Here is a 51723-nt window from a genome sequence, read left to right as displayed (position 1 = left end):
GCGGCGATGGGCACGGATACCAAGGGAAAACAAGAGCTTGATCCTGCTCTGGTCGCCCGCGCCCGTGTCTTCACCGACGAGGTTGCGCAATCGGTCTCGATCGGGGAAACCCAACATGCGGTCGCATCCGGCCTGATCGCCGAAAGCGCGATCTCCGAGCTCGGCGCGGTCGTCGCCGGCCTCCACGAGGGCCGCGGCACTGCCGAGGTGACGCTGTTCGACGGCACAGGCGTCGGCCTGCAGGACCTCGCGGTCGCAAACAAGGTCCTCGAGATCGCCATCGAAAAAGGCATTGCCCAAAAGGTCGAAATCTGACCCGTCCGGCGCGCGGAACACCCCCGCGCACCGAAACCGTTCCGGGAGGGGGGGGGGTGGGTCTTTGCGTTTTCTTAAAGCTTATATGCCAAAGCTTGACCCCGAGAGGGCGTTGATACGGCGGTCACCCTTTTCTCAGGGCAAGCGCGAAGGGGTTTGGGGCATTAAAGACAGAATGCGCGCGTGAAGCGCGCGGGGCAGAGCAATCCCGCATTGCGCTGATTGCGCACGCGCGGCATGGCGGCGTTCGCCCGGCAGGCGCGCGCCCTGATCGCGGATGCCGTTCAGGACGGTCTCGGCGGCATCCGTCCCGGAGGTATTGCCGAAAACGGCGGGGTTGAAGGCAATGATCAGCTCGCCATGAAGCGGTGCGGCACTGGCTCCCTGATCGAAAGCCGCCGATTGCGCGCTGGTGCGGTCGCCGATGAAGGGGCCTGCCATCAGCTCGATCATTGTGGCCAAAGCCGAGCCCTTGTGCCCGCCGAAAGGCAGCATTGCCCCCGCAAGCACGGCGGCGGGATCGGTGCTCGGACTGCCGTCGCGATCCAGCCCCCAGCCTTCGGGCAGGGTCCTGCCTTCGTTACGGTAAAGCGCGATATCCGCGCGGGCGGCGGCAGTCGTCGCGAAATCAAAGACATAGGGCGGCTGATCCGCGCGCGGCCAGGCAAAGGCCAAAGGATTGGTCCCCAGAATGCCCTTGCTGCCCCCCGCTGGCGCAACCCAGTCATGTGTCGGGTTCATCGACATGGCGGCGAGGCCGGCCTCGGCAATTTCCTCGACCACGGGCCAAAGCGCGGTCGAGTGAAAGCCGTTCTGCACCGCAAGTACCGCGATCCCCAGACTTTGGGCCTGAGCGATCAAGAGGGGCAGGCCGCGCTTGGCCGCGAGGACCGAGAAACCATATCCGGCATCGATGCGGATCATCGCCGGCGTCACCATCTCGGGTTGCGGATCGGCTGCGCGGTTGAAGCGCGGATGGGCCATGGTATCGCGCGTGCCCGGCAGGCGCTGGAGCCCGTGCGATTTGCAGCCGTCGCGTTGCGCCTTGACCAGCGTCTCGGCCATGGCTTCGGCCTGCGCGCGGCCAAGCCCGTCCGCGATCAGGAAATCCAGCGCGAGCGCGCGAGCCTCGGCCTCGCTGATCGTGATGTCGGATGCGTGATCGTGACCTGCCATTTTTCCCAGCCTTTTCAAACCCCGCGCAGTATAGGGCGCGGGCGGGCAAAGGACCACCGGCGCGGCCCCGCTCAGGCCGTGGCCGCGGCCAGCATTGCCGCGCGGGCCGCTCCGAAGGCGCCGGCGCGGTTGGCCAAAGCCGAAATCGTCAGGCTTGGCGGATGGAGGCAGTAGCGCGGCAGCGCCGCCTGCAATGCGCCGAGCACGCGCGGCTGGCTGCCGATCGAGCCTCCGAGAACCAGATTTTGCGGTGCGAGAACCGCGATCACCGCCTGGATCGCCTGCGCCAAAAGCTCTGCCTGCACCTCCAGGGCTGCGCCGAAAGCGGGGTCGCTACCGGCAAAAAGCGCCGCGAGATCATCCGCGCCGGTCCCGCCATGCGCGCGGTAGGCATCGCGCCAACCCGCGCCGCCGAGCCTGCTTTCCAGCGCGCCCGAGGCCCGCAATGCGGGATCGGCGGCATCCGCGCCAAGCGGCAGAAAGGCGATCTCGCCCGCGCCGCCGCGCCAGCCGCGCAGGAGCCTGCCGCCGTGGACAACCCCCATGCCGATGCCGGTGCCGATGGCGACGAAAGCCATGGGATCGCCGCCCGCGCCCAGCCATGACTCGCCCAAAGCGGCGGCATTGACGTCGTTTTCGAGCGCAACCGGCGCATCGAGCCTTGTGCGCAGCAGCGGCAGGAAATGGGTGCCCGCCATTTCGGCGATATTGGGAATGGCCGAAAGCGCGCCGTTTTCGGGATCGACCGAGGCCGGAAGGCCGACGCCGATCGCGACCCGAGCCGCATCCGCCCCGATTTCGGCGCAAAGCGTGTCGCGCATCAGCGCGATCTGGTCGGCCAGCGCGGCACCGCCCTGCGGCACGGTCGCCTCGCGGCTTTCGGCGAGAATGCGGCCGTCTGCATCGCATAAAAGCCCGTGGACCTTGGTTCCGCCGACATCGACGCCAAGGAAACTCTGGTGCTCCGTCATCCTCTTACGCCCGACCGATTGCTTTTTCCGACCGGCCGTCGAAGCGGTGGAGCTGCCCGCGCGCAAGTGATGCGGTGATCACGGTGCCGGTCTGCGGGATCTGGTTTCCGGGCGCGGTGCCGGTCACGCTTTGGCCCGCGACCTCGAAATGGACCAGGGTCTCGGAGCCCAAAGGTTCGACCGCCGTCACCGGACCCGAGACGGTCAGGACGGGATCGGCGACCGTCACTCCGATCTTCAGATCATGCGGCCGCATCCCGAGATAAAGCGGACCGCTTTCATCGACACCGTAACCCGCGCCGGCCTCGCCGCCGCGCAAAACGTTCATCGAGGGACTGCCGATAAAGCGCGCGGTAAAGACGTCGACGGGGCTTTCGTAAAGCTCGAGCGGGCTGCCCGCTTGCAGGATATGGCCGTCCTTCATCACGACGATGCGGTCGGCCATCGTCATCGCCTCGACCTGATCATGGGTCACATAGACGATGGTCGTGCCGAGGCGTTGGTGCAAGCGCTTGATTTCGATGCGCATTTGCGCGCGAAGCTGGGCGTCGAGGTTGGAGAGAGGCTCGTCGAAGAGGAATGCCGAGGGATCGCGGACCATGGCGCGGCCGATGGCGACGCGCTGGCGCTGGCCGCCCGAAAGGGCTGCGGGACGGCGGTCGAGATAGGGCGTCAGGCCCAAAATCGCGCCCGCTTCCTCGACCCGTTTGTCCTTTTCGGCCTTGGGCAGTTTCGAGGTATAAAGCCCGAAAGCGATGTTCTGGCGCACCGACATATGCGGATAGATCGCATAGTTCTGGAACACCATCGCGATATTGCGCGCTTTGGGGTCCATGTCGTTCACGACCTGATCGCCGATGCGGATCTCGCCGCCCGAGATCTCTTCGAGGCCAGCGATCATGCGCAAGGTCGTCGATTTGCCGCAGCCCGAAGGCCCGACGAGGACGACGAACTCGCCGTCCTTGATGCCAAGGTCGATGCCGTGGATCACATCGGTCTTGCCGTAGGATTTCACCAGTTTGCGAAGCTCGATCGTGGCCATCAGCGGGTCTCCAGAAGGGCGTTGAAGGCGGCGTCCAAAGCGGCGGATGCGCGGGCCTCGTGGTCTTGGCGGGCGCGCGCGCGGGTGTGAAGCGCGGCGAGCGTGTCGGAATAGGCGGCCAGTGCCTCGGCCATGGCGGCGGGGGCGGGGCCGCCGAAACGGTCGCGGACCGCGACGAAATGTTCGGGGCTGACGATTTCGGCGAAAGCGGCGGGATCAAGCGCGCTTTCACGGCCGGTATGGCGCGTAAACGCGGCGCGGAAGGGGGCAAAACCGCCCTCGGTCAGGCTGGTTTTGGCCGCGACAACCGCGCGGGCGGTATCGGCGGCGATCTCGTGGGCTTGGCGGAAGGACAGGTCCTCGCGGCGCACGAGACTGTCGGCAAGCTCGGTGATCGTGATGCAGGAGCGGTCGATGTTGGCGCGCACGCGTGCGTCATCGACCTCGACCTGAGTGATCAGCGCGGCCAGAAGCGGCAGGACGCGACCGGCAGTCGCGAAGGCCTGATAGCCGGCTTCGTGCGATTCCCCCTCGCTGTCGTTCATATCGGTGAAGGGGGTGTTGTGGACGATGTCGAGCATCACCCGCGCGCGCCCGACGGTCTGCGAGGAGAGGTGGCGCAGATGCTCGATCGGGACCGGATTGCGCTTTTGCGGCATGATCGAGGAAATCTGGACCAGCGCATTCGGAACGTGAAGCTGGCCGACCTCGAAAGCGGTCCAGAACTGGAAATCCTGCACCAAACGCCCGAGATGGAGGAACATCAGCTCCAGCGCGGAATAGGTCGCGGTGATGTAATCGACGGCCGCGATGCAGGAATAGCTGTTCCTTTGCGGCGCGGCGAAACCCAGAAGCCCGGCCACGCGGGCACGGTCGATCGGGAAGCCCGAGGTGGTGATCGCGGCCGCCCCCATCGAGGACAGATCGACCACGGCGCGCGCCGCCTCGAGCCGTTCGATGTCGCGGGTCAGGATCTCGATCGCGGCGGAAAGATAATGGCCGAAGGTCGTGGGCTGGGCGGGCTGGCCGTGGGTATAGGCCACGATCAGGGTCGCACGATCCGCGTCGGCTTTGGCGATCATCGCCGCCAAAAGCGCGGTCGCATCCGCCAAAAGCGCGTCGATGCGCGGCTTCAGCGCCAGTTTGAACAGGCTGTGGTCGATGTCGTTGCGCGACCGCGCGGTATGGAGCCTGCCGCCGAGATCGGGGCCGAGCCGCGCCTTCAGCTCGGTCTCGGTGAGGAAAAAGTAATCCTCGACCGCGCCGGTATAGGTCAGCGTCGCGGGATCAACCTCGGCCTCGATGGCTTTCAGTGCGCCCGCAATGGCCGAGGCCGCGTCGCGGGGCAGGATGCCGGTCTCGGCCAGCATCACCAGATGGGCGCGGTCGATCTTGCGGAAGCCCGCGACATGATGGGTTTTCGCGCCGTCGAAAAGCGGGCGCAAAACGGTGTCTTTATAGATCGGATCGGGGAAAACAGAATTATCTTCGCGAAGGGTCATCATTCAGCCTTTCAGCCCCGCCAGCATCACGCCGCGCACGATATAGCGTTGAAGAAGAAGGAAAATCAGCAAGGTCGGGATCGTGGCCAGCGCCGCGCCGGTCATGATCATCTCCCATTGGATCGACTGTTCGACCGCGAAAGAGGTCAGGCCGATCGGCAGGGTGTAAAGCTCGGGGCTGGTCGTGACGATCAGCGGCCAGAAAAACGCGGTCCAGTTGCCGAGGAAGGTGAAGATCGCCAGCGCCGACAAAGCGGGCGTGACCAGCGGCATGGCGATTTTCCACCAGATGGTGAATTCGTTCATCCCGTCGATCCGCGCGGCCTCGAGGAAATCGTTCGGAACGCCCTCGAAGAACTGTTTCATCAGGAAGGTGCCGAAAGCGGTCATCATGCCGGGGAACATGATCCCCCAATAGCTGTCGAGCCAGCCGAGATTGGCGCTCATCAGGTACCACGGGATCACCAGCATCTCGGTCGGGATCATCAGCGTCGACAGGATCGCGATGAAGACGAATTTGCGGCCGCGGAAGTCGAATTTCGCCAAAGTATAGCCGACGAGGCTGTCGAAAAAGAGGTTCGAGAGCGTGACGACGGTCGCAACCAGCATCGAATTGCCGAACCATTGCATGAAGCGCCCGTCCGAGAGCACTTTGACATAGTTGTTCAGCGTCGGCTCGGACGGGATCAGGCGCAGGTCATAGATCTGTCCCGCGGTTTTCAGCGAGGTCGAGAACATGAACAGCAAGGGCGTGACCATGATGACGCCGCCGATGAACAGCACCGTCCAGGTGACGATCTTGCCGGGGCTCAGGCGCGCGAAAGGCAGGTTTGGGGTGGCCGACATCGCTCAGCGCTCCTTCAGGATCCAGAGTTGCACGAGCGAGATCACGAGCAGGATGGTGAACAAGACCACCGTCTGCGCCGAGGCATAGCCCATCTCGTAGGAGGAAAACGCGGTTTGATAGATCATCAGCACAAGCGGTTTCGTTGAATTGAGCGGCCCGCCGGGGTCGATCGAGCTCATGTTGTAGACCTGATCGAAAATCCGCAGGAAGCCGATCGAGGAAAAGACCACAAGGAAAACCGTCGTCGGTTTCAGCAAGGGCAGGGTGATCTTGCGCAGGATCTGCCAGTCGTTGAGCCCGTCGATCTTGGCGGCCTCGTAATAGGTCGCGGGAATGGCGCGCAGGCCGGCCATGAAGATGATGATCTGAAAGCCCAGCCCCGCCCAGATCGCGGTGAAGGTGATCGAGGGTAGCGCCAGCTCGACGGAGCTCAGGAACGGGATCGGGCTGACCCCGATTTTGCCGAGTGCATTGTTGATGATCCCCGTCGGCGCGGGCTGGTAGAACCAGCGCCAGACCCAGGCCATAGCCGAAGCCGTGGTGATGAAGGGCAGGAAATACAGCGCGCGCAGGAACGTATGGCCAAAGCGGATGCGGTCGAGGAAATAGGCGATCACGAAGGCCAAGGCCAACGAGACCGGCGTTCCGATGATCAGATAGGTGAAAGTATTGCGGAAGACCTGCCAGAAGGCGGGATCCGCGAACAGGCGGCGGTAATTGTCGAGCCCGATGAATTCGGGATCCGACAGCAGGTCCCAATTCGTCAGCGACAGCCGGAAGGCGTCGAGCGTCGGGTAAAAGCGGATGACGCTATAGAACAGCACGGGCAGGGCGAGAAAGCCCCAGATCCACAGCAGCCGTTTGGTGCGCATCTTGAGGCCGCGTCGCGGGGCGGGCGGGGGCATGTCCGCTTGTGTCGGGGGCGCTTGCGGCGGGGAGAAAGCCTCGCTCATCCTGCATTCCTTTGCTTGGCTTCGGCCCGTTCGGCCCAGGCGAAAAGGGGCCGCGAACGGCCCCTTCTGCGGAGATTACTGGGCGAATTTGTCCAGAAGGGCCTGTTCGGCGGTCGCTGCCTCGGCGACGGAATCGGCGGGGCTTTGGCCCTGCAGCAGCACGCGGTTCACCATATCCGTGGTGATCTGGCGCTGCGCGTTTTCCTCCACGAAGCGGGTGGTATGGGCATAGTCGAGGCCCTTGAGGAAAGGCGCGGTGACCGGATTGGCAAGGTTCGCCTCGGTCAGCGCGGCGGCGCGGCGGGCGGGCAGCTCGCCAACCTCTTCCAGCCACAGCGTCATCGCCTCTTCCGAAGAGATATAGGCGAGGAATTTCTGCGCCGCTTCAAGCTCTTCGCCCGACGCGCCCGAACCGATCGCATTGGCGAAATAGGAGGCATAGTTCGACTGGACGCCATCGGCGCTTGCCGGAAGCTCGGCCACGCCCCATTCGAAATCGGTGATCTCGCGGAAGGCGCCAAGGCGGAAGGTGCCGTCGATGGTCATGCCCGCGCGACCCGCACGGAAAGCGGCCTGACCTTCGTCCATAAAGCCCGAAAGCCCGACTTTCTCGGAGGTCTGGAGGCCGGTGTAGAAGGCCAAAGCCTTTTCGCCCGCCGCATCGTTATAGGCGACCTTGCTGCCGTCGTCGGAATAGGGCGCGCCGCCGAACTGCCGCACAAGGATCTCGCGCCACCAATGGTGGTCCTGACCGGCCATATCAAGCGTGATGCCCTCGACCTCGAAATTGCCCGCCGCATCGGTCTTGGCGATTTTCTTGGCGGCCTCGACCATCTCGTCCAGCGTCTTCGGCGGCTCGGCGATGCCGGCTTCCTCGAAGAGCTTCTTGTTGTAGAACAAGGCCAGCGAGCGCACGGCGGTCGGCAGGCCGTAGTAATCCTCGCCGCGCTTCATCGCCGATACGATCGGGAAGAATTCCGCTTCGATCTTGTCATGGGGGAAAACACCCGCGTCCAGCGGCTGGATGACCTTGCCCTTCACGAACTGGTCGGTCCAGCCGTAGAACAGCTGCATGACGTCCGGACCCTTTTTCGCCATGGTCGCAGCCACGACGCGGGTCTGGTAATCGGCATAGGGGAAGGTCACCTGTTTGACGGTGATATCGGGGTTTGCCGCCTCGAAATTCGCGATCAGCTTGTCCATCGCATTGACGCGGGTTTCAAAGACATATTGCCAATATTCGATCTCGACCGCATTCGCGCCGGTGGCTGCGAACAAGGATGCGCCTGCCATCAGGCCCGCGAGGATGGTGCGTTTCATTTCTGGTAACCCCCTGAATCCGGGCTTGCGGCCCGCTTTTTCCCGTTTTTCCCGAGGGCCAAGGCAGCTTGTGCGGCTTGCTCCTCCACGCGTCAGGATTGTGACAATGGCGCGTGCTGTCAATAAGTAAATTAACTTGCAGTATTGCGCACGGGCTGGAACACTCCGCAAAGACCGCCCGGAACTGGTCGCAGGGCATGGCTTGTGCAATGTCTAAGGACTTGCCCGCAAAAGAATGAAAGCGCAGGAGAATTAGGTGGCCGTGAAAGACGAGATCGGACGCGGGCGCGGCGGGATCGGGAAGAATCCGGCGCGCTCGCGCGACCATAACCGCCGTGTCGTGCTGGACCTTCTGCGCCAGAACGGCCCTCAGGGCCGCAAGGAGCTGGCCGAGGCCACGCAGCTTTCGAGTCCTGCCGTCGCCAATATTCTCGACGAGCTGCTGGCGGAGGGGCTGATTCTCGATCTCGGGCGCCGCCGTGCGGGTCGCGGCCAGCCACCGCTCCATTTCGCGCTGAACCCCGAGGGCGCACATACATTCGGCTTCGAGATCGGGGTGAACGGCATCGTTACCGTCGTGCTCGATCTTCTGGGCAATCCGGTCACGCAGCGGCGCAGCGATCCCGAGAGTCTTGCGCCCGAAGATTGCCTGCGGCTTTTGCAAAGCGAGATCGCCGCGCTGCGGGCGGATGCGGCGGGCCAGCTTTTGGGGATCGGCGTCGTGCTGCCCGGCCCCTTTTCGACCGATGCGCAGCGTGCCGCCGATCCGACCACGCTGCAGGGTTGGGAGGATGTGAGCGCGCAAAGCTTGTCCGAGGCGCTCGGCCATCCGGTCTGGATGGAAAACGACGCCAACGCGGCCGCCTTGTCCGAGGCGCTTTTCGGCGCGGCGGCGCAGCTTCACCATGCGGCGGTGATCTATTTCGGCGAGGGCGTCGGTCTGGGCGTGCTCAACGAGGGCCGCCTGTTGCGCGGCGCCCGCGGCAATGCCGGCGAGATCGGCCATATTGTCACCGTGCCGAACGGACGGCCCTGTCCCTGCGGCCAACGCGGCTGTTTCGAGCGCTATGTTTCCCGCCACGCTTTGGCCGAAGCTCTGGGCATGACCCTGCGGCCGGGCGCGATCGGGCGGCTCTGGCAGGAGCAGGACCCGCGTCTTCTGGGCTGGATCGCCGAGGCGGGGCGCCATCTCGCGCCGATGGCCGCGATGATCGAAAACATGCTCGATCCCGAAAGCATCATCATCGCGGGGCAGTTGCCCGCGCCGGTGATCGAGGCGCTGATTGCCGCGGTGCCGCTTGTCCCCTCGGTCGCGGCCCATCCGGCGCGGGCCTTGCCGCGGCTCTGTCTGGGCCAAAGCGGGGCCTTCACCGCAGCGTTGGGAGCGGCGGCGCTGCCGCTTTACGAGGCGCTCACCCCGCAATCCTGGGTGGCCCAACCCGATAGCGCGCGCGGGGGCGAGGCATGAGACCCGAAATCACAGGCCGTGCGGGGCTTGCAAGGCTGCGCGACGAATTCCTTGCCAAGGGGTTGGAGCGCGCGCTGTCGCGGCTCGGCAATGTGAACCATTTTATGAATACTGGTGCGCATCCTGATGATGAGCATAGTATTTTTCTGTCATGGCTGCGCTTCGGGCGGGGGGTGAATGTCTCGATCGCCTGTTCGACGCGTGGCGAGGGCGGGCAGAATATCTCGGGGCCGGAACGCGGTGCGCGGCTCGGTCTTCTGCGCAGCACCGAGATGGAGCGCGCGGCCGCCGTGATCGATGCCGATGTGCATTGGTTGGGTTTTGGTCCCCAAGATCAGGTCTTTGACTTCGGTTTCTCGAAAAGCGGCGAGGATACGTTGGCGCGTTGGGGCGGCGCGGATGTGATGATCGGCCGCATGGTCGCGTTGTTTCGCGAAACGCGGCCCGATATCATCCTGCCGACCTTTCTGGATGTGCCGGGTCAGCACGGCCACCACCGCGCCATGACCGCCGCGGCGCTTGCCGCATGGCGGCTGTCCGGTGATAAATCTTATCATATATCTGATGCAACATTATGGGATAGCGCGAAATTCTACCTTCCGTCGTGGTCGGGTGGCGGCGCAACCTATGATGACGAACTGTCTCCGCCTGCCGCCAGCGTGACCGAGGCCGCGCAGGGCGTCGAGCCTTGGACCGGCGCAAGCTGGACCGCGATCGGCGAGGCTTCGCGGCTCTGCCATGCCTCGCAGGATATGGGCGATCCCTTGGCCGAGCGGGCGGAAAGCTGGGCGCTCCACCGCGTCGACGGGCCCGATGAAAGCGATCTGCTGGACGGTCTTCCGCAGGGGCTTGGCGATCTGGCGGAGAACTACGGCGGGCCTGCGCGATTGCGCGATCTCGGTGCGATTTTCGACGCCGCCCGAACTCTGCGCGGACCCGCGCTTCTGGATGCTTTGGGCGAGGCCGACCGTCTGCTCGAGGCGGCACAAGCCGCGCAAAGCAACCCTTTCCGCGCCGCCCACGGCCACCGCCTCGCGCGGCAAAAGCAGGCGCTCGATCATGCGATGCTGCTTGCGGCGGGGCTGATGCCCACGCGCATCGGCACGCGGGACGCTGTGCTGGCGGCGGGGCAGGAAACCCTGCTCGAATGCGTGCCTCGGGTAGAGGCCGAGATTTCCTATCATCTTCCCAAAGGGTTATCCGTTGCGGGGGAGCGTCTGATTGCTGATCCCGAATTATCCGCAGAATCTCCATTTTGTGCGGATTACCTTGTTTTGGGTGGTGGCTCTGCCCTTTTTGCCGGAATTTCCGCTGATATCGCAGGGCGTCGCTATCAGGCCAAACTGGATATCGATGCGCCGGCGCTCAAGCCCGCGGGGGCCGAGGATCTGGCCCAAAAGGATCTGATCTTGCGGCGCGAGGCGGGGGCGGTCGGCTGGCCGGTACCTCTCGATCTGCCGCAAGGGGTGACGCTTGACCCGCCGCTCGAGGCGATCACTACGGCGCTTCCCGATCCGGCGCGCCGCGCGATTGCGGCGGGGCGGTATGATCTGGTCCCGCGCCGCGACGGGCGGGCTTTGGTCGACTGGCAAGAGGCTGGCCGGATCGAAGGGCGCGCGCTCCATCTCGCCGCGCCGAGGATCCTGCGGCTGCTCGCGCTTGATCTCGCGCTGCCCGAGACGAGGCTCGGCTATATCGCGGGTTCGGACGACAGCCTGCCTTGGCTGAAGGCCGCGGGCTTTGCGCCGGAGCGCCTCGACGCGATCACCCCGACCACCGATCTGAGGCGTTTCGACAGCCTTTTGATCGGCAGCGTGGCCTTTGGTATGGTCGAAGGTCTGGCGCGGTCGGGCCCGCAGTTGCGTGCTTTCGTTGAGGGCGGCGGCAATCTGGTGACGCTTTACCAACGCCCAGATCAGGGCTGGAACGGCGAGACCATCCCGCCCGCGCGGCTGATGGTCGGCCAGCCCTCGCTGCGTTGGCGCGTAACGGATCCGGCGGCCGAAATCCGTATGCTCGCCCCCGATCATGCGCTGCTTGCCGGTCCAAACCGCATCGGGCCCGAGGATTGGCAGGGTTGGGACAAAGACCGCGGGCTCTACTTCGCCTCGGAATGGGACGCGGCCTACCAGCCGCTTCTGGCGCTGTCGGATGCGGGCGAGGCACCCTTGCACGGGGCGCTTGTGACGGGCCGGTTCGGGGCAGGACGGCACAGCCATGTCGCGCTCGGCCTGCCGCATCAGATGGCGGCGCTGGTGCCCGGGGCCTATCGCCTGATGGCGAATCTGCTGCAAAAGGCCTGAATCCGGCCGGTTTTTCCGGTGTTTCGCGCTTTGGCCTTGCGCAAGGGGCCAAGGGGGCATTGAAGGCAAAGGACTGTCGCGCGATCGCGGAGTCGTGACTTTCGAGATCATGGGGGGCAGAGGTGACGCTGCAACTGGCGCAAGAAACCGGCGGTGCCGGCAAGAACGACGGCGGCCGCGCCGCTTTTGTACTCGGGGCGATGGGGGCGGTCTATCTGGCCGCCGAGGCTCTGGGCTATCACATCAATGCGGTGGTGCTGGCGATCGTCGTGATGATCGCTTTGTGTCTGCTGCGGGTGCCGGTGGCGATTGCGATGATCGTCGCGGCGCTGCTTGGCGGGCTTCATGCGGGCCTCAGCGTCCCCGAGGCGAGCGCGGCGCTCAACGACAATCTGCTGGTCGGCGCGCAGGTCGGCATGACCTATGTCATGATCGGAGCCTTCGCCGTGGCGCTGTCGCGCTCGGGCCTGCTCGAGCTTTTGGCCGCGAAAATCTCGGCTCGGCTCGGCACCGATGCGGCGGCGACGGGGCGCGGGGTGAAATGGACGCTCTTCGGCCTGTTCATCGCGGCTTCGATCATGTCGCAAAACGCGGTGCCGGTGCATATCGCCTTCATCCCCGTGCTGATCCCGCCGCTTTTGGGGGTGATGAACCGGCTGCGCCTCGACCGCCGCGTCGTCGCCTGTATCCTCGCCTGTTCGATCTCGGCGAGCTACCAGCTGCTTCCGATGGGGTTCGGAGCGATTTTCCTCAATGAAATCCTGCTGGTAAATGCCAATCAGGTCGGCAATCCGCTTGGCCTGACCGTCACGGCAGAGATGATGCCGAAAGCGATGCTCCTGCCGGTGATGGGGATTTTGCTCGGCATGGTCGTCGCGATTTTCGTGACCTACCGCAAGCCGCGCGATTACCGCATGACCGCGCTCGCAGCCGAAAAAGCGGGCCCTGCCGTGCCGGTGATCCGCCCGCTGCAGCTGGTCGCGACCTTTGTGGCCATCGCGACCGCGATCTGGTGCCAGCTCGCCTTCGAGAACCTGCTTTTGGGCGCAATGCTCGGCTTTCTCATCCTTGCGGCGGCGGGGGTTTTCCGCTGGTCCGAGCAGGATGACGTCTTCACCCAAGGGCTGCGCATGATGGCGCAAATCGCGGTCATCATCACCATAGCCTCGGGTTTCGCGGGTCTTCTGACCGCCACCGGAGAGGTTGCGCCCTTGGTCGAGGCCTCGGCCGCGCTGATCGGCGACAACCGTGCTTTGGGGGCCGCGCTCATGCTGCTTGTCGGGCTGTTCATCACGATCGGCTTCGGCGATGCCTTTGCCTCGGTGCCGATCCTCGCGCCGATCTATGTGCCGCTTTGCCTTGCGCTCGGCTTTTCGCCTTTGGCGACGGTCGCGCTTCTGGGGGCATCGGCGGCGCTCGGGGATGCGGGTTCGCCGGCCTCGACCATTACGCTTGGCGCGACCGCGGGGCTGAATGCAGACGGCCAGCACGACCACATCAAGGATAGCGTCATCCCGACTTTCCTTCATGCCAATATCGGCATGGTGATCTGCGCCTGGATCGCGGCAATGGTGCTGTAAAGGCCTTCGCGATTGCGGCAAGGCGGCGGCGCGGCGGGCATGGTCCTGCCGCGCCGCTGTTCATTTCGGGGGCAGGGTGCTAGCTCGGGCCGCAGCATCACAAGCACAGGTCCGCCATGCACCCCCTAGCCCATGAGGCCCTTTGGGACCCCGCCAAAATCGACAGCGACTATAATGCCCGCGCCACGGTCAGCGTCGCCGAATTCGACGCCGAGATCGCGCGCTACCGTGCTGCCTCGGATGCGGCGCGAGGGAGCTGCGGACGCTTTCTCGATGTCGAGTATGATCGCGCAAGCGGCCAGACCATCGACATTTTCGGGCCGGAGGGCATGGGCGAGGGCGCGCAGGTTCCGGTCTTTATCTTCGTCCACGGCGGCTATTGGCGCGCCCTTTCCAAACGCGAAAGCGCGATGATGGCGGGGATGCTCGCCGCGCGCGGGATCGCGACCGTTGTCGTCGACTACCGCCTTGCCCCCGAGGTCGATCTGGCCGAGATCACGCGCGAGATCCGCGCCGCCACCGCTTTCGTCTGGCGCGAGGGCGCGCGTTTCGGGCTGGACCCCGCGCGCATCAGCATCGGCGGCAGTTCCGCCGGTGGCCATCTTGTGGGCGCGGTCATGGCCCCGGGTTGGCAGAGCGCTTTCGGTCTCCCCGAGGATGTGGTGAAATTCGCCATGCCGATCAGCGGTTTGTTTGAGCTTGCTCCGATCGCGCGCAGCTTTGCTCAGGCCTGGCTGTCGCTGGACGCAGAGGGTGTTGCGGCGCTCAGCCCGATGCGCCACATCCCCGCCAAAGGTTGCCCGATGGCCGTTGTCTGGGCCGAGGGCGAGCCTGCCGGTTTCCGCCGCCAATCGGGGGCCTATGCCGCCTTGTGGCGCGAAACCGGCGCCGAAGTCGCGGTGATGGAGGTTCCTGCCCGCAACCATTTCAGCATCCTGATGGATCTGGCCGATCCCGATCGGCCGATCTCGCGGCTGCTTCTGGCGGGGATCGAGGGGCGTGATCTGGCGCAGGCCGTCACCCTCTGACAGCGGTGTCCGCGTGGTTTCGGGCCTGCCGGAGCGCGTGTGATATTTCCAACATCTTGCGTCCGATGCGGCGCATTCCGGCCGCCGCGCCCCGCAAAACGGGCCGGCGGCCTTGTTGTGTGAATGTGGCAAATATTATCAAGATTTCAAAACAGGTTGTGATCAATATCTGATTTTCTTTCTAACTGTCATTTGCCTCTCGATTTCGTCTTTTGGTTGCGCTAGTTCTGGGTTGGTTCTGGATTGGTTCCAATCCGCGCCAGTGCCGCCGTCCGCCGTTTTCCGGTCTTTGCTTTTTGTCCTTCCGGTCCGTTTCGGCCGCCGCCGCCCCCTCTCGTCTCCCCGCCATTTCCGAGCCATCATGCCTGACGATCAACCGCGCCTCCCTTCTCCCGAAACCGTGGCCGACCCCGCCGCGGAAACCGCCGTGTCCTGCCTGCCCGAAGCGGGCGCGCCGAAGGGCGAAGTGTTCGCGGCCGAGCCGCCGGAAGCCGTGTCAGGGATCGGGGAGGAGATCGGGGCCGAGGACGCCCCGTCGGAAGTTGCGGCCACCGTGCCGGAGGTGGAGGAAGAGACCGCACCCCTTCCCGAAGCCGATCTGGTCCTGAGCCCTGTTCTGCGCGGCAAGGTCAATTTCGCGGCCGCACAGAACGGTGTCTCGATCCTGCGCGGGCTCTCGATCGCCAATCGCGGGCCCGATGCCGTGCAGGATGTCGCAGTGCACCTTTCGGCGACGCCCGCGGTTCTGCGACCCAAAAGCTGGGTGATCGACCGGATCGCGGCGGGCTCCGAGATCGCGCTTTCCGATCTTGCGACCAGTTTCGACACGGCGATCCTTTCGGGGCTCGACGAGGCCGAGATCGGCGAGATCCACCTCGCGGTGACCCTTGGCGGGCGCGAAGTCCTGCGCGAGACCCGTCCGGTCGAGCTTTTGGCCCGCGACGAATGGGGCGGGCTGGCCGAGATGGACAATATCCTCGCCGCTTTTGTCTCGCCCAACCACCCGCAAGTTGCGCGCCTGCTCAAGGAAGCGGGGCGGCTGCTCGAGGCGGCGGGCCATTCCGGTTCGATGGAGGGCTATCTTTCCAAAGACCCGCAGCGCGTCTGGATGATTGCGGGGGCGATCTGGTCGGCGGCGACGGGTCTCGGGCTGACCTATGCCGTTCCGCCCGCGTCCTTCGAGCAGAACGGCCAGAAGATCCGCGACCCCGAACGCATTGTCGCAGAGGGGCTGGCGACCTGTCTCGACAGTACGCTCCTGCTCGCGGCGGCCTATGAGGCGGCGGGGCTGAACACGGCGGTTCTGTTCTCGCGCGATCACGCCTGGCTCGGGGTTTGGCTCGTGCCCGAGGATTTCGGCAAACTGGTCGAACATGATGTGGTCGCCTTGCGCAAGGCTGTGGCCGCGCGCGATTTTCTGGCGATCGAGACGACGCTTCTGACCAGACGCCCCAGCATCGGCTTCGAACAGGCGGTCGAGGTGGGGCGCGAGTGTCTCGCCGAGGCGAAAGAGGCCGAGTTCGAGCAGGCGGTCGATATCAACCGTGCCCGCGCCGCCCGCATCCGCCCGCTTGCCAGCCATCGCGAGGCCGAAGCCGCCGAGGAAAGCGCCGATCACGGCGCGCCCGCCGCTTTGCCGCGCCCGCTCGATCTCGGGCGGCTGCCGGGCGAGATCAGCGACGAAAGCCCGACCACGGCGCTTGGCCGGATCGAGCGTTGGCAGCGCAAATTGCTTGATCTGTCGCTTGCGAACCGCCTGTTGAACTTCCGCGAGACGCGTCTGTCCCTGCCGCTGCTCTGCCCCGATGTCGCGGGGCTCGAGGACCGGCTGGCCGATGGCGACAGCCTGAGGATGCTTGCGCTTCTGGATGAAAATGCGGTTGCCGGCCGCGATCTTGCCCCCGAAGAGGCGCGCAGGATCGGCGAGGATCTCGCGCGCGACGCCCTGCTCAAGGGCCAGATCGCGGTTTCGCTGACCCAGCGCGAAATGGCGGGCCGCCTGACCGAGCTTTACCGCAAGGCGCGCAGCGATGTGGCCGAAGGCGGCACGAATACGCTGTTTCTCGCCATCGGTTTCCTGCGCTGGAAGCGGGTCGAAAGCGATCCGAAATCCTATCGCGCGCCCCTGTTGCTGATGCCCGTCAAGCTCGAGCGGCGCTCGGCGCAATCGGAGTTCCGCCTCGGCATGCTCGAGGATGAAATCCGCATCAACGCGACCCTGCTCGAATTGCTCAAGCGCGATTTCGAATTGCGCATCCCCGAGCTCGAAGGCGATTTGCCGCGCGACGACAACGGGCTGGATATCGCGCGCATCCTCGAGATCTTCCGCCGCCGCATCCGCGATGTCGCGGGCTTCGAGATTGTCGAGGAAACGGCTCTATCCACCTTTTCTTTCGCGAAATTCCTGATGTGGAAGGATCTGGTCGACCGCACCGACCAGCTGCGCGAAAGCGGCCTCGTGCGCCATCTTGTCGACAGTCCGACCGAAGTTTTCGCGGGCGCGACCGAGCCGATGCCCCGTCCGCGCGATCTTGACGAGCGCCATGCGCCTGCCGATCTTCTGACGCCGCTTCCGGCCGACAGCTCGCAGCTCGCGGCGGTTCTCGCGGCGGCGGAGGGGCGCGATTTCGTGCTGATCGGTCCGCCCGGCACCGGCAAAAGCCAGACGATCACCAACATCATCGCCGACCAGCTCGGGCGCGGGCGCACGGTCTTGTTCGTCGCCGAAAAAGCGGCGGCGCTGGATGTGGTGCAACGCCGGCTCGAGCGGCAGGGTCTGGGCGCGGCGGTGCTGGAGCTGCACTCCAACAAGGCCGACCGCAAGAAGGTTCTGGGCCAGCTCGGCCGCTCGTGGGAACGCGCCACCCATGCCGGCGAGCAGGGCTGGATCCGCGTGACCGAGGATCTGCGCATCAGCCGCGACCAGCTCAACGCCTATGTCGCGGCGCTGCACCGGCGCGGCACGCAGGGGTTCAGCGTTTTCGAGGCGATCGGGCAGGTGATGGGGGCGGACGTGCCGCAGCCTTTCGCTTTGGCCTTTGCTGGCAAGGATTGCCACGACGAGGGCAGCTGGCACGCCTTGCGCGAACTCGCGGCGGAGCTGGGCCAGCGCCATGCCATCGTGGCCGATCTGCTGGCTGATCCGGCGGCGGGCAAAGCTTTGGCGCTCGTGGATGCGGGCGAATGGTCCTTTGGCTGGCAGGACCGCATTCTCCTGTGCGCGGCCGATCTGAGGCTTGCGTTGCGCGCGCGTGATCGGGCGCGGGAGGCTTTGGGCGCGGCGCTCGGCTGTGGTGCGGCTGAGGCCACGGGCGACGGGGCGACGGTCGCCTTCCTTGACGCTCTGCCCGCCGCGCGGCTTGATCACCCCGCCGTGCCCGAGGCCGCTTTGGCGCAACTCGCGGCTTTGCGTGCGGCTTTGGCCCCCTTGGCTGCCGCCGTGGCCGAGGCTCGGTCCGCGCGGCAGGCCCTGCGTGCGCGCTATTGCGACCAGACGATTGCAACCATGCCGCTCGAGGCGCTCGATCTGGGCTGGCGCGAGGCGCAAAGCAAGATCTGGCCTCTCGGCGCTTTGGCCAAAACCAAACAGCGCAAATTGCTCCAGACCTATGCCGAAAGCGGGCAGGCCGATCCCGAGACCGATCTGGCCGCCCTGCGCCGGCTTGCGCCGCAGCTTGCGGTGATCGCGCAGAGCCCGCTTGCCGTTCTGCCCGAATTCGCCGGAGAGGGCAGCGATCCGGCGGCGCTGGATGCCGCGCTTGCGCGGCTCGAGGCGCATGGCGCCCTGATCGCGCGGCTCGAGGCTTTGACCGGCAGTAGCGCGGGGCTTTCCGCCGCGACCCGTTCGGCTTTGGCAGAGGCCGGAGGAGGCGATCTGGCACCTGTGCTTGCGGCGTTGCAAAACGCGCAGGCCGACGCCTCTGCCGCCAGTGCCGCTTTCGTCGCCGCGGGCGGCAAGGTCGGGGCCGATGGCGCGGCGCTCGATGCGGCTCTTGCGGGGCTGGACGCGCAAAGCGGGCGTTTCGGCGATTGGATGAAATGGCTCGCGACGCGGGCGCGGGCCGAGGCTTCGGGTCTCGCCCCGCTGGTGCGCGCGCTGGAAGACGGCGCGGCGATCCCCGATACCGCCGGGGCTTTCGGGCGCGCCTATGCGGCCTGGTGGCTGCGTCTCGCGATGGACGCCGAGCCGGAGCTGCGCGGCTTTGCCCATTGGGAACACGAGGCTTTGGTGGTGCGCTTCCGCGCGCTCGATCAGGCAATGACCGAGCAATCGGCGGCCGAGGTCATGCGCCGTCTGGGCAACGACCTGCCCGCGCGCGACAGCGTGCCGCGCAAATCCGAGCTGGGGGTCTTGCGCCACCAATTGGGCCTGCAACGCCCGACCGCCGCGATCCGCAACCTGATCGCGGAAATGCCGACCAGCTTTCCCAAGCTCGCGCCCTGCGTGCTGATGTCGCCGCTGTCGGTCGCGCAATATCTGCCGCCCGGTCAGGCGCTGTTCGATCTGGTGATCTTCGACGAGGCCTCGCAGATCTCGACCTGGGACGCGATCGGGGCGATCGCGCGCGGGCGTCAGGCGATCATCGTGGGCGATCCCAAGCAGCTGCCTCCGACCAGCTTTTTCGCGCGCAACGACGACAGCGAAAGCGAGCTTGCCGATGTCGCGGAATTCGAGCGCGACATGCCCTCTATCCTCGACGAGATCGGCGCGGCAGGGGTGCCGACCCATCGCCTGAACTGGCATTACCGCAGCCGCGACGAGGCGCTGATCGCCTTTTCCAACCATAATTACTACGACGGCGGGCTGGTCACTTTCCCCTCGCCCGATGCATCGGGGCAGGCGGTGCGTCTGCACCGCGTCGCGGGGACCTATCTGCGCGGTCAGGGCCGCACCAACCCCGAAGAGGCGCGCGCGATCGTCGCGATGATCCGCAAACGGCTCAAAGCCGCGCTGGCGCTGCCCGAGGACCGTCGTCCGACGCTTGGCGTGATTACCTTCAACGCGCAGCAGCAGGGGCTGATCCTTGACCTTCTCGATGCCGAGCGCAAAGAGGATCCCGCGCTGGAATGGTTCTTCTCGGATGACCGCGAAGAGCCGGTGATCGTGAAAAACCTTGAAAACATTCAGGGCGACGAGCGCGACATCATGTTGTTCTCGATCACTTTCGGGCCGGATCTGGCAGGAAAGCTCACGATGAATTTCGGCGCGCTGAACGGGGATGGCGGCGAGAAACGCCTGAACGTGGCCGTGACGCGCGCCCGCGCCGAGCTGCATGTTTTCAGCTCGGTCACCGCCGACCGCATCGATCTCGGCCGGACTTCGGCGCGGGGCGTGCGCGATCTCAAGGCCTTCCTCGATTTTGCCGATTGTGGCGCGGTTGCGCTGGCGGCGCAGGATCAGGGCTCGCTCGGAGGCGCGGATTCGCCCTTTGAAGAGGCGGTGCGCGATGCTTTGGAGCGCAAGGGCTGGGAGGTTCACGGCCAGATCGGGGTCTCTGGCTTCCGCATTGATCTGGGCGTGCGTCACCCCGATTTCGCGGGGGTCTGGCTGGCGGGCGTCGAATGTGACGGCGCGAGCTATCACGGCTCGGCCACCGCCCGCGACCGCGACCGCATCCGCCAATCGGTGCTGGAGGGGCTGGGCTGGACCATCCTGCGCATCTGGTCGACCGACTGGTTCCGCGCCCCGCAAGAGGCGGCGGGCCGGATCGACACGGCCCTGCGCGCGCTTTTGGAACAGGACCGCGCCCGCCGTCTGGCCGAAGACGAGGCCCGCGCGGCAGCAGCTTTGGCTGAAGCCGAAGCCGAAGCGGAGGCAGCCGAGGCCGCTAGGGCGGCAGCGGATCTGGCCGGAGTAGAGGTTGATGATGCTGAAGCGGAGGCTGATGCCAAAGCTGCTGCCGTCGAATGCATCGCTGTCGATGCGGCGGAACCTTTGCCCGAGTTGCCGGAAGCCGCGAGCCCTTGCATTGGAAACCCCGAGGCCGGGGCTCTCCTGCCGGAGCCCGAAGCACTGCCGCAGGAACCCGAGGGGCAGAAATTCGCGGCCCCCTTTGCCACGCCTGCCGCCATGCCCGCCGCTTCTTCTGCCGCTGCGCCGATGGCCGGGCCGGAGGCCCCGACCCCGAGCCTTCCCCCCGAGGGCGCGCCCGATCCCGAGCGCTTCTTTGACGCCGAATACAGCCCCCGTTTGGGCGCTTTGATCGCCGCGCTGGTTGCGGCAGAGGGGCCGATTACCGAGCAGGCCCTGGCGCGGCGCATCGCGCAAGAGCACGGTTGGCAGCGGACGGGTGCGCGCATTCAGGCGCGGGTCGCCGATTTCCATGCGGGGCTGGATGACGGCATCGAAGGCGAAATCCGTTTCCTCTGGCCCGCGGGCGGGATCGCCAACCGCATCCCCTACCGCGGCCTTGCGGGGCGCAACCTGCGCGAGATTTCGCGGGCCGAGATCGCCGCGCTCGAGGATCTCCATGCCGCGCGGATCGCGCAAAGCGCGGATCCTTTGCAGGAACTGGCGCGGCTGATGGGGATTGCGCGGCTTTCGGGCGATGCGCGCGACTATCTGGGCGCCTGCCGGATCTGGCGCGCGGACAATCCGGCCTGAGCAGCGGGCGAAACGAGTGCGGGGGCGTTTGATGCGCCCCCGTCCAATTCTCCGATCCTGAAGAAATTATGATTTTTATCCAAGAATTTCGCGCAGGATGCTCATGTAGATTTCAGCCCCTCTGGCGATGAGATCATCGGGGAAATCGAAATCGGGATTGTGCAGCGCGCGGCTGTCCTCGCCCGCGCCCAGCATCATCAGCGCCATGCTCGCCGCCTTGCCGAAAGAGCCGAAATCCTCGGAGCCGCGCAGCGGCAGCGAGAAGGGACCATGCGGCACGCCGATCGCATCAAGGGCGCGGGCGACGATTGCCACCGCCTCGGGGTTGTTGTCGCAGGTGACGAAAATATCGTCGTAAGCGATCTCGAGCGCGAGCCCTTCGGCCGCTGCAATCTCGCGTGCCAGCGTCTCGGCCGCGGCGACGAGCGCCTCCATTTTCGCGTCGGTCAGCGCGCGCAGCGTTGCGAACACCTGCGCCTCGCCCGGCGAGACGCCGAAAGCGGGGGCGCCCATCTCGGCATGGGTGATGGTGACCAACGTGAAATCGGGATTGCTGGTCGCGACCGAACCATTGGCCAAAGCGGTCAGCGCCGGCATCAGCTTCGAGACCGCGACCATCGGCGAGAGGCCGGTTTCGGGCTGCGAAGCATGGGCGGTCCTGCCGGTCAGCCGGAACTTCACCCCGCGCGAGGCGCAGCAGGCAGGACCGGCAATCACCGCGACCTGCCCGAAGGCTACGCCCGGCATATTGTGGATCGCGAAGGCGTAATCGGGCTGGAGCGGCGCGAAAGCCGGATCATTGACCACGAGATTTGCGCCCGAGCCGTCCTCTTCCGCGGGCTGGAACATCAAAACGACCGAGCCTTTCGCAGGCCGCGCCCGTCCCAGCAGCCGCGCCATCGCCGCGAGGATCGCCATATGGCCGTCATGGCCGCATTGATGGCCCTTGCCCGCGACGGTCGAGCGGTGCGCGCTGCCGGAGAGATCCGCGATCGGCAGCCCGTCCAGTTCGCAGCGCAGCAGCACGCGCGGGCCGGCAATGCCGCTGTCGTAAAGCGCCGCGACACCATGCCCGCCCAGACCGGAGACGATCGCGTCGGGCGCGGTGTCGCGCAGCATCGCGGTCACGGTCGCGGCGGTGCGCTCTTCCTCGCCGGAAAGCTCGGGATGGCGGTGCAGGTCGCGCCGCCATTCGGTCAGCTCGGCAATATCGGCATTGCCGAGGCGGGGCGGGGTGCCGGTGGTGGCCATTACAATTTCTCCGCGGCTTGTGCGTAGCGCCCGATCATGCCGAACAGATCGCGCGGATCATCGGGATCGGCCAGCATATCGAGAAGTTGCAGATCCTTGCGCCCCGCGATCCGGTCCTTGAGATAGCGCAAGGCGCTGAAATCCTCGGTTGCGAAACCGACGGAATCGAACAGGGTGATCTGCTTTTCGCTGGTGCGGCCCTGCGCCTCGCCGGTCATGACCTGCCAGATCTCGGTGACGGGATGGTCCTCGGGAAGCTGCTGGATCTCGCCTTCGATCCGCGTCTGGGGCGGGAATTCGACGAAGATGTCCGAGCGGGTCAGGATGTCCTTGTGGAGCTCGGTCTTGCCCGGGCAGTCGCCGCCGATCGCGTTGATATGGATGCCCGCGCCGACCATGTTGTCGGTCAGGATCGTGGCATATTGCTTGTCGGCGGTGCAGGTCGTGATGATCTGCGCCCCCTCGATCGCCTCCTGACCCGAACTGCAGGCGACGACCGTCAGCCCTTTGCCGGCAAGGTTGGCGGCCGCTTTGGCGGTGGCCTGCGGGTCGATGTCGTAAAGGCGCACGGTATCGATGCCGCAGATCGCCTTGAAGGCGAGGCACTGGAATTCCGATTGCGCGCCGTTGCCGATCATCGCCATGGTGCGCGCACCCTTGGGAGCAAGATATTTCGCCACCACCGCAGAGGTTGCGGCCGTGCGCAGAGCGGTCAGGATGGTCATTTCGGTCAGCAGCACCGGATAGCCGGTATCGACATCCGAAAGCACGCCGAAAGCGGTGACGGTCTGGCGGCCGGCCCGGAAGTTCTTGGGGTGGCCGTTGACGTATTTGAAACCGTAGCTGCGTCCGTCCGAGGTCGGCATCAGCTCGATCACGCCTTCGGGCGAATGGGCGGCGACGCGCGGGGTTTTGTCGAAGAGCGGCCAGCGGCGGAAGTCCTCTTCGACATAGGCCGCGAGCTCGATCACGGTTTCTTCGATCCCGCGCTCGAGCAGCAGCTTCATCATCATCTCGACGCTGACGAAGGGCACGAGGCTCATCGGGCCGGGGGTGGGCAGTGTCATGGTTTCCTCCTCAAAGGCGGCCTCTTCCGGGGCCGCAACCGGGGTCGCGATGCGGGCGCGCCCACCCGTCCGGCACGATTACGGGGCCAGTTATGGCGGCAAGACTAAGCAAGGATTTTAGGTCTGTAAACTGTTAACAGTTGACAGAAGGGGCGCGATCATGAAGTCTCCACATCTGCCAGAGGTTCAAAATCCTGCAAAAGGCGGGTCGGACCGATCTGAAAGGGGGGCGGATGTACAAGGATATGGTGACGCGTGTGCAAAGCGGCAGCCTTTCGACGGCTGTGCGCGACGAGCTGATCCGGCTGATCACCACTGCCGTTCTCAAACCGGGCGACCGGCTCAACGAGGTCCATCTGGCCGAGCAGCTCGGCGTGAGCCGCGGCCCCGTCCGCGAGGCGGCGCGCGAGCTTGAAGGGCTGGGCCTGACCATCAGCCGCCCGCGTCAGGGCTTTTACGTCGCCGATTATTCCGATGCCGAGATCATCGACATCTACGAGGTCGGCGCCTGGGTCGGACAGGCCGTCGTCCATGATTTCATGACCTATTCCGATCTTGCGGCGCGGCGCGAAATTCTGGCCGACATCGCGACGATCAGCCGTGCCTCGACACAGGCTTTCTCGGAAACGCTTCTGGCCTTCCGCCAGCGTTTCGTCGCGCAAATCCACAACCGTTACCTCGCCGAGCACGCGCTCTCGCTGTACCGCCGCTATTATATCGTCGCCGCGCTGATCCGCGCCGAGGACGCCGCCGGACGGATCGCGCGCATCATCGACACCCAGCAGGCGCTGTGGTCGGCCATGGCGGCAGACGACCGCGCGCTGGCCGAGCGCATCATGGCCGAGGATGCCGCCTACTGGATCAAGGACGTGCCGCCGCGCTTTCACAAAAGCCCGTCGGGAGACAGGCCCGAAGGCACGCAGGAAAACCCGTCGAAGGACAGGACGACCCCCGTGGAGGCGGGGCAGGCCGGACGCTGATCCGCGCCGTGATTTCGGTGCAGGAGAGCGGCCCCGCGCATCCTCCCTGCTCCGTTTCTATGAGGAGAGAGACCCGAAATGAATGGAAACAGGGCGATCTGGAAAGATACGCTGGTTATCGGATTTGCGATGTTCGCCGTCTTTTTCGGCGCGGGAAATCTGATCTTCCCGCCGCAAATCGGCTTTGCGACGGGCACCGAATGGGGGGTGGCGCTGCTCGGGCTGATGCTGACGGGCATGTTGCTGCCGGTTCTGGGCGTCATCGCCATCGGCCTTGGCGGCGGCAGTTTCGAGCGCCTGACCCGCCCGATCGCGCCCTGGTTCGGCACGGTTTTGATCTTTACCACGATGATCGCCATCGCCTGGCTGATCACCATCCCGCGCACGGCCTCGGTCGCCTTCGAGAGTGGTCTCCAGACGCTTTGGCCCGCGCTTGATGCCACGGTCGGGATGCGCGTTTTCGTGCCGCTCTACTTTGCCGTCTCGCTTTATTTCGCGATCGACCGCTCGCGGGTGATCGACAAGGTCGGCGCGGTCTTGACGCCGGTTCTTCTGGCCTTGCTGCTCGTGATCGTGGTCTGGGCGGTGTTCGATCCGCTGGCCGCGCCGGTCGAGACCGCCGAGGCCGCACCGTTCTACCTGGGCTTTACTACCGGCTACCAGACCGGAGACGTCTTCACGGGGCTGCTGTTCGGCATCCTTTTCCTCAATGCGATCCGCGCGCGCGGCTATACGGAGGGGCGCGATTTCCACAAGGTCCTCGCGGGGATTGCCGCGGTCACTTTCGCGGGGCTTTTCGTGGTCTATGGCGGGCTCGAATATCTCGGTGCGACCGGCAGCGGGATATTTGATGCGGGGATCTCGCATTCCCAGCTGCTCACCGGCCTCGTGGAGGCGCTTGCGGGCAAGCTCGGCGCGAACCTGCTCGGCGTCGCCGTGCTGCTGGCCTGTCTCACGACCGCTGTCGGCGCGACCGCGGTCATGGCCGAATATATCGCGCAATGGAGCCGCGGCCGCATCAGCTATCCTGTGTCCGCGATCATCACGACGCTGGTCGCCGCCGCGCAATCCTTTGGCGGGGTGGATTACATCATCCGCATCGCGGGACCGATCTTCATGCTCTTCTATCCGGTCGGCATCTGCATCGTGCTTTTGGGGCTGGCCTCGCGGCTGTTTTGCAACGACGGGATCTGGAAGGGCACCGCGATCGCGGCGCTCCTGATCGGGGCCTATGACTGCCTCAGCATCCTGTCGGGCATGACGGGCTTTGCCATGCCGCAGCCTCTGGTCACGGCTTACGGCCATATTCCCTTGTCGGATATGGGCTTTGCCTGGGTCCTGCCTGCGATCCTCGGCGGGCTCACCGGCGGGGTTCTCTGGCGCGCGAGCGGTCGCGAAAGCCAGGGCAACCGCCCCGATGCGGAGCCCCGCCTGCCGGCCTGAGCCGCAGACATTACGCATCTTTGGTCACGATCTGGGGCGCTTTCGGGCGCCCTTTTTCACGGCGCGAAGCGGGGAGGCCGCGCCCCTCCTGCAGCGTTCGCCCCGGTTATTCCCGCGCATTTGCTGCATTTCTATACGAAAAGACATGTTTCAACCGCAGGTTTAGACTGTCTGGTTCGCTTCAGCTTGACTATGCTGCCATCTGGTTGGGCCTGTTGGCCCGTGTTGGTGGTGTTTTCGGTAGGTTTGTCATGCCTGTAACGATCAATGCTTGGGGTTTCGACCCTTTCTACAACTTTGGCCCCGGGGGTCTTCCGCCCGGCTGGACCACAGAGATCGTCACCCACGAAATCCGCGACAGCTCCGGCCCCGCTTTCGATCTCGGCAATGTCCTGACCGAGATCACGCTGAACGATACCGACGGCAATGGCGAATATGGCGCGGGCCAAGGCGATCAGGCGGTGATTGGCGGCGAGACCTATACGATCATCAGCATTTTCGACACCGATCAGGTCGTCATCGACGGCCAGACCTATACGGTCGTTACCTTTCTCATGAACGGTCCCGCCGACATCTCGATCTCGCTGCCCCTGATCAACGGCAAGGTCGCTCCGGCTTTCCCGGGCATGCTGACCCGCGCAATCGCCGACCAGAACGCGGCGCAGGCGGTTATTCCGGTGGGTGACGTCATCTGTTTCGCCGCAGGCACAATGATCGAAACCGATCGCGGACCGCGTGCCGTCGAAAGCCTCGAGGTGGGCGATCTGGTGCTGACGCGCGACCACGGGCTGCAGGCTGTGCGCTGGCTGGGCTGTGCGCCGGTCTCGCGCGCCGCGCTGGACGCCGCGCCGCATCTGCGCCCGATCCGCATCCGCGCCGGCGCGCTTGGCGCGGGCATACCCGCCGCCGATCTCGTGGTTTCGCCGCAGCACCGCATCCTCGTCAGCTCGAAGATCGCGGCACGGATGTTCGGGACCGCCGAGGTTCTCGTCGCGGCCAAGCAGCTTTCGGGCCTCGACGGGATCGGGATCGACGCGGATCTGCCCTCGGTCGATTACTACCACATCCTGCTCGACCACCACGAAATCGTTTTCGCCAATGGTGCCGAGGCCGAGACGCTGCTGACCGGCCCCGAGGCGCTCAAGACCCTGAGCCCCGCATCCCGCGCCGAGATCGAGATGCTCTTTCCCGAACTGGCCGCGCCCGATTACGCCGCCCGTCCCGCCTATCCGCTCGCGCGCGGGCGCGAGGCGCGCAAACTGGCCGAGCGTCACCAGCGCCACGGCCGCGCCCTGGTCTGATCGCCTCGGGGGCGCTTAGTCCAAAGCCTCGAGGATCGCGCGGGTTTGCGGCATCCGCGCGAGGCTCGCGTCAAGGCGCGCTTGCCACCGCGTGCCGGTTTCGCGGGCGGTCCGGTAGGCCTCGAGCAGATCGAAGGGGCGCTCTTCGGCCAGAATGCGGATGAGGTAATCGGCCTGTGCGCGGTCCTTTTCGGCCTTCTGCCGCCCGTCTCCATCCCCCGCGCTTTCGCGCCGCCGGTCCGCCACGATCAGCTTGTGGATCGCGAAACGCTCGGGGCGCGGCACCTGCACCAGCGCGCCGTCGCGGTAGAGAAAGGGAACCTCGATCGGCTCGGCGATCAGATAGTTCAGATAATGCAGGCTTTGCGCGCTGACCCCCAAGGCGGGCAGGTCGCGCAGGTCTTCATCGGCGCTGAACGACGGCGTCAGGAATTCGACCAATGTGCGGCGCTCCGAACCTGCCCACCGCCAGACGCGGCCCTTTTCCAAAGAGGGCAGCGGCTCGAATTTCAGCTCGTCGAAAGCTTTGGTCAATGGCTCGCTGACCTGATCTTCCAGCGCGATCGAGAGACGCTCGAAACTGGCGATGTCGATGTCGTCGGTCAGCGCGGCGCGGTCCGAGGACATCATGCGCCCGAGCTCGCCCTCGTAGCAGCGGAAGGCCTGCGTGCCGATCAGCGTGCCGCCCAGACGAAAGACGCCGGCGCGGCTCATCGCCAGAATGATGCGGCCGGTGACGACATCGGCGGTCAGAAAACCTTCGGCGCGCAGGATGCGCATCAGGCGGGCGCGCTCGCGGGCGTCGTCCTTGGCGCGGGCACGGATCGCAGCGGCATCGTCCAGACGGGCGCGCAGCTCCTCGCTGTCGGGGCCGATGTATTTTTTCACCACCTGATCGCCGACGCGGTAGGCGTCATACCAATAGGATTTCCCGCCGATTTCGCGTTTGGTCGGGCTGCCGCGCAGTTCCGAGACCCGCTCGTCGCGCAGATGGCGGCGCAGGTCGATCCATGCCGCCATCCCGATCGGGCTGACCGCGCGGCCGGGGCTGGTGTCGAAGAAAGAGGCGGCCATTGTCCCTCCGCGAAATTACCCAACAAAGATTTGTTTGTTGGATATAGGGCGGAAGCGCGATTTGCACAACGAAAAAATCTTTGTTGGGTAAACGCGGGAAGGCAAGGCGCGCCCATGAAAAAACCCGCCGCAAAGGGGCTGCGGCGGGCTTTCCGAAGCGCGATAGGCAGGCCGGTGAGGGGCCTACATGCTGGCCTCGAACAGGGCGCGGGTGTTGTCGCGCGTCATCTCGATCGGGTTGCCGCCGCAGCTGGGATCTTCCAGCGCCATCTCGGTCAGCTCGTCCAGACGGGCGCGTTCGACCCCCATTGCGCTCAGGTTTTGCGGGATGCCGAGTTCCGCGCGCAGGTCGATGACGCGGGCGCGGAAGCCGTCGAAACCGCCCTTGATGCCCAGATAATCGGCGGCGCGGCCCAGAAGGGTCTCGATCGCGGGGCGGTTGAAATCCAGCACCATCGGCATGACCACGGCATTCGTCGTGCCGTGATGGTTGCCGTAAACCGCACCGACCGGATGGGACAGGCTATGGATCGCGCCAAGGCCCTTCTGGAAGGCGGTCGCGCCCATTGCCGCCGCGCTCATCATCTGGGCGCGGGCTTCGAGGTCGTCGGGCGTGTGATAGGCGCGGGGCAGATATTCGTTGACCAGACGCAGCCCCTCCAGCGCGATGCCCTGCGACATCGGGTGGTAGAAGGGCGAGCAATAGGCCTCGAGGCAATGGGCAAACGCGTCCATGCCGGTGCCTGCCGTGATGAATTTCGGCATGCCGACGGTCAGTTCGGGATCGCAGATCGTCACCGCGGGCATCAGCTTGGGGTGGAAGATGATCTTCTTCTTATGGGTCTGCGAATTGGTCAGAACGCCCGCGCGCCCGACCTCGGAGCCGGTGCCCGCCGTGGTCGGAACCGCGATGATCGGCGCGATTTTTCCGGCATCCGCGCGGGTCCACCAATCGCCGATATCCTCCAGATCCCAAACGGAAATCGTCTGGCCCGCCATCAGCGCGATCATCTTGCCCAGATCCAGCGCCGAGCCGCCGCCGAAGCAGATCACCCCGTCATGACCTCCCGCCTTATAAACGGCGATGCCCGCATCCATATTGCCCTCGTTCGGGTTCGGATCGACATCGGAAAAGACCGCGCGGCCAAGGCCAGCCGCGTCCAGAATGTCCAAGGCGCGCGCGGTGATCGGCAGGCCCGCCAGCGCCTTGTCGGTCACCAGAAGCGGGCGTTTGATGCCCACGGCCTGCGCCTGTTCGGCCAGTTCCGAAATGCGGCCCGCGCCGAATTTGATGGCGGTCGGATAGGACCAGTTCGCACGAAGGTTCATTTCGTCACCTTTTTCAGATGGTAGGATTTGGGCCGGGTCAGGGCCAGATAACCAAGGTTGGACAGGGCCGCGCCGCGGCCGGTGTCTTTCGTGCCGGTCCAGACCAGAGCGGGGTCAAGATAATCGGCGCGGTTCATGAAGATCGTGCCGGTTTCAAGATGGTTGCCGATCTCGGCCGCCGCATCGGCATCCTTGGTCCAGATCGAGGCCGTCAGCCCGTAATCGCTGTCGTTCATCAGGGCGATCGCCTCGGCATCGTCCTTGACCTTCATGATGCCGACGACGGGGCCGAAGCTTTCTTCGCGCATGACGCGCATGTCGTGGGTGACATCGACCAGCACCTGAGGCGCCAGATAGGCGCCGCCGTCATCGGCGGGGAAATGCGCGGGATCGATCAGGGGTTTGGCACCCGCAGCCACGGCCTCGGCCACCTGTCCGCGCACGACATCGGCGAAACGGCGATGCGCCATCGGGCCCATCGTCGTCGCGGGGTCATGGGGGTTGCCAAGCGTCATGCCGTTGACCCAAGTGACTGCTTTTGCGACGAAATCATCGTAAAGGCTTTCATGGACATAGATGCGCTCGATCCCGCAGCAGCATTGGCCAGAGTTGAACATCGCGCCGTCCATCAGCCCGTCCACCGCCGCATCCAGATCGGCATCGGCGCGGACATAGCCCGGATCCTTGCCGCCCAGCTCCAGCCCCGTGCCGGTAAAGGTGCCCGCCGCCGCGCGCTCGATCGCGCGACCGCCACCGACCGAGCCGGTGAAGTTCACGAAGCCGAAGCTGCGCTCGGCAATCAGCGCCTCGGTCGTGTCGTGATCGAGGATCAGGTTTTGCATGATATCGGCCGGAACGCCGCCTTTTTGCAGCGCAGCCGCCAGACGCTCGCCCGCCAGAAGGGTCTGGCTTGCGTGTTTCAAAACGACCGCATTGCCCGCGACCAGCGCCGGAACCACGGTGTTGATTGCGGTCAGGAAGGGGTAGTTCCACGGCGCGATGACGAAGATCACGCCCAAAGGTTCGCGCCGGATTTCGCGGCGGAAGGTCTCGCTGTCTTCGGCCTGAACGGGGGACAAAGCCTCCTCGGCGATGGCGAGCATATGGTTCGCGCGCTCGTTCACGCCGCCGAACTCGCCGCCATAGCGCACCGGACGGCCCATCTGGTCGGCAAGCTCGCCCACGACCGCGTCCTTCATCTCGTTCAGCGCGGCAAGGCCCGCGCGCACCCGCACGATCCGTTCGGCCAGGGGCAGGGCCGCCCAAGCGGGCTGCGCCGCGCGGGCGCGGGCGACCGAGGCGCGGGCCTCGTCCAGCGACAGCTGCGGCCTTTCGATCAGCACCTCGCCATTCACCGGCGAGATCAATTTGGTGGTCTTGGTCATGTCATCCTCTTGGATACCGGATGGATTACCGGCGTTCCGGTTAACTCAGGCGCGTTCGAAGCCGCGGGAAATCTCGAAATCGGTGACAACGCGGTTGTGTTCCTGCACCTCCCATTCGGCGGCGCGGGCATAGTGGTCGACCACCTCGTCGCCCATTGCGCGGCGCAGCATGTCGGAACCCGACAGTTCGGCAATCGCCTCGGGGAGGGTGGTCGGGATCTGGCGGGCCGATTGCGCGGCATAGGCGTCTCCGGTAAAGGCGGGCTCGAGCGCGAGCTTCTTTTCGATCCCTTCGAGCCCCGCCGCCAAAAGCGCGGCGCAAGCGAGATAGGGGTTCAAATCCGAACCTCCGATCCGGCATTCGACGCGCACGCCCGGACCATGTTCGCCCACGACGCGGAAACCGGCGGTGCGGTTGTCGACCGACCAGATCGCCTTGGTCGGCGCGAACAGTCCGGTGACGAAGCGCTTGTAGCTATTGACGAAGGGCGCAAGGAAACAGGTCAGCTCGCGAGCATGGGTCAGCTGGCCCGCCATATAATGGCGCATCAGATCGGACATGCCCTGATCGGCCTTCGGGTCGAAAAAGGCGTTCTTGCCGTCCCTGAACAGCGACTGGTGGACATGGCTGGAAGAGCCCGCATGTTCATGGGAATATTTCGCCATGAAGGTCGCGGATTGCCCGTGCAGATGGGCGATTTCCTTGGTCGCGGCCTTGACCAGCGCATGCATGTCGCCGGTGTCCAAAGCGTCGGAATATTTCACGTTGATCTCGTGCTGGCCGGCATCGGCCTCGCCTTTCGAGTTCTCGACCGGCACGCCCGCCCCGTAAAGCCCGTTGCGCAGATCGCGCATGACCGGTTCGTCGGCGAAGGTGCTGGTCAGCGCGTAATCGACGTTATGGCGCGCGGTCGGCACGAGGCTGCGATAGCCTTGGTCGAAATGGTCCTTGTAGGTATTGGCGAACAGATAGAACTCCAGCTCGGTCGCCATCATGGGTTCCAGCCCCATGGCGCGGGCGCGTTCGATCTGGCGGCGCAGTACGCTGCGCGGGGCATGGGGGACCAGCTCGTGGGTCTTGTGGTCGATCACATCGACCATGCAAAAGGCGGTCGAGGGGATCCACGGCAGGCGCCGCAGCGTCGAGAGATCCGGCTTCATGACATAATCGCCATAGCCCGAGGACCAGTTGGTCGCGCGGTAGCCCTGCACCGTGTTCATGTCGAGATCCGTTGCCAAAAGATAGTTGCAACAATGGGTTTCGGCCGGATTCTCGATAAAGTGCTGGGCGTGGAAACGCTTGCCCATCAAACGGCCCTGCATGTCGACAAGGGCGACGGTGACGGTATCGATCTCGCCCCGCTGAACGGCGTCTTTCAGGGCTTCAAAGGTAAGATTGGCAGGCATGACGGACTCCGGAGGGGGAATGGGCGCGCACCACGGCGCGCGCCCGTCTGACAAAAGGCGCGCGCGATCAGCCGTAGCGATAGGGCGGGCCGGCCTTTTCCATCGCCTCGTTGTATTCCTTGATCTTGGCGACGACCTGCGCCTTGATCTCGGATTCCGCGGCGATCTCGTCCCAGAACTCCTTGGCGGCGGCCTCGACCGTGGCCCATTCGGCGGCGGGGATCGTGGTCAGTTTCATCTTGTCGCCGCCGACGCGCAGTTTGGCCTCGCCCGCCCAATACCAGTGCTGGCGGTAGTAATGGGACTGGTCGAAGACGGCTTTCATCAGCTCGCGCAGATGTTCGGGGACTTCCTCCCAACGCTTCTGGTTGGCGAAGAAATGCCCGATCCATGCGCCCGAGATGCTGTTGGTCAGGAAGTTGCCGGTCGCTCCGGCCCAACCCACGGTGTAATCCTCGGTGATGCCCGACCATGCGACGCCGTCAAGTTCGCCGGTTTGCAGCGCGACCTCGATGTCCTCCCACGGCAGGGTCACCGGAACGACGCCGAATTTCGCAAGGAAGCGGCCCGCCGTCGGGAAGGTGAAGACGCGCTTGCCGTTCAGATCCGCCAGCGCGTTGATCGGCTGTTTGGTCGCGAAGTTGCACGGATCCCACGAGCCGGCCGAGATGTGCTGGATGCCGTGTTTGGCATATTCGGCCTTCCAGATCTCGTCGAGGCCGTAGTGGTTGAACAGTGCCGGTACATCGAGCGAATAGCGCAAGGCGAAGGGGAAATAGCCGCCGAAAACAGTGACTTCGGTCGGGCTGGCCATGCTGTCGTCATCGGATTGCACCGCGTCGATCGTGCCGTTCTGCATGGCGCGGAACAGCTCGCCCGTGGGGACGATCTGATCGGCGTAGTAAAGCTCGATCTCCATCTGGCCGTTGGCGATCTTGTTGAAGGCGTCGATCGCGGGTTTGCAGACATGCTCGCCCAAAGCGGCACCCGCATAGGTCTGCATGCGCCATTTCAGCGGTGCGCCTTGCGCGATTGCGGGGGCGGAAAGGGCGCTGGCGCCTGCGGCGGCCAAGGCTCCGGTGGTCAGGAACTTCCGTCTTGTCGTGGACATTCTACTTGCTCCCTGTTGGTTGAGATATGTTTGTTTTTCTTTGCTTTATTGTCCGTAAATCGAATGGGGCAGCCACATGGCGATCCCCGGGAAGGCGATGACGAGACCCAGCGTCAGCACCATGATCAGCACGAAAGGCAGGACCGAACGGTAGATCACGCCAAGCGTGAAATCCTTTGGTGCCATCGCCCGCATCAGGAACAGGTTGTAGCCGAAGGGCGGGGTCAGATAGGCGATCTGGCAGGTGATCGTGTACAGGATGCCGTACCAGACCAGATCGAAGCCGAGCGTGCGCGCCATGGTGACATAGATCGGCGCGACGATGACCAGCATGGCGGTGTCGTCAAGAAACATGCCCAGCACCAGAAACGAGGCCTGCATGATCAAAAGCACCTGCAACGGCGAGAGCTTCATTTCGCCGATGAAAAGCTGCTCGATCGCGCGGCCCGCGCCCAGCCCGTCGAAGACCGCGCCGAAGCTGAGCGCCGCCATGATGATGAGCATGAACATGCAGGTGATGGCCAGCGTCTGGCGGGTCGCGACTTCAAAGACCTGACGGGTGAAGCGGCCCTTGATCACGGCGGCGATTACCGCTGTCAGCGCGCCGATGACGCTGCTTTCGGTCAGCGAGGTCCAGCCCTTGACGAAGGGGATCATCATCGCGGCAAAGATGATCAGCGGCAGAAAGCCCGCGCGCAGCAGCCGGAACCGTTCGGACCAGGTGATGGCGGCGCGCTCGGCGGCGGGCATCGGCGGTGCGAGGGAGGGGTTAAGCGTGCAGCGGATCAGGATATAGGCGATGAAAAGCGCCGCCATGAGCAGGCCCGGCACGATCCCCGCCAGCCAGAGCTGGCTGACCGGCTGGCGCGCGATCAGCGAATAAAGCACCAGCACGACCGAGGGCGGGATCAGGATGCCGAGGCTCGATCCGGCCTGAATGACGCCCGAAATCATCGGCTTGTCGTAGCGGTGTTTGACGAGTTCCGGCAAAGCGATGGTCGCCCCGATCGCCATGCCCGCGACCGACAGCCCGTTCATCGCGGAAATCATCACCATCAAAAGCACGGTCCCGATCGCAAGCCCGCCCGGAAGCGGGCCGAACCAGACGTGGAACATGCGGTAAAGATCCTCGGCCAGTCGGCTTTCCGACATGACATAGCCCATGAAAACGAACATCGGCAGCGTCAGCAGCGCGTTCCAGCGCATCACCTTCATGACGGCGGAAAAGCCCATATCGGTTCCGCCCGGCCCCCAAAGCAGCAGCGCCGCCAGAACCGCGACAAAGCCGATCGCCCCGAACACCCTCTGCCCCGTGATCATCATCAAGAGCATGGTCGAGAACATCAGGATGGCGATCCATTCATAGCTCATCTGTCGACGTCTCCGGTAAGAGGTTTGGGGATTTCCTGCCCGCGGATGATGGCGATATCGCGGATCAGATGGGCGATCGCCTGAAGGATCATCAGCAAAAAGCTGAGTGTTATGATTACCTTGATCGGCCACAGCACCGGCCGCCATGCAGTGGGCGCGCGCTCGGATACGCGGAAACTATAGGCGGTGCTGTCGACCGCGCCCCAAAGCATCACGCCCAGATAAAAGAGCAGGCAGAAGATCGTGACGATGTCCCAAACCGCCTGCCGCTTGAGCGGAAGCCGCGCGTAAAGCAGGTCCATTCGGACGTTGGCGCCAAGCTGCATCGCATAGGGCGCGCCCAGAAGATAATAGGCGACCAGCGTGAACTGCGCCATTTCCAGCGTCCAGAGCGAGGGCACCTTGATGATTTTCGTGATCGAGGACCACAAAAGCACCCCCATGATCACGAAGAGCAGATACATCGCGAACCGGCCGAGGCGGTAGTTGAGCGCCTCGACGCGGTGGACGTAACAGACGGCCCAATTCGGCATCACACCACCTCCGAAACGGCGTCGCGGATCACGGGGGCGAGGCGCTCGGCCATTGCCCTTTGTGCCGCGGGAGTTGCGATCAGATCATTGCGGATTTCCAGCATGGCATGGGCCAGACCCAGCGGCGTCGCATGGAGCGCCAGCGTATGGGTCACGCCGTCGGCCGCGCTATAGGGCTCGTTGAGGCGGGTCATCAGGCCGGTCGGACGCGCGGCAATCGCGCGGGCCAGACGGTCGTCCTCGTCGTGGATGATGCCCAGCTCGACCGCGCGGGGATTGCCGAAATAAACCGGCGTGAAACTGTGGACGGTGATCAGCGCGGTGGGCTTGCTCACCGCCAGACGCCGCGAAAGCAGGGCGAAAAGCGCCGAATGGAAGGGCAGGTAATGCGCTTCGGTCCGGCTCAGACGCTCGTCAGGGGAAAGCGCGCGATTGCCGGGGATCGGGTGGATCTCGCTTTTCTCGGGCATGGCGCCGGCGGCATCGGGCGGGCGGTTGAGATCATAGATCAGACGCGAGGCGGTGGCGCGGATCAGCGGCGCATCAAGGAGCGCGGACAGTCCCTGCGCCAGCCCCAAAGCGCCCGGATCCCATGCGATATGCGCCTCGCGCTGCACCGGATCGAGCCCGAGCCCCGCCGCGGTCGCGGCCAGATCATTGGAGGCATGTTCGCAGACGATGACCGCGGAACCTGCGCCCGTCGCATTCTCGATTTCGAAAAACGGTTTAAGATCAGTCACGCCGTCCCCCCGCACAGAACCTCGCCTGCTTGTGATCAGGTTGGAACGGGAGCTTCGATTCTGTCAATAATATTTCAGTATGGGAATTTTCTGGTAAATTCTTTACGGTCGAGCAGTGCCGCGAGGAGAAGCAGATGCGCGAAAAAGACCCGATCCCCGATCCGCAACCGGATCAGAAAGATGATGTCGAGGGGGTCGCGGCGGGGGCGGACATGCCCGAAAACCATACCGAAGCAGGTGTCGAAAACGGGGCTCCGGTCTCGGGCGCGATCGAGGATCGTCTGCGCCGCCATTTCGGCCAGCTCACCCCGTCGGAGCGCCTTTTGGCCGACCATCTGACGCGCAACTTTCCCGTGGCGGGCTTGGGTTCTATGACGCTTTTGGCCAAAGAGGCGGGGGTCTCGACGCCCACGGTTTTGCGCATGGTCCAGAAGCTCGGATTTCGCGGCTATCCCGAGTTTCAGGCCCAGCTTCGCGACGAGGTCGAGGCGCGGCTCGAATCACCCTTGTCGAAACAGGCGCGCTGGACGGGAGGCGCGCCCCAGACCCATATCCTCAACCGCTTTGCCGATGCGGTTCTGGCCAACCTGACGCGCACGCTCGGCCAGATCGACCATGCCGATTTCGACGCCTGCGCCGCGCTTCTGGCCGATCCCGACCGGAGAATCATCGTGACCGGCGGGCGAATCACCCATCCTCTGGCCGATTATCTGGTGACCCAACTGGGCATCGTGCGGCCGGGGGTGGCCTCTCTGCCGAGCAACTCCAATACCTGGCCTTCGGTCCTGCTCGAGATGCGGCGCGGCGATGTTCTCGTCGTTTTCGACATCCGCCGTTACGAGGCCGCGACGCTGCAACTGGCGGAAATGGCGGCGGAGCAGGGGGCCGAGGTCGTGCTTTTGACCGATCCCTGGCTCAGCCCGATCGCCCATCACGCGCGCTTCCGCTTTGCTGCGCAGATTCAGGTCCCTTCCGCTTGGGATAGCACGACCGCGCTGATGGTTCTGGTCGAGACGCTTCTGGCTGCCGTCCAGCAGATCAACTGGGACCAGACGCAGGAGCGTATGACGCGGCTCGAGGGGCTTTACGAGCGCGCGAGCCTGTTCCGGCGTGGCGGCAAGGGCTGATTATCCCTTTATGATCAGGTCTTTGACCGGAAGGCGTGCCTTTGGGGCGATCTCGGGCGCGGGGCCTGCGCGCCAGACGGTGATCAGGCGGCGGCCTTGCGGGATCGCGAAACGCCCGCGCAGGACCGCCGCGGTTTCGGGGTCGTCTGCCAGCACCGCCATCGGCCAAAGCGACAGGCCCTCGGCGGCAAGGGCCAGCCAGAGCCTGTAGAAAATCCGGCCGGTTTCGACGGGCGATTCACCCTCGGGACGGTGGAAGAGCACGAGGGCGGTCGCGCTTTTGGTCTTGGCGGCCTCGCCCAGAAGCATGCGCTGGAGGCCGAGCGCGCCGGTCAGGCGAAACAGGGTCTCGCGGCCGAGAATCCGCCCCGCTGCCGCGCCCTCGAACCCCGACAGCTGCAACGCCTCCAGATTGAGCCCGTCGCGCGCGAAATCGGGATGGCGGCGCGACAGCCGCATCCAGCCCAGAAGCTCGCGGCGATAGGGCGAATGGCCGTAAAACCGCAGGCTCGCATCATCGTTGAGCCGCGCGAGAACCGCGATATCCTTGGGCGACAGCGCCAAGGCAAGGTCGTCGCGGCGGCCTTCCAAGGCTTCGATGCTGCGTCGCGCCTCGGGCGTCGGGGCCATGAAAGCGCCGCGCCACGTCGCGCGTCGCCCGATCGCGGAGGCCAGCGGATCGGGCGTGCCTCCGGTCTGGGCAATCCCCCGAGCGGCGATACGCAAGCCTTTGAAATCACTACTAGATTTCCAAAGGTCGCGGTAACCGCCAAGCGCCAGACCCAGCTCGGACAGCGCCAGCGCCGTCCCCTCGATCGCGGCCCCGCAGGACAGGCCCGCATCGCGCAGTTGCGGATCGCCGACCCCGAGAAACCGCGCCGGATCGGCCAGCAGCGTGATGGTGCCGTCGGGCGCGAAATGCCAGCGCGCGGGCTGGGTGTTGTGGACCGAGGGCGCAAGATTGGCGCGCGCCACCAGTGCCTCTTGCAGGATCTCGTTCAGAATCACGCCAAAGCCTTCCGAAACAGATGCAGACGGTGGAGCGGTTTGCCTCCGACCTTTTCCAGCTGGCGCAGGCTCGCGGCATTCACATCCGCAATCCAGGTGCCGCCGACCTTGTGGTAGCCCGCCTGTTTCATCGCCGAAAGCACATGCCACAGCATCAGCGGATTGAGCCCCGCGCCGTGAAAATCGGGCATGACGCCCTGAAAAATGATCACCGCGCGCCGCCGCGTCAGCCGGTAGCGCAGATAGTGCCAAGGCGTCGACCAACGCAGCCTTGCCCCCGTCGCGCGCACCAGAGGGTTGAGGTCGGGAATGGCGATCACCGCACCGACCGGCGCGCCCTTGCGCATCAGCACGACGGAAATCCGCGTATCAAGAATGGCCTTCATCTCTTTGGCCTGAAAGTGGAATTCCTCGGCAGAGACCGGCACGAACATCGGATTGTCGGTGAAGGAGGCGTTGAGGATCACGCGCGCATCTTCCATCCGTGCCGCAAGGGTTTTGCGGTTCACCGGCGCGAAGGAATACTCGCCCGAGGCGAGATGCGCCTTTTGCTTGGGCCCGAGCAGCCGCGCCGGATCGAGGCTTTGCAGGTCGATCTCGGAGGTGGTCATCGGGAAGTCCCGGGCGTAGCCGTTGGCCTCGAGCAGGCGGACGATATGGGGCGGATTGTAGATCTGGTCGGTATAGGGCGCGGCATCGAACCCGTCGGTCACGACACCGGCCTGCTGCATCGCGGTCAGGTTGAAATTGCCCGCGATCTCGGTCATGCCGCGCGCTTTCGCCCAGGTCTCGGCGTAAGTCAGCAGCGCGCGCGCCGCATCGGGATCGTCGCCGCAATCGAAAAAGCCGAAATGGGCGCGGGTCTCGTTATGGCGTGCATTCGAGGCGCGGTGGATATGGGCGGTGATGCGTCCGACCGGAAAGCCGTTCCGGTGCGCGGTGAAAAAGGCGATGTCGTCGGGGCTTTGGAACAGGGGGTTCTCGACGGGCGACAAAAAGCGCGCCAGATCGGCCCGCATCGGCGAGACATAGAGGCTGTCTTGCCCGTAGGCGTGGGAAGGGGCCTGAAAAAAGGCCTCGAAATCACCGGTGCGCAGTTCGATCATCATCTTGATCCGCAAGCAAAAGGGCCACGCGCTGGATCGCGCGCAATTCGGTTTCGGCACCCGGATGGCTGGCCATCGCGGGCAGGTTCAGGGCGATCAGCCGAAGAGGCTCGCGCGCGACCAGCATCAGATGCGAGACCTGATAGCGCGAGAAAAGCGCCTGCAATTGCTCGTCAGGATCGGCTTTGGGGCCACGATGCTGGCGCAGGGGATCAGCGGCGAAGGCGGCGGCAAGGGCCTTTTGGTCAAAGCCCGCAAGCTCCTTTGCCCCGAGAGCAATCGCGCCTTCGGTGGCGAATTCCGCGCGCAGCCCCTCGAGAAAGGCGGCTTGGTCGCCCTTCTTGCTGGCGGCGATGCGGCGCAGCAGCCCGTCGCGGCGGCTGTCGGGTCTCAGGTTCATCGCCTCTGTCACCGTCGCGACCAAAAGCAGTGCCGAGAGGACCAGCGCGACGGCGCGGATATGGCCCGCGAGGTCAAGTTCGGCAATCCGTGCGATCGCGATCCCGAAGGCCAAAGCCGCCAGTGCAATCACCGCGAAAGCGCGGATCGTGGCGCGGTGGTCGAGCGTGCTGCGCCCCATCGAAACCGCGAGCCAGCAGACCGCCAAAATCGCAACCCCGCCCAAACGCACGGGGAAATGCAGCCAGGGCAGGTGGAATTCGGTCAGCAGGAACGGCAGGATCAGGGCCAGAGACAAGGCAATGCGGTCGATCAGCCAGTTTTCATTGGGCGAAAGGCTGTCGCGGTTGCGGCTCGCGACCAGCCAGCCGGTCGCGACAAAGCCGGCAAACTGGAAGGCAAGAAGGGCGATGGCGCGGTAGGGTTCGACCGCGGGAGCGGGCAGGAGGGCCAGCACGGCAAAGACCAGCCCGCCGATCAGCGTGAAACCTTTGAGCCAAAGCGGGGCATGGCGGCGCAAAAGCCCCTCGGTCAGCACGACCATGGCGATCGGGATCAGCGCGGCGGCGACCAGCATCAGCGCGAGAAAGAGCCCCGCGCCGCTTTGCCACCACAACAGCCGCCCGCCGAGAAAGACCGTCACCGTGATCAGCCCCAGCCGGAAGCGGCCGGTCTGCGCATCGAGCGGGCCGGCGCGGCGCAAAACCCCCAGCACCACCCAGAGCCCGAGGATCGCCGCGAGCGAGATCATGCTGTCGGCGATCAGGGCCGGACCGGAAAAGCCTCCGCCCATGGTCTAGCCCGTCATCCGCTGCAGGGCGCGGCGCACGAGCGGGCGCAAAAGCGCGGCGCTCACGGGGTTGCGCGGATGCTCGACACGGCCGCGCATCGGGTTGAAGAACCAGCCGCGCTCGGTCGTGGCGCTGTTTTGGCCGGTCACGATCGCCGCGACCTCATAGGCCATGAGCATGCCGGTCGTGACCACCATCGGCGCGAAGGACATGCGCGAGCGTTTGCCGGCCGCGACCTCTCCGGCCAGAGCCAGATCGATGTGATGGCGCGAGGAGGAATGGAGCATCACATATTCCGCCTCGCGCAGGAACGCCTCGGCGCGCTGGTCGGGCGTGAGCGCCTCCGGGGCGGTCGCGAGCGTCGGATAGGCCAGACGCTCCTCGGGCATCGGGCGGCCGGGGCGCGTGACATAGATCGAGGGCAGCGGCGCGGCATAGGCGTCGATGACGGTTTTGCCCAAAGCGCGCGCGCGTCGGTAAAGGATCAGCGAGGCCGCAAGATCGTCGGTGCCGTTCACCACCACATCGGCCGCGCCGATCAGCCGGTCGGCATGTTCGGCCCAATCGGCGTCGAAAACCTCGATCTCGGCTTGTGGGTTGATCGCCAGACAGGCATCGCGCGTGGCCTGCGCCTTGTGCCGGCCCACGGTCGACAGATTGGCAAAGAGCTGGCGGTTGAGGTTCGAAACCTCGAAAACATCAAGATCGGCCAGGGTCAGATGCCCGATCCCCATGCGGATCAGCGCCTGGACCGAGGCCCCGCCCATGCCGCCGGTGCCGCAGACAAAGACCCGTGCCGCGCGCAGGCGCTCTTGCTGGTCCTGCGTGATAAATCCCAGATTGCGGGTGGTCAGCTCGCCATAGATGAAGGCGGGGCCGGTGGAGGTGGCGGCGGCTTGCGCGCCGTGATCGGTGGTCATTTCCAAGGCCGGAGCCCTCCCCATTGGCGGCTGGAATCGAGCCAGTAGACCAGCGGCAGGATCAGACCCTGAAGCCCGACCAGCGCGCCCGAGACCAGCAGATGGCGCAGGGATTCGCGGGGCACCGCGCCGGTCAGATATTTGCGCGCCGTCGCCAGATCCATCTGGCCCAGTTGCAGGAAGTCGTCGCCGCGATCATAATCAAGCGACTGTTCACAAAAGGTATTATACTTTTCATCGCGGTGTTTCGCGGCCTCGGCATAGGTTTTCTTCAGCCCGTCCGAGCCGCCGGTATAGGCGTTGGTGATGATGAAATGCGGCTCGTCGAAGCCTGCATCCTTGCCCACGCCGAAGACATGGCGGTGCTCCTCCATGATCGCGCGCGCCAGTTGCAGCTGGTCGAAACGGGGCGATTGCGGTCCGTCGGGCGCGGGATAGACACCCGAGAAGCCCTCGGAGACGAGACCCACCACGGCGGGCACCTGCGTCACATTGGAAATCCAGAAGGGCCGCAGCTGGTTGCGCAGGAAAATCACCAGACAGGTCAGCCCGTAAAGCACCCAGGACAGGCCCTTGCTGCGAGCCTCGGGATTGACCAGCACGAGGCCGAGATGGACGACCTGCTGGATCTGGCCGTTCAGCGGCACATCCATCACCGCCAGCGCGTTGAAAGCGATCGGGTGGCGGTCCTTGCGGCGGTAAACCAGCGTGATGATGCTGTCCGACATCCGCGAGCGGTCGGCGGCAAAAACGCCGTAGCTCAGCGCTTCGCGGGGCAGGGTCGCTTCGGCCACGCGCCGCAGATCCTTCGAAAGCGCCTGAAGCTCGGCCTCTTTCATCCAGCAGCCGGGGCGCTCGATGATGCGGGTCTCGAGATCCGCGCCGACACGCAGCCGGGCATCGAGCGTGGATTGGGTGAGGGACTTCAACCAGATACGCATCATGAAACGGTTGTCGCTTGGCCGCGCGCCGGAGGCAAGCCCGTCTTTGATCCGCCCGCGAGGAGGGCCGCATCAGGCTGCGGCCCCCGAAGTTTGCGGCTCCGAACCCGATTAGGCCGGATCATTCTCGCGGCGCAAAGCCGGAAGGCCGACGCCGGTCGCATCGAAGCCGCCATCCGCGGCCAAAGTCTGGCCCGAAATGAAGCTGGCTTTTTCCGAGCACAGGAAAACGATCGCCTCGGCAATCTCGCGCGCCTCGCCATAGCGGTTCAGCGGGATCGCGTCGTAATAGGCCGAGATGATTTCCGGCGCATGGACCGCCATCGCCAGCTTGGTGCGCACCGGACCCGGCGCCACGCAGTTGACGCGGATGCCCTGTTCGCCCAGTTCGGCCGCGAATTGCTTGGTCAGATGGATGACGGCGGCTTTGGAGGTGCCGTAGGCCACCCGCAGCGTCGAGGCGCGCAGCCCCGAGATGGAGGCGATATTGACGATCGCGCCCTTGGTTTTTGCCAGCTCGGCGGTCGCGGCCTGCGTGCACAGGAAAACCCCGTCGAGGTTGGTGGCCATGACTTCGCGCCATTCCTCGTAGCTCGTGCGGCCTGCGCGGGCGAAATGCGCGACGCCCGCGTTGTTGACCAAAGCATCGACGCGGCCGAAACCCGCAACGGCCTCGGCGACCATGCGCTCGACATCGGCGGGGACCGAGATATCGGCCTCGACCGGCAGGACATTGGCGAGTTTCGAGGCGACGGCGTGAAGCTCTGCCGTGTCGCGGTCAACCATGACCACGCGCCAGCCCTGCTCGAGGAAAATCTCGGTGGCGGCCAGACCGATGCCGCGGCACCCGCCGGTGACGATGACGACTTTGCTCATGTTTTTCTCCCTTGGAATGCGGAATTCTTTGGCCTCGGGGCGGGGTGGCGGCCTTCGCCCGGGCCGACCTTTGCGCGCATGCTGCATCCTGTGCCCGGGACGTCAGACCCCTGCGGGTTCCGGCGGTCACGAAGCGGCATGATGTCCTCCTGATGCGGCTTGGCCTGTGGCGGCGTTCCGGGTCCATATTATGGATCGAAACGCCTTGGTTAAGCATTGATTTCGGCGATATTTCGCGGGGAATTGAGGGGAAATGCAAGCGGAAACTGATACGCAAAAAGTCCCTGTCCGAGAATTCCGGAGAGGGTTCCATCTCGTGGAATTGCGGGGCCTCTGGGGGCCGGTCCCGACCGGCCCCTCATCCTGCCCGCCTAGCGGCGCGGGCGCGTTACGGCGGGGCCTGCAAGCGGGATGATGCAGATCAGCGCGGCCAGCAGGACGAATGCGGCGGGCAGGCTCGCGATCTGGGCGACAAATCCCAAAAGCGCGGGGCCGAGCAGGATGCCCGCATAGCCCACGGTCGTGACCGCGGCGATGGCAAGTGCGGGCGGCATGACGCTTTGGCGTCCCGCCGCGCTGAACAGCACCGGCACGATATTCGAGGCACCAAGCCCGATCAGCACGAAACCCGCCAGCGCAAGGCCGGTGAGGGGCGCGCCAAGCGTCAAAAGGATGCCGAAGGCCGCCAGAATCCCGCCGGCAATCAGGATTCTCGTGCTGCCGACGCGCAGGACGACCCGATCGCCGCTGAGCCTGCCGATGGTCATCGCCCCCGCGAAAAGCATATAGCCGATCCCGCTTTGCTCCGCGCCGAGCAGATCGCGCGCGACGATCAAAAGCGCGCCCCAATCGAGCACCGCCCCCTCGACGAGGAAGGTGATCCCCGCGAGGACCGCGATCAAAAGCACGGTGCCGCGCGGCCATGAAAAGGGCACGGGCTCTCCGGCTTTGGCACGCAGAAGATGGGGTGCGGCGAGGACGAGCATCAAGAGCGACAGCAGACTCCCGCAGCCCGCAGCCCAGGCCGGAGCCATCCCGAGCGAGAGCAAAAGCGTCATGCCTGCCGCTCCGGCAAAGCCTCCGATGCTGAACATGGCGTGGAAGCCCGACATCAGCGGGCGGGTGGCGTCGCGCTCGACCTCGACGGCATGGATATTGATCGCGACATCCAAAAGCCCGAGCGCCGCGCCGAAAAAGGCCAGCGCCACCGCCAGCGCAACCGCGCTTCCGGCCAAGGCGAGCATGGGCAAAAGCACCACCAGACCCAAAGCGCCCGCAACGATCAGGGGCCTGCTGCCGTGGCGCGAGGCCAGCCAGCCGGTCGCGGGCATCGCCACCAGAGAGCCCGCGCCGAGGCAGAGCAGCAAAAGCCCGAATCCCGCATCATCGACGCCGACATTGGCCTTGGCGATCGGCACGAGGGGCGCCCAACAGGCCATGGCGAAACCCGCGATGATGAAGCCGAGCCGCGTGGCGAGACGGGTTTTCGGGGTATCGTTCGACATGGGTGAAGATCCTTCGCGGCAGAAAGCGGGTCGGGGCGGGGCAGATCGGGCGCGGCCGGTCCCGAAGGGTTTGCTGCGCAGATTTCGCGCGAAGGCGGGCAGGCCGCAAGCGCTGATGGGGGTGGGGCGTCGATTTTCTGCCCGTTGCCGCCGTCTCTCCTGACCAAGGGCAGGGCCGTGCGGCGGGAAAGAGGCCGCCCGCAATCGCGCGACGCGGGCGGCGGCGTGTTCTGGGGGCGGGTTCCCGCCAGAACGGATGGTTTCGCGGAGGGTCGCGTTTAGACGCGTTCCTCGCGCAGATCGACGGTGGCGGGGGTGAAGGGCTCCACATCGACCATCTGCGCCACGCCGTTGAGAAACTCGGTCGGGGTCGAGGGGTCGAGATGGGCGAGCTGCCATGTCGCGAACCGCCACCAGCGCAGATGCAGCATGCGCGCGATGATGCCGGGCGGCAGGCGCATGCGGCGGATCACGGCGGGATTGCCCGCAACGATGGCATAGGGCGGGACGTTCTTGGTCACGACCGCGCCCGCGCCGATGATCGCGCCGTCGCCGACCGTGACGCCTGCACGCACGATCGCGCCATGGCCGATCCAGACGTCATTGCCGATCGTGGTGACCTGCTCGCGGGTCGGGGGGCCGTTCTCGAAGGTGAAGGCCGCGCTGTGATAGCCCTCGGCGCCGGGGAATTTATGCCCCAGCGTGAAGATCCTGTCGCGCAGATAGAAGGCGGGCGAAGTCGAGGCCCAGGTCATCGGATGGTTCTGCCGCCCGATCTGGACATCCTCGCCGAACGAGCAATAGCGCCCGATCCGATCCGAGCCGCGGCGCAAAAGCCCGAGACCTGATAGGAGAACGCCCCGAGCTCGATCGAATTCTCGTAAACCGTCCATTTCAGGCTGGAGGGCGCCTCCAGCACCGTATGCTGCGGCATCGAGAATTCGGTGCCGCCGCCGCGCGGCAGAACCTCCACGCCGCGCTCCGCCAAGCCTTTGTAACTTACCATAACCATTGTCGTTCACTCCGTAGGCGACAGCATGGGTTTGGACGATTGCTGTGCCGTCTGCAGCGCCTCGGACGGGCGCATATTGGTATTGGTTTCACCGGCGGCCGCAAAATGGGCCAGAATATTGCCGGCGGGATCGGGACCGAGCGGGACCGCGACCCCTTGCGGCGCGGATTGCACGGCCGTGCCCTGTGCGCCCAGATCGAAGGCCAGAACCGGCAGGCCGGTCGCGATCGCCTCGTGGGTCGTATAGGAGAACGTCTCGGGCCAGACCGAGGGGATCAGCCAATGGGTGACCCCGTAATGGGTCGCCAGATCGCCGATGTCGCGCGGCCGGTAGGGGCCGGTGACGGTGATTTCGGGCGGCAGGGCGTATTTCGGATCGATCCGCCCGATCAGCACGAGGCCCGGACGCGGGGCTTGTGCCCGTTTGTCCGCCGCGCCAGCATTGGCGGGGGCGGTGATGCGCCGCGCGATCTCGGCCACGACCGCCGCGCCTTTGGGCTGGCCGATGCTGCCCAGAACGCCGATCACCGGCGGTGCGCCCTCTGCCGGTGCGGGAAGGGCGGCGACAGGCTCGATGATCGAATGGGCGATCACGCGGATGCGCGGCGCGAGATCGGGCCAGACGGTCGCGACAATGGTGCGGCTGTCTTCGGAGAAGACCGTCAGATGGTCCGCCTTGGCGGCAAGGACATGCCAGGCCTCCTGCCAGACGCTCAGAGGGATCTGCACGCCTTTGCCGGTCACGAAGCGATGCGCGGGATCGATACGTCCGGCCACCGGCACGCCGCGATAGACCCCGTCGGAATCGAGCAGCGTGTAGGAGGGCGAGATCGGCAGGAAGTCGTGGAAAAGAACGTCCAAAACGTCCTGGGCGCGGTGCATGCTGGCCATCAGGCGCGGCAATTCATGCGGGGCGCGGTCGCCCACGCCGCAGGAATAGATCAACCGGCGCTCGGGCAGGATATCGAGCAAGGCCGCGACAATCGCGAAATTGTCGGTGCTGCCGGTGGTGCGGCCCATGGGCGAGATCAGCTCGATCCGCCAGCGCCGCGCGCCGCCGATACGCAGCACGACTGCCGCTCCTGCGGCCTCGGGCGAAAGCTCTTGCGCGATCTTTTGTTCGAGATAGTGATCGGCCCCGCCGCCGAGCGAATGGGACAGATAGACGGGCACCATCGGGCGGTCGGGGTCTTGCGCGCGCAGGCTGCCCGCCCAGGCGAGACCCAGCGCCAGACGGCTGGTCGCCAGCGGGTCGCGCGCGATAAAGTTCTGGACGTCGGTGTCGAAGGCGGGATAGCGCCGCGTCACGATCTCGCCGTTTTGCAGGATGCGTGCCTGCTTTTCCGCCGAGCCGAAGCTCGATCCGCCGCGATGCTCGACAAAGAGGTTCTGCACCGCCACATGCCGGCCGCCCAAAGCGCGCACGCTTTGGCACCAGTCGACCTCTTCGCCATAGCCCTTGCCGAAAACCGTGTCGAATTGCGGGACTTTCTTGAGCCAGTCGCGCGCGATCGCCATGCAGAAACCGACGCCGGTCGGCACTTCGACCCAATCGGAGCCGAGATTGAACCGTGCCGCAACCGCGTCGATCGCATCACCCTGACCGGGCGCGAATTCCGACGGGCGGCAGATCTGGGGCACGTTGAAAATCTCGGCATCGCTCGACATCGGCGTGCTCGAGGCGATCTCGGGATCGCTGGTCAAAGGCGCGCATAGCCGGCCGACCCAGTTGTCGGGCAGGAAAGCATCCGAGTTGAGCAGAAGGATCGGCCCCGCGGCCTCGCGCTTGCTGCCCTGTTCGAGCGCCATGGCGAAACCGGCGTTGACGCTGCCGATAAAGCCGAGATTGACGGCATTCTCGATCACGTCGATTGCGGTGATGCGGCCCTGGCCCTGATGCGTGCGCGCGAAATCGCGCAGGAAAGGGCGGATGCGCGGATCGGTCGAGCAATCCTCGATCAGGATCAGCCGCACGTCGGTTTCGGTGGTGCGCAACAGGCGGTCGAGCGCCTCGGTCAGCAGTTCGAACGCATTATAGACCGGCAGGACAACGGTGATGTCGCTCGGGCAGGGCAGGTCCTTGGGCTTGGCGCTGTCGAGAATGCGCGGATCGAGCGGCTGGTCGACCACGACCGGATCGACAAAGCCGAGCGTGTTCTTGACGGTCGCGCGCGCCTTGCCCGAGCGCGTCAGCCGCCACCACAAGATCGCGGGCGTCGAGCGCAAAAGCGCGGCCAGAAAGCGCCGCTTCAGGCGCAGGTGCTCGCGCCGCGAGGCCATGCCGGGAACATCCAGCGCAAGCCGCTCTCCGGTTTCGCGCAGCACCGACAGGCGCGGGGAGGGGTTGTCGCAGAGGCCCTGCCACGATGCGGGCAAGACCAGCTCGAAGCCGCAGGCCGCGGGTAGGCCGGTCGCGCGCTGGACATCCTCGCGCAGGAGCTGGGGCTGGGTGGTGATTTTCAGCCCGGGCAGGGTCAGCGTGATCTCTTTGGCATGGGCCCAGCCTTGAATGCGGACGCGGCCCTGTGCGAATTCGGCGCGGTCGACAAAGCCGATCGGTTGCCCTTCTTCGCCAATCCGGTGCGGTCCCGAAGAGGTTTTGGCATGGGTCGTGGCATAGCGGTGGAAGACGGCGCGCAGGCGGTGGGACATGCTCATATCCGTGATCCGATCATTGCACTGGAAGAATGTCTTTGCGGGCTGGATTGACGAGCCTGTCGAATTGGGGTGGTGCGCAAAATGTATTAATCCCTATGCCGGAAAGTGTCCGGTTGATCGGAGTGGCCATAGGCCATGCTGTGCCTATGAAAGCTTCTGTTAAACATAGGCGATTCGAAATCTATAGGGAAAATTTCGAAATTCGTTCCCGCTAAGCGGAATAATTCCGAAGTAAGAATGGTCAAAAAGACCAATTAAAAGATCATATACGGCATATAGGAATTGGCCGCGATTTGGCTTCGGCCTTTGCCCGCCCATCCTTGCAAAGCAGCGCGCCAGCGCTGCCCGAAAAAGGGCGGGGCGCAGCAGGGGGGCGGGTCCCGAACCGACGGGCAGATGCGGCTGCATCATGTCGGGGCGACTCTATGTTGATGGGCCGCATCTTGCGCAGATACGGCCCGTCTGGCTCTCAGAGAATGTCGCGGCGCAAGTAATCGTAGTAACGCGCGCGGAATTCGTCGTTGAGCGCCGATGACTGCTTCTGGATCGAGGGAGAGCGGACAGGCCAGGAGCTGCCGTCTTCTCCGGCGAAGGCGGCAATCGTGTCGAGGACGGCGCGGGGGTCTTCGACAAGGTTCTCATAAGAAACATGAAGATAGGGATATCCGAACGCCGCGGCGAACATCGCGATGCTGCTGTTGTCGGCCTGAATCGCGTCGATAATGGCCGTGAGCTGGCGCGCGTCGAACTGGACCACGACATCATCGCCTACACCGGCCTGATTGCTGGTCCATTTCCGAGTTTGCAGCGCGATCTGATAGGAAATCGCCTGACCGATCAGGTCTTCGCGCGTGATGTGGATGACCTTCATGCCGCCGCGATACATGCCCGCGATGCCGAAACGCTGGAGCATCATAAGCTGGTCGGCAGAAGCTTTGAAACCATAGCTCGTCCGGTCGGCTCCAAAGGTTTTGCCTGCCGAAACCATATATTCCGAGAGCGACGTCGTTCCCCACTGCTCGCTGCTTTTCACGACGCTGTCGAAATTCAGCTGTTCGTGGAAGCCTCCGAAATAGGGCGTCGCCCGCAGGTAATCCGCCAAAAGATTGGAGCCGCAGCGATTGGTGAAGCCCATGCAGTAAAGCGGAGTTTCAAAGATTTCCGTGCCGTCGTAGTAGGCCGCGCGACCGAAGCGCTTTTTGAGGTTCTCCTCGTGAGTGCCGGTGCGGGAAAGATGGGTCTTAAAGCTCATCATGGCCTCGAGTGTTTCTTATTGCTTCACGCAATAGAGGTGAACGGGCCTGGATGACAAGGCGAATATAGCGTTCCCAACCAGCAGTTGGCATAGGCATATAGGATTAATCGGCGCTTTGGGCGGATAGGCGCTGCTTTGGGCAATGGGCGCCATCAGGCATTAAAAAACCCGCCCTGATCGGGGCGGGTTCGGGAACGGGCGAGGGCGTTGCCTCAGCCTGCGATAATCTCGAATTTGCGGACGTCGACCATGCCGCGATCGGTGATCTTCAGGGCGGGGATCACCGGCAATGCGAGAAAGCCGAGCTGCAGGAACGGCTCTTCGATGCCGATCCCGAGGCTGCGCGCCGCGCCGCGCAGGGCGACCATGTGGTCGCGCACGGCCTCGTAGGGCTCGAGGCTCATGAGGCCCGCGACCGGCAGCGCGATCTCGGCCAGAATGGTGCCGTCGCGCACCACGACAAAGCCGCCCTCAAGCGCGCTCAGCCGGTTAACGGCGACCGCCATATCGGCGTAATCCGCGCCGACGGCGATGATGTTGTGGTGGTCGTGGCACACGGTCGAGGCGATCGCGCCGGCCTCCATCCCGAAGCCGCGCACGAAGCCGTTGGCGATATTGCCGTTCTTGCCGTGCCGCTCGACCACGGTGATGCGCATCAGGTCGCGCGCGGGATCAGGGGCCTTGTCGCCCGAGACGATCGCGATGTCTTCGTGCAGATGCTCGGTGATGATCTTGCCTTCGAGGATGCCGATGACGTCGGTGCGGCTGTCGTTGCTGGTGGTGCGGAAATCGGCGGCGGTGACCGCTGGCGCCTTGACCGAGCGGCGGCCGATCTCGTGTTGCGGTGCGCGCAGGGCAAAGGCGGCCTCGGTGACCTCGCGCCCGCCGGCCAGAACCAGCTGCGCATGGCAACCCTCGAGGCTGTCGATCGCCACGATATCGGCGCGCAGGCCCGGCGCGATCAGCCCGCGATCCTTGAGCCCGAAAGCCTCGGCCGCCGAAAGCGAGGCGGCGCGGTAGGCGGCCAGCGGGCTCGTTCCCAGCGCGATCAGGCGGCGGATCATATAGTCGAGATGGCCGTGCTCGGCGATGTCGAGCGGATTCCGGTCGTCGGTGCACAGACACATATAGGCGCTGGTCGCATCGTTGAGACAGGGTTGCAGCGCGTCGAGATCCTTGGAGACCGAGCCCTCGCGGATCAGGACGCGCATGCCTTTGCGCAGCTTTTCCAGCGCCTCTTCGGCGGTCGTCGCCTCGTGTTCCGTGCGGATGCCGGCGGCGATATAGGCGTTGAGGTCAAGCCCGCTCACCTGCGGGCAGTGCCCGTCGATATGGCGGCCGGCAAAGAGCGCGAGTTTGTCCAAGACCGGCGGGTCGCAATGGATGACGCCGGGATAATTCATGAACTCCGCCAGCCCGATTCCCGAGGGATGGCCCATCAGCGGCTTGAGGTCGCCCGCCTCGATCCTCGCGCCCGAGGTTTCCATATCGGTCGAGGGCACGCAGGAGGACAGCTGCACGCGCAGGTCCATCAGCAGATGCTCCGAGGCGTTCTGGAACCAGCGGATCCCGTCGGTGCCGATGACATTGGCCAGCTCGTGGGGGTCGCAAATTGCGGTGGTGACGCCGCGCGGCGTGACGCAGCGGTCGAATTCATGCGGGGTGACGAGGCTGCTTTCGACATGGAGATGGGTGTCGATGAAGCCCGGCACGAGGATGAGCCCGCTCACGTCGATCTCGCGCTTGCCTTCGTAGCTGGCGCAGGTGCCGACGATGCGGTCGCCGCAGATCGCGACATCACCTTCGAGCAGGATGCCGGTCACGAGATCGAACACCCGTCCGCCCTTGAGCACGAGATCGGCCTTTTCGCGGCCATGGGCCTGCGCGATCCGGGTCTCGAGGGGCTGGGGTGTCGGGGTCATGGCGGTCTCCGGTGGGTGATGGGCTGGTGGTTGGCTGGCCGGTTGCGGACGGTCCGGCTGGGCAGTTCAATTCCGAGTTGAGCCATTATGGCGCAGTCGGGG

General features: G+C 65.0%; 38 protein-coding genes and 1 pseudogene. 10 read left to right on the top strand and 29 right to left on the bottom strand.

Annotated features, from left to right (window positions below; all coding sequences use genetic code 11):
* Positions 1 to 315 (top strand): annotated as a pseudogene (locus tag ACFFUC_RS16715) (ornithine cyclodeaminase family protein); the annotation flags it as partial.
* Between the two features lie 135 nt (positions 316 to 450).
* Here the strand turns inward: ACFFUC_RS16715 and ACFFUC_RS16710 are convergent.
* The 7 genes from ACFFUC_RS16710 to ACFFUC_RS16680 all read right to left on the bottom strand — a co-directional run bounded on the left by ACFFUC_RS16710 (position 451) and on the right by ACFFUC_RS16680 (position 8126).
* Entirely contained in the window at positions 451 to 1491 is a 1041-nt protein-coding gene (locus tag ACFFUC_RS16710; protein ID WP_377688011.1) for an Ldh family oxidoreductase, read from the bottom strand.
* Between the two features lie 71 nt (positions 1492 to 1562).
* Positions 1563 to 2462: an ROK family protein gene (locus ACFFUC_RS16705; RefSeq protein WP_377688010.1), complete on the bottom strand. Its 900-nt coding sequence runs from the start codon at positions 2460 to 2462 to the stop codon at positions 1563 to 1565.
* Between the two features lie 4 nt (positions 2463 to 2466).
* Positions 2467 to 3504, bottom strand: coding sequence for an ABC transporter ATP-binding protein (locus ACFFUC_RS16700; protein ID WP_377688009.1), 1038 nt, complete (start codon positions 3502 to 3504; stop codon positions 2467 to 2469).
* Positions 3504 to 5006 (bottom strand): argininosuccinate lyase, encoded by a 1503-nt coding sequence (argH, locus tag ACFFUC_RS16695; RefSeq protein WP_377688008.1) that lies wholly within the window; start codon positions 5004 to 5006, stop codon positions 3504 to 3506. The genes ACFFUC_RS16700 and argH overlap by 1 nt, the downstream gene beginning before the upstream one ends.
* A 3-nt stretch (positions 5007 to 5009) precedes the next feature.
* The gene (locus ACFFUC_RS16690; protein ID WP_377688007.1) at positions 5010 to 5852 is read right to left on the bottom strand and encodes a carbohydrate ABC transporter permease; all 843 of its coding nucleotides are present in this window, start codon (positions 5850 to 5852) and stop codon (positions 5010 to 5012) included.
* A gap of 3 nt (positions 5853 to 5855) precedes the next feature.
* On the bottom strand, positions 5856 to 6806 hold the full coding sequence (locus ACFFUC_RS16685) for a carbohydrate ABC transporter permease (protein ID WP_377688006.1): 951 nt from the start codon (positions 6804 to 6806) through the stop codon (positions 5856 to 5858).
* Positions 6807 to 6881: 75 nt separating this feature from the next.
* On the bottom strand, positions 6882 to 8126 hold the full coding sequence (locus ACFFUC_RS16680; protein ID WP_377688005.1) for a sugar ABC transporter substrate-binding protein: 1245 nt from the start codon (positions 8124 to 8126) through the stop codon (positions 6882 to 6884).
* Positions 8127 to 8382: 256 nt separating this feature from the next.
* On the opposite strand from ACFFUC_RS16680, the gene ACFFUC_RS16675 reads away from it, so the two are divergent.
* The 5 genes from ACFFUC_RS16675 (at position 8383) to proA (ending at position 21109) form a co-directional block, all read left to right on the top strand.
* Complete coding sequence (locus tag ACFFUC_RS16675) at positions 8383 to 9594, top strand: ROK family transcriptional regulator (protein WP_377688004.1); 1212 nt, start codon at positions 8383 to 8385, stop codon at positions 9592 to 9594.
* A complete protein-coding gene (locus tag ACFFUC_RS16670) occupies positions 9591 to 11897 on the top strand; it encodes a PIG-L family deacetylase (protein WP_377688003.1) in 2307 nt (768 codons plus the stop codon). The genes ACFFUC_RS16675 and ACFFUC_RS16670 overlap by 4 nt, the downstream gene beginning before the upstream one ends.
* A 122-nt stretch (positions 11898 to 12019) precedes the next feature.
* Positions 12020 to 13477 carry a Na+/H+ antiporter family protein gene (locus ACFFUC_RS16665; protein WP_377688001.1) on the top strand — a complete coding sequence of 486 codons (1458 nt, stop codon included), beginning with the start codon at positions 12020 to 12022 and terminating at the stop codon, positions 13475 to 13477.
* Between the two features lie 116 nt (positions 13478 to 13593).
* A complete protein-coding gene (locus ACFFUC_RS16660) occupies positions 13594 to 14505 on the top strand; it encodes an alpha/beta hydrolase (protein WP_377687999.1) in 912 nt (303 codons plus the stop codon).
* A 361-nt stretch (positions 14506 to 14866) separates the two neighbouring features.
* Positions 14867 to 21109, top strand: a complete 6243-nt coding sequence (gene proA / locus ACFFUC_RS16655) for an anti-phage protein ProA (RefSeq protein WP_377687997.1) — start codon at positions 14867 to 14869, stop codon at positions 21107 to 21109.
* 75 nt (positions 21110 to 21184) lie between these two features.
* On the opposite strand, the gene ACFFUC_RS16650 is transcribed toward proA, so the two are convergent.
* Together ACFFUC_RS16650 and ocd are read right to left on the bottom strand one after the other, a co-directional pair.
* Positions 21185 to 22360, bottom strand: a complete 1176-nt coding sequence (locus ACFFUC_RS16650; protein ID WP_377687995.1) for an amidohydrolase — start codon at positions 22358 to 22360, stop codon at positions 21185 to 21187.
* Entirely contained in the window at positions 22360 to 23427 is a 1068-nt protein-coding gene (ocd, locus tag ACFFUC_RS16645; RefSeq protein WP_377687994.1) for an ornithine cyclodeaminase, read from the bottom strand. Before ocd ends, ACFFUC_RS16650 begins: the two co-directional genes overlap by 1 nt.
* A gap of 233 nt (positions 23428 to 23660) precedes the next feature.
* Here ocd and ACFFUC_RS16640 point away from each other — a divergent pair, with 233 nt between their 5' ends.
* The 3 genes from ACFFUC_RS16640 (at position 23661) to ACFFUC_RS16630 (ending at position 27151) form a co-directional block, all read left to right on the top strand.
* Complete coding sequence (locus ACFFUC_RS16640; protein WP_377687993.1) at positions 23661 to 24407, top strand: GntR family transcriptional regulator; 747 nt, start codon at positions 23661 to 23663, stop codon at positions 24405 to 24407.
* A 78-nt stretch (positions 24408 to 24485) separates the two neighbouring features.
* Positions 24486 to 25850, top strand: a complete 1365-nt coding sequence (brnQ, locus tag ACFFUC_RS16635; RefSeq protein WP_377687991.1) for a branched-chain amino acid transport system II carrier protein — start codon at positions 24486 to 24488, stop codon at positions 25848 to 25850.
* A gap of 251 nt (positions 25851 to 26101) precedes the next feature.
* A complete protein-coding gene (locus ACFFUC_RS16630; RefSeq protein ID WP_377687990.1) occupies positions 26102 to 27151 on the top strand; it encodes a Hint domain-containing protein in 1050 nt (349 codons plus the stop codon).
* A 15-nt stretch (positions 27152 to 27166) separates the two neighbouring features.
* On the opposite strand, the gene ACFFUC_RS16625 is transcribed toward ACFFUC_RS16630, so the two are convergent.
* The 8 genes from ACFFUC_RS16625 to ACFFUC_RS16590 form a co-directional block, all read right to left on the bottom strand.
* Entirely contained in the window at positions 27167 to 28225 is a 1059-nt protein-coding gene (locus ACFFUC_RS16625; RefSeq protein ID WP_377687989.1) for a nucleotidyltransferase family protein, read from the bottom strand.
* 183 nt (positions 28226 to 28408) lie between these two features.
* Positions 28409 to 29554 carry an iron-containing alcohol dehydrogenase gene (locus ACFFUC_RS16620; RefSeq protein ID WP_377687988.1) on the bottom strand — a complete coding sequence of 382 codons (1146 nt, stop codon included), beginning with the start codon at positions 29552 to 29554 and terminating at the stop codon, positions 28409 to 28411.
* A complete protein-coding gene (locus tag ACFFUC_RS16615) occupies positions 29551 to 30939 on the bottom strand; it encodes an aldehyde dehydrogenase family protein (protein ID WP_377687987.1) in 1389 nt (462 codons plus the stop codon). Before ACFFUC_RS16615 ends, ACFFUC_RS16620 begins: the two co-directional genes overlap by 4 nt.
* Before the next feature lie 45 nt (positions 30940 to 30984).
* Positions 30985 to 32346: a glutamine synthetase family protein gene (locus ACFFUC_RS16610; protein WP_377687985.1), complete on the bottom strand. Its 1362-nt coding sequence runs from the start codon at positions 32344 to 32346 to the stop codon at positions 30985 to 30987.
* Between the two features lie 67 nt (positions 32347 to 32413).
* Positions 32414 to 33457 (bottom strand): TRAP transporter substrate-binding protein, encoded by a 1044-nt coding sequence (locus ACFFUC_RS16605; protein WP_377687984.1) that lies wholly within the window; start codon positions 33455 to 33457, stop codon positions 32414 to 32416.
* Positions 33458 to 33502: 45 nt separating this feature from the next.
* Positions 33503 to 34828 (bottom strand): TRAP transporter large permease, encoded by a 1326-nt coding sequence (locus ACFFUC_RS16600; protein WP_377687983.1) that lies wholly within the window; start codon positions 34826 to 34828, stop codon positions 33503 to 33505.
* The gene (locus ACFFUC_RS16595) at positions 34825 to 35361 is read right to left on the bottom strand and encodes a TRAP transporter small permease subunit (RefSeq protein WP_377687982.1); all 537 of its coding nucleotides are present in this window, start codon (positions 35359 to 35361) and stop codon (positions 34825 to 34827) included. Before ACFFUC_RS16595 ends, ACFFUC_RS16600 begins: the two co-directional genes overlap by 4 nt.
* The gene (locus ACFFUC_RS16590) at positions 35361 to 36101 is read right to left on the bottom strand and encodes an N-formylglutamate amidohydrolase (RefSeq protein WP_377687980.1); all 741 of its coding nucleotides are present in this window, start codon (positions 36099 to 36101) and stop codon (positions 35361 to 35363) included. Before ACFFUC_RS16590 ends, ACFFUC_RS16595 begins: the two co-directional genes overlap by 1 nt.
* A gap of 134 nt (positions 36102 to 36235) precedes the next feature.
* Here ACFFUC_RS16590 and ACFFUC_RS16585 point away from each other — a divergent pair, with 134 nt between their 5' ends.
* Positions 36236 to 37228 (top strand): MurR/RpiR family transcriptional regulator, encoded by a 993-nt coding sequence (locus ACFFUC_RS16585; protein ID WP_377687979.1) that lies wholly within the window; start codon positions 36236 to 36238, stop codon positions 37226 to 37228.
* Here the strand turns inward: ACFFUC_RS16585 and ACFFUC_RS16580 are convergent, their stop codons facing one another.
* The 12 genes from ACFFUC_RS16580 to ade form a co-directional block, all read right to left on the bottom strand.
* The gene (locus ACFFUC_RS16580) at positions 37229 to 38236 is read right to left on the bottom strand and encodes a hypothetical protein (protein ID WP_377687978.1); all 1008 of its coding nucleotides are present in this window, start codon (positions 38234 to 38236) and stop codon (positions 37229 to 37231) included. It abuts the gene before it with no gap.
* Complete coding sequence (locus ACFFUC_RS16575) at positions 38233 to 39345, bottom strand: hypothetical protein (RefSeq protein WP_377687976.1); 1113 nt, start codon at positions 39343 to 39345, stop codon at positions 38233 to 38235. Before ACFFUC_RS16575 ends, ACFFUC_RS16580 begins: the two co-directional genes overlap by 4 nt.
* Positions 39320 to 40534: a hypothetical protein gene (locus ACFFUC_RS16570; RefSeq protein ID WP_377687975.1), complete on the bottom strand. Its 1215-nt coding sequence runs from the start codon at positions 40532 to 40534 to the stop codon at positions 39320 to 39322. Before ACFFUC_RS16570 ends, ACFFUC_RS16575 begins: the two co-directional genes overlap by 26 nt.
* Positions 40535 to 40537: 3 nt before the next feature.
* Positions 40538 to 41452 (bottom strand): ThiF family adenylyltransferase, encoded by a 915-nt coding sequence (locus tag ACFFUC_RS16565; protein ID WP_377687974.1) that lies wholly within the window; start codon positions 41450 to 41452, stop codon positions 40538 to 40540.
* On the bottom strand, positions 41449 to 42396 hold the full coding sequence (locus tag ACFFUC_RS16560) for a hypothetical protein (RefSeq protein WP_377687973.1): 948 nt from the start codon (positions 42394 to 42396) through the stop codon (positions 41449 to 41451). The genes ACFFUC_RS16565 and ACFFUC_RS16560 overlap by 4 nt, the downstream gene beginning before the upstream one ends.
* 108 nt (positions 42397 to 42504) lie before the next feature.
* Positions 42505 to 43269 carry an SDR family NAD(P)-dependent oxidoreductase gene (locus tag ACFFUC_RS16555; RefSeq protein ID WP_377687972.1) on the bottom strand — a complete coding sequence of 255 codons (765 nt, stop codon included), beginning with the start codon at positions 43267 to 43269 and terminating at the stop codon, positions 42505 to 42507.
* 371 nt (positions 43270 to 43640) lie between these two features.
* A complete protein-coding gene (locus ACFFUC_RS16550; RefSeq protein WP_377687971.1) occupies positions 43641 to 44774 on the bottom strand; it encodes an MFS transporter in 1134 nt (377 codons plus the stop codon).
* 278 nt (positions 44775 to 45052) lie between these two features.
* Positions 45053 to 45529, bottom strand: coding sequence for a CatB-related O-acetyltransferase (locus ACFFUC_RS16545; RefSeq protein ID WP_377687970.1), 477 nt, complete (start codon positions 45527 to 45529; stop codon positions 45053 to 45055).
* A complete protein-coding gene (locus ACFFUC_RS16540; protein WP_377687969.1) occupies positions 45526 to 45780 on the bottom strand; it encodes a hypothetical protein in 255 nt (84 codons plus the stop codon). Before ACFFUC_RS16540 ends, ACFFUC_RS16545 begins: the two co-directional genes overlap by 4 nt.
* A 12-nt stretch (positions 45781 to 45792) precedes the next feature.
* Positions 45793 to 48438 (bottom strand): glycosyltransferase, encoded by a 2646-nt coding sequence (locus ACFFUC_RS16535; RefSeq protein ID WP_377687968.1) that lies wholly within the window; start codon positions 48436 to 48438, stop codon positions 45793 to 45795.
* A 475-nt stretch (positions 48439 to 48913) separates the two neighbouring features.
* Complete coding sequence (locus ACFFUC_RS16530) at positions 48914 to 49696, bottom strand: Stf0 family sulfotransferase (RefSeq protein ID WP_377687967.1); 783 nt, start codon at positions 49694 to 49696, stop codon at positions 48914 to 48916.
* Positions 49697 to 49911: 215 nt separating this feature from the next.
* Complete coding sequence (gene ade, locus ACFFUC_RS16525) at positions 49912 to 51621, bottom strand: adenine deaminase (RefSeq protein WP_377687966.1); 1710 nt, start codon at positions 51619 to 51621, stop codon at positions 49912 to 49914.
* Positions 51622 to 51723 lie beyond the last annotated feature (102 nt).

The organism is Paracoccus cavernae (assembly GCF_042430175.1).
GTDB classification, from domain to species: Bacteria; Pseudomonadota; Alphaproteobacteria; order Rhodobacterales; family Rhodobacteraceae; genus Paracoccus; species Paracoccus cavernae.
The sequence above is the reverse complement of the archived record's forward strand: the minus strand, read 5'-3'. Positions and strand labels throughout refer to the sequence as shown.

What these genes read in the sequence shown, in the direction of transcription:
- ade (WP_377687966.1), bottom strand. Translation starts at nt 51,621, where the DNA reads ATGACCCCGACACCCCAGCCCCTCGAGACCCGGATCGCGCAGGCCCAT.
- ACFFUC_RS16630 (WP_377687990.1), top strand. Translation starts at nt 26,102, where the DNA reads ATGCCTGTAACGATCAATGCTTGGGGTTTCGACCCTTTCTACAACTTT.
- ACFFUC_RS16560 (WP_377687973.1), bottom strand. Translation starts at nt 42,396, where the DNA reads ATGATGCGTATCTGGTTGAAGTCCCTCACCCAATCCACGCTCGATGCC.
- ACFFUC_RS16640 (WP_377687993.1), top strand. Translation starts at nt 23,661, where the DNA reads ATGTACAAGGATATGGTGACGCGTGTGCAAAGCGGCAGCCTTTCGACG.
- ACFFUC_RS16595 (WP_377687982.1), bottom strand. Translation starts at nt 35,361, where the DNA reads ATGCCGAATTGGGCCGTCTGTTACGTCCACCGCGTCGAGGCGCTCAAC.
- ACFFUC_RS16705 (WP_377688010.1), bottom strand. Translation starts at nt 2,462, where the DNA reads ATGACGGAGCACCAGAGTTTCCTTGGCGTCGATGTCGGCGGAACCAAG.
- ACFFUC_RS16550 (WP_377687971.1), bottom strand. Translation starts at nt 44,774, where the DNA reads ATGTCGAACGATACCCCGAAAACCCGTCTCGCCACGCGGCTCGGCTTC.
- ocd (WP_377687994.1), bottom strand. Translation starts at nt 23,427, where the DNA reads ATGACACTGCCCACCCCCGGCCCGATGAGCCTCGTGCCCTTCGTCAGC.
- ACFFUC_RS16615 (WP_377687987.1), bottom strand. Translation starts at nt 30,939, where the DNA reads ATGACCAAGACCACCAAATTGATCTCGCCGGTGAATGGCGAGGTGCTG.
- ACFFUC_RS16605 (WP_377687984.1), bottom strand. Translation starts at nt 33,457, where the DNA reads ATGTCCACGACAAGACGGAAGTTCCTGACCACCGGAGCCTTGGCCGCC.
- ACFFUC_RS16555 (WP_377687972.1), bottom strand. Translation starts at nt 43,269, where the DNA reads ATGAGCAAAGTCGTCATCGTCACCGGCGGGTGCCGCGGCATCGGTCTG.
- ACFFUC_RS16545 (WP_377687970.1), bottom strand. Translation starts at nt 45,529, where the DNA reads ATGACCTGGGCCTCGACTTCGCCCGCCTTCTATCTGCGCGACAGGATC.
- ACFFUC_RS16540 (WP_377687969.1), bottom strand. Translation starts at nt 45,780, where the DNA reads ATGGTAAGTTACAAAGGCTTGGCGGAGCGCGGCGTGGAGGTTCTGCCG.
- ACFFUC_RS16565 (WP_377687974.1), bottom strand. Translation starts at nt 41,452, where the DNA reads ATGACCACCGATCACGGCGCGCAAGCCGCCGCCACCTCCACCGGCCCC.
- ACFFUC_RS16620 (WP_377687988.1), bottom strand. Translation starts at nt 29,554, where the DNA reads ATGAACCTTCGTGCGAACTGGTCCTATCCGACCGCCATCAAATTCGGC.
- ACFFUC_RS16660 (WP_377687999.1), top strand. Translation starts at nt 13,594, where the DNA reads ATGCACCCCCTAGCCCATGAGGCCCTTTGGGACCCCGCCAAAATCGAC.
- ACFFUC_RS16710 (WP_377688011.1), bottom strand. Translation starts at nt 1,491, where the DNA reads ATGGCAGGTCACGATCACGCATCCGACATCACGATCAGCGAGGCCGAG.
- ACFFUC_RS16610 (WP_377687985.1), bottom strand. Translation starts at nt 32,346, where the DNA reads ATGCCTGCCAATCTTACCTTTGAAGCCCTGAAAGACGCCGTTCAGCGG.
- ACFFUC_RS16670 (WP_377688003.1), top strand. Translation starts at nt 9,591, where the DNA reads ATGAGACCCGAAATCACAGGCCGTGCGGGGCTTGCAAGGCTGCGCGAC.
- ACFFUC_RS16570 (WP_377687975.1), bottom strand. Translation starts at nt 40,534, where the DNA reads ATGGGCGGAGGCTTTTCCGGTCCGGCCCTGATCGCCGACAGCATGATC.
- ACFFUC_RS16690 (WP_377688007.1), bottom strand. Translation starts at nt 5,852, where the DNA reads ATGTCGGCCACCCCAAACCTGCCTTTCGCGCGCCTGAGCCCCGGCAAG.
- ACFFUC_RS16685 (WP_377688006.1), bottom strand. Translation starts at nt 6,806, where the DNA reads ATGAGCGAGGCTTTCTCCCCGCCGCAAGCGCCCCCGACACAAGCGGAC.
- proA (WP_377687997.1), top strand. Translation starts at nt 14,867, where the DNA reads ATGCCTGACGATCAACCGCGCCTCCCTTCTCCCGAAACCGTGGCCGAC.
- ACFFUC_RS16700 (WP_377688009.1), bottom strand. Translation starts at nt 3,504, where the DNA reads ATGGCCACGATCGAGCTTCGCAAACTGGTGAAATCCTACGGCAAGACC.
- ACFFUC_RS16625 (WP_377687989.1), bottom strand. Translation starts at nt 28,225, where the DNA reads ATGGCCGCCTCTTTCTTCGACACCAGCCCCGGCCGCGCGGTCAGCCCG.
- ACFFUC_RS16530 (WP_377687967.1), bottom strand. Translation starts at nt 49,696, where the DNA reads ATGAGCTTTAAGACCCATCTTTCCCGCACCGGCACTCACGAGGAGAAC.
- brnQ (WP_377687991.1), top strand. Translation starts at nt 24,486, where the DNA reads ATGAATGGAAACAGGGCGATCTGGAAAGATACGCTGGTTATCGGATTT.
- ACFFUC_RS16575 (WP_377687976.1), bottom strand. Translation starts at nt 39,345, where the DNA reads ATGATGATCGAACTGCGCACCGGTGATTTCGAGGCCTTTTTTCAGGCC.
- ACFFUC_RS16585 (WP_377687979.1), top strand. Translation starts at nt 36,236, where the DNA reads ATGCGCGAAAAAGACCCGATCCCCGATCCGCAACCGGATCAGAAAGAT.
- ACFFUC_RS16650 (WP_377687995.1), bottom strand. Translation starts at nt 22,360, where the DNA reads ATGGCCACCACCGGCACCCCGCCCCGCCTCGGCAATGCCGATATTGCC.
- ACFFUC_RS16680 (WP_377688005.1), bottom strand. Translation starts at nt 8,126, where the DNA reads ATGAAACGCACCATCCTCGCGGGCCTGATGGCAGGCGCATCCTTGTTC.
- ACFFUC_RS16535 (WP_377687968.1), bottom strand. Translation starts at nt 48,438, where the DNA reads ATGTCCCACCGCCTGCGCGCCGTCTTCCACCGCTATGCCACGACCCAT.
- argH (WP_377688008.1), bottom strand. Translation starts at nt 5,006, where the DNA reads ATGACCCTTCGCGAAGATAATTCTGTTTTCCCCGATCCGATCTATAAA.
- ACFFUC_RS16600 (WP_377687983.1), bottom strand. Translation starts at nt 34,828, where the DNA reads ATGAGCTATGAATGGATCGCCATCCTGATGTTCTCGACCATGCTCTTG.